The sequence below is a fragment of the Mesorhizobium sp. M7A.F.Ca.US.008.03.1.1 genome, from assembly GCF_003997495.1.
In the GTDB taxonomy this organism is placed as follows: Bacteria; Pseudomonadota; Alphaproteobacteria; order Rhizobiales; family Rhizobiaceae; genus Mesorhizobium.
This window is the reverse complement of sequence record NZ_RZRU01000004.1, coordinates 1-54661: the sequence shown is the minus strand read 5'-3', so window position 1 is coordinate 54661 and position 54661 is coordinate 1. Positions and strand designations below refer to the sequence as shown.

Genomic DNA, 54661 nt, shown 5'->3' with positions numbered 1-54661 from the left:
TCCCACATGTGCCCCGAATCTCCGCCTCAGAGATGGTGGAAGAGGATGAACTCAACCCGGCGATTGTCAATTGCCGGCCTCTGATGCCAAAGGGCGACGAATTCGGGGTAACGGTTTCTTTCGGAGCCTTTCGCCGGCGCGGTGGCTGACGAGCATCAAACGAAAAAACCGCCTGTGCGGCGGATCACTGGCGCAAATCAGCACCATGGATGAATATGTACCTTAGCTGAGGGCATGGTGTCAAGAAAAAATTCCTATCGGGAACGGCTACCGGCACGAAAGCTCCGGTGAGAACTTCAATTCGACTGCGGATCCGGCTTCTTGAGCAGGCCTTCGAGCAGTTGCTTGAACGCCGTCACCACCTTCTTCGACGTCGCTTCGGGGTCGTTCGAATTGGCGATCCGTTGCGCTGCCTGGCTGCTCGCTCCGTTGATCAGTCGCGAGGCCGTCTCGGGGTCGAGGCTGGAGACAACGACCCCCTCCTCCTGCAGCGCGGTCAGATGGTCGGTCATTGAAGCGATGCACGCACTGCAATTCGGCCATTGCGCTGGATCCCCCAGCACGGCCGGGCCATCCCGGAACATGATGCGCTGGATCTCCGGCTCCAGCGCCATCTCGATATAGGTCGAGCACTCGTCGACGAAATGTTGCCAGCGGGTCGGCGCTCTCGACGCGACCTCATTGATGCGCGCCGCCATCTCGCCGTCAATCTGGGCTATGACCGCCTGCAGCAGCCCCTTCTTGTCGCCGAAATGATGATAAAGCGCGCCGCGCGTCAGCCCGGCCGAAGCGGTGAAATCATCCATCGAGGCTTCCGCATAGCCTGTTGTGCCGAAGGCATGACGGGCCGCCGCGATCAGCTTTGCGCGCGTCTCGGCGATCATCTCCTTGCGGGGTCTGTGCATGGCTTCTGGCCCTATTCACATACGTAACGTATGCCAATTGACATACGCGACGTATGCTATACCTAATGATCATACGCTCCGTATGTAATTGTCCAATCGTCCTTTGTCGAGGAACCAACCGATGCAAAATCCCTACGCGGAAATCTTTCGTGCCCCCGGCGCCAAGGGCTTTGCGGCCGCCGGCTTCATGGCGCGCCTGCCGATCGCCATGGCGCCAATCGGCATCGTGGCGATGCTGTCGCAGACGCGTGGCGAATACTGGCTGGCCGGAGCCGTCTCGGCGACATACGCGCTGGCCAATGCCTTCGTCGCGCCGCAGATATCGAGACTGGTGGACCGCCTGGGCCAGACACGAATCGTGGTGCCCACCACCATAATCGCGGTGCTGGCTTTCGCGGTCCTCATAGCGGCGGCCAACCAGGATTGGCCGGTGTGGACGCTGTTCGTGTCGGCACTGCTGGCCGCCGCCATGCCAAGCATACCTGCGATGGTGCGGGCGCGCTGGACAGAGATTTTCCGAGGACGACCGCAGATGAACACCGCATTCGCCTTCGAGTCCGCGGCCGATGAACTGGTCTACATCGCCGGGGCATCGCTGTCGGTCGGCCTCAGTGCCGCCCTGTTCCCGGAAGCCGGTGTTCTGGTGAGCACATTATTTCTCGCATTCGGATCAGCGGCCTTCATTCTGCAACGCTCGACCGAGCCGCAAGTGCGGCCGGTGGACCATGCCTCAAGCGGCTCGGCGATCCGCCTGCGGCCGGTTCAGATCATCACCCTCGCCCTGATCTTCATCGGCGCAACCTTCGCGACGACGGAAGTCACCACCGTGGCGATCACGAAGGAGCTTGGCCAGCCCGGCGCCGCCAGCCTTGTCATCGGCGTTTATGCTCTGGGATCGTTCGTGCTCGGCATCATCGTCGGCGCGCTCAGCCTGAAGGCGCCGCTGCAACGCCAGCTCGCCATCGCCGTCGCTCTCGTCGCGCTCGGCACACTGTTGCCGCTCACCGCCGACACCGTGCCGCTGCTGGCGCTGACCGTGTTCATCAGCGGTGTGGCGATCTCGCCGACCTTCATCACCGCCTTCGGCCTGATCGAGCGGCATGTACCGGAGGCGATGCTGACCGAAGGCATTACCTGGGTCATGACCGGCATCGGCATCGGCATGGCGCTGGGCTCGTTCGCGGCCGGCGCGGTGGTCGACGCGTTCGGGCCCCAGAGCGGGTTCTGGGTCTCGGTGGCGTCAGGCACGATCGCGCTGGCCACGGTGCTGCTCGGCCAGCGCAACCTTGCCACGACTGAGTGCGAGATGGACGGATGCCAAGCAGCTGCGATTGCCGCGGAATAATCAGGTAGCGCCCGGTTTCGAGCCGGGCGCCATCGGCCTGCTCAAAGGATCTCGGTCTTGGCGATATGGATGCCAAAACCTTCGAGGCCGACATAGTGGCGTTCGCGCGAGGCGATCAGGTTGATCGACGAGATGCCGAGATCCTTGAGGATCTGGGCGCCGAGCCCAATCTCGCGCCACTCGTTTTCGCGGCGGCGCGCCTCTTCGTGATCCTCACGGTCGCCGCTGGCCGGCCGCTTGCGTTCCTGATGCGCAACGCCGACGGAACCTTCTCTGAGATAGACGATGACGCCACGCCTGCGCTCGCCCATTGCCTTCATGATGGCATCGAGCCGGTGGCTGGTGCCGAAGACATCGGTCACCACATCCTCGGAATGCAGACGCACCGGCACGTCCTCGCCGTCGCGGATGTCGCCGAAGACGATGGCGACGTGATGCATGGAGTCCCACGGCAGCGTGTAGGTGAAGACCTGTGCCTTGCCGCCGAGCGTGTCGATTTCCGAGCACGCGACGCGTTCGACCAGAGTTTCCTTGCGCTGCCGGTAGGCAATGAGGTCGGCGACCGAAACCTGCTTCAGCCCATGCTCCTCGGCGAAAGCCTGCACCTGCGGGCCGCGCTTGACGGTGCCGTCATCATTGACCAGCTCGGAAATGACGCCGACCGGCGGCAGGCCGGCGAGCTTGCACAGATCGACCGCTGCTTCGGTATGGCCGGAGCGCATCAGCACGCCGCCTTCGCGCGCGATCAGTGGGAAGATGTGGCCGGGCCGGACGAAATCCGAGCCACCGACATTGCCGTTGGCAAGATTGCGAACGGTCAAGGTGCGATCTTCGGCCGAGATGCCCGTCGTGGTGCCATGCTTGAAATCGACGCTGACGGTGAAAGCGGTGGTGTGGGCGGAATCGTTGTCGGCGACCATGGGCGCAAGGTTCAGCCGCTTGGCTTCTTCGCGCGGCATCGGCGTGCAGACGATGCCGGAGGTGTGGCGCACGATGAACGCCATCTTTTCGGGCGTGCAGTGGACGGCGGCGACGATCAGGTCGCCCTCGTTCTCGCGCCCGTCATCATCCATGACGACGACGATCTCGCCGCGTTCGAAAGCACGCAGGGCTTCGACGATTTTCTTCTGGTCGTAAGGCATGGAAAGCTCGCTTCGCTCGCAGGGCAGTAGGGGGAATAGGGCAGGAAGGCAGTAGGGAAAAGGAAAATCTGGCTGTGTTCGGCGGGCTGCGTAACATATTGCCCTACTGACTTACTGCCCTATTCCCCTTCCTGTTTGTCCCCGATGCCGCAGATAGTGGTCGGCGATCGCACAGGCAACCATTGCCTCGCCGATCGGCACGGCGCGGATGCCGACGCATGGATCATGGCGGCCCTTGGTCATGATCTCGACGTCCTTGCCGTCCTTGTCGATCGACTTTCGCGGCGTCAGGATCGACGAGGTCGGCTTGACGGCGAAACGTGCCACGATCGCCTGGCCGGTCGAGATGCCGCCCAGGATGCCGCCGGCATTGTTGGACAGGAACACCGGCTTGCCGTCATTGCCGATGCGCATCTCGTCGGCATTCTGCTCGCCGGTGATGCGGGCGGCCTCGAAGCCGTTGCCGATCTCGACACCCTTGACGGCGTTGATCGACATCAGGCCGGACGCGATGTCCTGGTCGAGCTTGGCATAGATCGGCGCGCCGAGGCCTGCCGGAACGCCGTCGGCGACGATCTCGATCACCGCACCGACCGAGGAGCCCGCCTTGCGGATGCCGTCGAGATACTGCGTGAAGACAGGAACGGAAGCCGGATCGGGGGTGAAGAACGGATTTTCGGCATCGCCGATGAAATTCCAGTTCCAGTTGGCGCGGTCGATGGATTTTTCGCCCATCGACACCAGCGCGCCGCGCACCACCACGCCGGGCACCACCTTGCGCGCCAAAGCACCGGCTGCGACCCGCGCCGCGGTCTCGCGGGCCGAGGAGCGGCCGCCCCCACGATAATCGCGCACGCCGTATTTGACGTCATAGGTGTAGTCGGCATGGCCGGGTCGGTATTGGCGGGCGATCTCGCCATAATCCTTTGAACGCTGGTCGACATTCTCGATCAGCATCGACACCGGCGTGCCGGTGGTGATCATCGTCTCGCCGTCCTCGTCGAGGATGAAGCCAGACAGCACTTTCACTTCATCTGGTTCGCGACGCTGCGTCACGAAACGTGATTGCCCCGGCCGACGCTTGTCGAGTTCGGCCTGGATGTCTCGCTGAGTGAAGCGGATGCCGGGCGGACAGCCATCGACCACGCAGCCGAGCGACGGGCCATGGCTTTCGCCCCAGGTGGTGACGCGGAAAAGGTGGCCGAACGTGTTGTGAGACATGAAATGACCCTGCCCGGCATCGGAGCCGGCTTAAGGTTGCCTTCTATTGGCGTTTTTCACAGGGGTCAAACTGTGATCTGGCGGATTTAGTTTTGACACATTCGGTTGGTTTCTGCTCTGCTCCATCCGCCGTTGAACGCCCGCCGCCATGCCGGCGCAATGATAAAGAGGAACGATTATGCGTACCCTGATTGGCGCCATTGCCGCCACGCTGCTGCTTTCCACCGCCGCTTTCGCCGGCCAGACCGAAGGCCTGATCAAGAAGATCGACAAGGACACGGCGACGCTGACGCTGGATGATGGCAAGTCCTACAAGCTGAACGCCGAGACCGATCTCGACGCGCTGAAGCCGGGCATGGACATCGTCATCGCCTACGATGTGACCAATGGCGAAAACATCGTCACCGACATGGAACTGCCGGACAGCTCTGCCAACTAGAGCTTCCAATCTCAATTGAATTCAGCTTTCGCCGAGCCGCCTGCCAAATGGCCTAAAGCCACTCCAGACTCTTGCCTTCGAGCTTGAGCAGGCGATCCTGCGGTATTTCCAGGTTCGCTGCCTGGTCCTCGGCCAGCCCCAGAACGAAGCGAAACAAGGTGCGCATGACGCCGCCATGGGTCACGCATATCGTCTGGCGTTCGATCGCGTCGAAGCATGGCCTCACCCGTTCGAGCAGCATCTGATAGCTCTCGGCGCCTTCGCCGGGCGGCTGAAAGTTCCACTTGTCCAGAGCGCGCGTCCTGCTTGCTCCGGGATACCGTGTCTCGAGCTCGGGAAAGGTAAATCCCTGCCAATCCCCGAAATTGACTTCGACGAGGCGCGGATCGGTTCGATAGGCACCCGGATCGAGCTTCATCGCGGCGCGAATACGCTGCATCGTTTCTCGCGTCCGTTTCATCGGACTGGCGACGAAATCGAAATCCCCGGAGTTTTGGACCAGTTCGGCGAGCCGGTGGCCGTTTCCGGTCGCCTGCTCGCGGCCAAGAGCGTTGAGATCGGTGTCGGCCTGCCCCTGAAGCCGGAATTCGGCGTTCCACGCGGTCTGGCCGTGGCGCGCGATATAAACCAGCGGGTACATCAGGTCTTCCGGTGCGGGATCGGGACGGACGACGGTTGGCGGGGTGTTAGTCCTTGACGGTCGAAATATCAGGCGCGTCGACCGCCTTCATGCCGACGACGTGGTAGCCCGAATCGACGTGGTGCACTTCACCGGTGACGCCGCGCGACAGGTCGGACAGGAAATAGACGCCGGAATCGCCGACTTCCTCCTGCGTCACCGTCTGCTTAAGCGGCGAATTGTACTCGTTCCACTTCAGGATGTAGCGGAAATCGCCGATGCCGGAAGCGGCAAGCGTCTTGATCGGGCCGGCCGAAATGGCGTTGACGCGGATCTTCTTGGCGCCGAGGTCGACCGCCAGGTAGCGCACGCTGGCCTCGAGCGCCGCCTTGGCGACACCCATGACATTGTAGTGCGGCATGACCTTTTCGGCGCCGTAGTAGGTCAGCGTCAGCAACGAGCCGCCATTGGTCATCAGCGCCTCGGCGCGCTTGGCAATGGTGGTGAAGGAATAGACCGAAATGTCCATGGTGCGCAGGAAATTGTCGCGCGTCGTCTCGACATAGCGGCCGGTCAGCTCGTCCTTGTCGGAGAAGGCGATGGCGTGGACGAGGAAATCAAGCTTGCCCCAATGTTTGGCGACATTGGCGAAAACCTCGTCCAGGCTCGCCGGATCGGTGACGTCGCAATGGCCGGCGACAAAGGCGCCCAGTTCCGCCGCCAGCGGCTCGACGCGCTTCTTGAACGCCTCGCCCTGATAGGTCAGCGCGATCTCGGCGCCATGGTCGACGCACGACTTGGCGATGCCATAAGCAATCGACCTGTTGTTGGCGACGCCAAGAATGAGGCCGCGCTTGCCGGCCATTAGGCCCTGTCCACCCGCCATGTCAGCGCTCTCCGCAAGATTTCAGCTTTGTGGGTTGCCCTATCGCACAGGCACAGAGCCCCTTCAAGCGCTCAAACCGGACAGTTCAGGGACAAAAGCCGCCGATCAGCCTTTTTGGCTGCGCAACAGCGCTTCGAGAGCGCTATCACCGCCTTCCGGCAGCATGATGCGCACATGAGCGTAGAGATCGCCGTGGCCGCCGGCCTTTTCCGGCAGGCCCCTGCCCTTGAGCCGCAGGACCTTGTCGGAGCTCGACCATGCCGGAATGTTGACCGCGAGCCTGCCGGTCGGCGTCTCGACCGGCACTTTGGCGCCGAGCACCGCATCCGCCAGTGCCACCGGCAGATCGGCGTGCAGGTCGCGGCCCTCGATGCGGTAGCGTGGATGCCGGCGCAGATGGATCTTGACCAGCGCGTCGCCTGGCTGGCCCGGCCCCTGCTCGCCTTGGCCCTTGAGGCGGATGGTCTGGCCATCCTCGACATAGGCCGGCAGCTTGACCGCCACCTTGCGCCCATCGGGGAACATCGCCGTCACCTTTTCGGCGGTCGCCGCTTCCTCGATGGTGATGTCGAGCGTCACGTTCAGATCGGCTGCTGTCGCCTGCTGGCGGCGATCGCCCGTTCCGGGACCGCGCGCGCCCGAAAAGGTGTCGCCAAAAATCTGGCTGAAGATGTCGCTGTTGCCGTCGAACGGATCGCCACCCGGTCGGCCGGAGCGGAATTCGAACCGCGAGCCGCCAGGACCTTGCTGCCGGCGGAATCCGCCGAAGGGATCGCCGCCACCGGCAGCGCCCTCAAAGCCCTGGAATCGCGGCTTGCCGTCGGCGTCGATCTCGCCGCGATCGAAAGCAGCGCGATTCTTTTCGTCGCCGACGATCTCGTAGGCCTGGTTGGCTGCGGCAAAACGGTCCTTCGCCTTGGGATCATTCGGATTCTGGTCCGGATGATGCTTCTTGGCGAGTTTCCGATACGCCGACTTTATGTCTTTGGCCGATGCGTTCCTGGCAACGCCCAGCACCTCATAGGGGTCGCGCATGCTTACCGCCCTGGAGAAGAGTTGAGTCTATGATTGCCTCCTATATGCGCTCGCATAGGAAGAAATTCCAGTGCTGGAGCAGCATATCGGACGCGGAAAATCAGAGTGCCTTGAAGTCCTGCATGCGCCAGCCGCCAGCGCTGGCCAGGCACAGTTCGCCTTCGAACATGGCAACGCCGTCAAAGCTTTCGCGCGAGGCCTTGAAGCGGCGGCAGGTCTGGCCGTTGTCCTTCAATTCCGCTAGATCGGTGATGGAACCGCGTGAGCCGGTACCGGAATTGGCCCATGGGACGGCCTGCCCGCCGAGCTGCTCGACGTCGGCCGAGGAGACTGCATTGCCGATCGTCGTCTGGTCGGAGTCGCGATCCAGATTGGCCGGCGCGGCCGAGGCCGACGTGCTGCTGGTCAGAATCGAGCGGTCGACTTCGGCTTTTTCCAGGCTGAAGCCGCCGGCGCCACAAGCGGCAAGCGGCAAGGCGACCGCCACGATCGCGGCTTTCGCGCTGGCCGAAGCGATAACGCTCCATTGCCTGCTGTCAAAAGCTTGCGCGATACGCGACAATCGGCAGCCTCCCCCTTGCTTCGTTAAGAATCTTGGCTTCGTTAAGAATCTTGGCTTTGTAAGAATCTTCGCTTCGTGACAATTTGAGAAAAACTATGAGTGACACTGAGTTAACAAGCGGTGACTTTACCGAGGCTGCCGAGCCGTTTCGCCTCTTTGCCGCATGGCTGGACGACGCAACGAAAAGCGAGCCGAACGACCCCAACGGCGTGGCTCTGGCGACCGTCGATGCCGACGGCATGCCGGATGTGCGTATGGTGTTGCTCAAGGGGTTCGATGAAAGCGGGTTTGTCTTCTACACGAATTTCGAGAGCGCCAAGGGTCAGGAGATTCTTGGCAGCATGAAGGCGGCGATGTGTTTCCATTGGAAATCGCTGCGCCGCCAGGTGCGCATTCGCGGACCGGTGGAGATCGTCAGCGACGCCGAAGCCGACGCCTACTATGCGACACGGCCACGCGGCAGCCGCATCGGCGCCTGGGCCTCGAAACAATCGCGGCCGCTGGAAAGCCGCTTTGCGCTGGAGAAGGCAGTGGCCGAATACACGGCACGCTATCCGATCGGCGAGATCCCGCGGCCAAAGCACTGGTCCGGCTTCCGAATCGTGCCCAGCGCCATCGAGTTCTGGCACGACAGGCCGTTCCGCCTGCACGACCGGCTCGTCTTCAGCCGCGACGCGAAAGGCGCCTGGGACAAGACGAGGCTTTATCCCTGAAGAAGAGGGTCAGGCCTTCTTTCTCGTCATGAACGCAGTGAGCGCGGCGCGGGCCTCATCCGATTTCAGGCGCTCGCGAAAATGCTCGCTTTCCTCGCCGATGCGGGCGACGAGATCGTCGCGCGAACCACGCATCAGGTCGCGCGCGATCTTCAGCGCCTGCGGCGGCTTGGCTGCGATCTGGCCGGCTGTCGCCAGCACCGAGGCCTCCAGCGCCGCTTCCTCGACCACCTCGTAGATCAGGCCGGCGGCCTTCGCCCGTTCAGCCGAAAAGCCTTCGCCGAGGCCGAGCAGCGCGAAGGCACCCTGCCGCCCGAGGATGCGCGGTGCCAGAAGGCTCGATCCCGCCTCGGGCACCAGGCCAAGGTCGACGAAAGGCGTTCTGAACACGGTGCGCGGCGTGGCGAAGGTCAGGTCGCAATGCAGGTTGAGCGTCGTGCCGATGCCGACCGCGATGCCGTCGACGCCGGAGACCATGGGTTTTTCGACCTTGGCCAGCGCCATCAGGAAATCCCAGACTTCCGTGCCGCCGTCGCCGCCGGTGGCGACGACCATGAAATCGGCAAGGTCGTTGCCTGAGGAGAAGGCACCGGGCACGCCGAGGAAGACATGGACGCGGATCGCGGGATCTGCGTCGCCTTCGGCCAGGGTTTTTGACATTTTCGCATACATGGCGCGCGTCAGCGCGTTCTTCTTGTCCGGCCGGTTCATGCGGATGATCTGGATGGCGCCCTGGCGCTCGACGAGGATATGGTCTGTCACGGTGTTTTCCTTGTGAACGTCAGGCAGAGACAAGCGTCTTGCCGGCAGCGGCGAGGCTTTCGGCGCCATCGATGACGCGCGCCCTCAAAGCGCTGACCTCGCCGAGCAGGTTTTCAGCGAAGAAGCGGCAAAGGGGAACACGGCCTTGATCGGCAAGAGCGCCGCGCGCCAGATAGGCGCCGCCGGCGGCAAGCGAGATCAGCCTGAGATAGGGCGTCGCACCCGCCAGCGCCTCGTCCGACCGGCCTTCGGCCGCCAGTTTCTGCAGGAAGCGGGTCGCTTCGCCGAGATCGCCAAGTGCCGCATCGAGAGCGTCGGCGGTGCGGCCGAAACCCTGCACGTTCGACGTCCGCACCGCTCCGGCCATAGCAGCCAGTTCGGCGATGTAACCATGCACATGGTCGCCGCCGCCGAGCGGAAGCTTGCGCATCACCAGATCGATCGCCTGAATACCGTTGGTGCCCTCGTAAATCGGGGCGATGCGCGCATCACGATAGAAGGCGGCCGCTCCCGTCTCCTCGATGAAGCCCACGCCGCCATGAACCTGGAGGCCGAGTGAGGCAACCTCGACGCCGATATCGGTCGAGAACGCCTTTGCCAGCGGCGTCAGCAGATTGGCGCGGTCGCGCCAGTGTGCCGCCTCGTCACCCGCGGAGACACGGGCCATGTCGATGGCGTGGGCACAGGAATAGCTGATGGCGCGTGCGGTTTGGGTCAGCGCCTTCATGGTCAACAGGTTACGCTGGACATCGGGGTGATGGACGATAGGCGCCATACCCGTGCCAGTGTAGCTCGCGGCCTTGCCCTGCCGGCGCTCATTGGCATAGGCGATCGCCTTCTGCGTGGCGGCTTCCGCGACCGCTACCCCCTGCATACCGACACAAAGCCGCGCATTGTTCATCATGGTGAACATGCAGGCGAGACCCTCGTTCTCCTCGCCGATCAGCCAGCCGACGGCGCCTGGCTTGGCGCCCTGGAAACCATCGCCATAGATCATGGTGCAGGTCGGCGAGGCATGGATGCCGAGCTTGTGCTCGAGGCCGGAACAGAAGACGTCGTTGCGCACGCCGAGCGCGCCATCGTCGCCAACAAGGAATTTCGGCACCAGGAACAGCGAAATGCCGCGCGTGCCGGCCGGCGCATCGGGCAGCCTTGCCAGCACCAGATGGATGATGTTGTCGGTAAAATCGTGCTCGCCATAGGTGATGAAGATTTTCTGGCCGAAGATGCGGTAGCTGCCGTCACCCGCCGGCTCGGCGCGGGCGCGCAAGGCGGCGAGGTCCGAGCCGGCTTGCGGCTCGGTCAGGTTCATCGTGCCCATCCATTCGCCGGAGACGAGCTTTTCGAGATATTTCGCCTTGAGGTCGTCGGAGGCATGTTTGTCGAGCGCTTCGACCGCGCCCATGGTCAGCGTCGGGCCGATGCCGAAGGCCATGGCGGCGGAGTTCCACATTTCGAGCGCAGCGACGCCGAGCATGGTCGGCAGCGCCTGGCCGCCATAGGCTTCAGGCCCGGAGAGCGCGTTCCAGCCGCCATCGATCCAGCGGCGATAGAGTTCCTTCCAGCCGGGCGGTGTGGTGACGGCAGCGTCCTTCAGCACGGCACCTCGCCGATCGCCGCTCGTGTAGAGCGGTGCGACCTCTTCGGTGGCGAAGCGGCCGGCCTCACCCAGAACGGCATCGACCAGATCCTCGCCGAGATCGCCGAACCTGCCGGCATCGAGCGCCGATTTCATGCCGGCCACGTGCTTGAGCGTGAAGGCGATATCCTCGACCGGTGCCCGATACATGCCGCTCACTCCTCCTGAGGCATCGGCCCTGCTACCCTAGAGTTAGTGCCGCTGCAAAACCATCCGCCCTTTGGGGGATTTCCCATCTTCTTTTTACGTAAACGTCAAATTTTGTCACGTGGATTTTGCAATCGCGGCGGCGCCTATTAAATTCAAACGGCGCCGAACCAAATCAAACCGGCGGCAGATCAGAACCAGCACACCGGAACCATCCCCATGCTCGCCAGACCCGACGCCTATCGCTGCATCGAATGTGGCCTGCCCTATCGAGCGGAGGGGTTCTGCTACCATGAGGGCAAACTCGAACACGGCGCCGCCTACTGGTCTGATCGCGGGATATTGTGCTCGCCGCAATGCTCTCTCGCCCACCACCGCAAACGCGCCGCCGAAGGCACGCTGCGGCAGGAGCCAGCGCCGGACCCGTTTGGATTCTAGCCGCTGGTGCGACGCCAGCTTTCCTGACGCCGGCCCCCGAAAGTAAATCCTTAACCATAGCGGTTCAGCATCTACCTTTGATCAACGGGGATTCCCTGTTTGAAAATGCCGGCGCGCCTCCTTCGCCGCACAGCGCTTCTAGCCTTGGCGGCGACAATGGCGCTGTCGACGGCGGCAAAAGCCTCGGATTTTTCCGAGCCGTGGAAGAATGCTGACCGCGCCCTTGTGGTCGACGCCTACGAATACAATTCCATCGACTGGGCGCAACTCGCCACCGACAAGCGGGTCGTCGGCTTCATCAACAAAGCGTCCGACGGCATGCCGCCGCCGTATTTCTGCCTGGGCAACGACACCGAAGTGAAGCTTTGCAAGGCGCTGTGGAAACGCCATGCGGTGACGCGCGAACTGTTCCAGACGCGCCGGGTGGTCGCCAAGGCGCTCGGCCTGAAATGGGGCGCCTATCACCTCGCCCGCCCCGGCAATCCGGTCGAACAGGCCAACAATTTCCTCGATTTCGCCGAGCCCGAGCCGGACGATCTCATGGCTCTCGACATCGAGGGCAACGATCCTTCGCAATGGATGTCGCTCGACGATGCCGAGGAGTTCGTGCGCCAGGTGCATCGGCGCATCGGCCGTTTCCCGGTGCTCTACACCAACGGCAAGACCGCCCAGTACATTGCCGACAACAGCTACAGATACCGGCTCCTGTCGCGGTTGCCGCTCTGGTATGCGCGCTACACCAACGACATCGACGTACATTTTCCGATGGGCAACTGGCAAGGCTACGCACTGTGGCAGTTTTCGGCGCAAGCCAATTGCGGCCGGTTCCGCTGCCCTTACAGGGTCGCCGGCACGCCCAACGACATCGACGTCAATGTCGCGCCGATGGACGCCGCCACACTGCGTGCGCAATGGCCGTTCGGTGGGCTCATCGATGTGCCGCCCGACTATCTCGCCTCGATACCGCTGCCGGTCTCTCGCGAGGCCGGCCTCGCCGGCAATGTCACCATCACCTACGCGTCCGTGGCCGCGCCACCGACTTTCGAGGAAATGGTTGCAGCGTTGGGCACGCGCTGGTCGCGGTTTCGCGACGGTTTCCGCATGCCGGTGGTGAAGACGGTGCCACGGCGGGTGAATTTCGGCATTGTCCAATATGTCGCCTGGAAGCGGACCGAACAGCGTTCGCCGGCACAACTCGACGCAGCCTTTGCCGCGGCCGATCCGCTCAGCACCGCTTCCACCGAACTCGATCGCGGTTTGCGGTAGACTGTCGTCTCCCAATACTGAATTTCAGCCAGCTTGCTCGCGCGCCACGGCCTGCCAGCCGATGTCGCGGCGGCAGAACCCATCCGGCCAGTCGATGCGGTCGAGCGCGGCATAGGCTCGTTTCTGCGCCTCGCCGACCGTGCTTCCCGTCGCCGTGACATTGAGGACACGGCCGCCATTGGCGACCAGCGCGCCGCCATTGATGGCGGTACCGGCGTGGAAGATCTGCACGCCGTCGCTCGCCGCATCTACGACGCCGCGGATGACCGATCCTTTTTCCGGCGTGCCGGGATAGCCTCTCGCCGCCATCACCACGGTCAAGGCCGCCTCGTCGCGCCAGCGCACCGACATATGCGCAAGCTGGCCGTCGGTCGCAGCGTTGAGCAGGACCAGGAGATCATCCTTCAGCCGCATCATCAGCACCTGGCATTCCGGGTCGCCGAAACGGGTGTTGTATTCGATCAGCTTCGGGCCCTTATCCGTGATCATCAGCCCGGCGAACAGCACGCCGGAGAATGGCGCGCCAAGTTCAGCCATGCCGCGCATGGTCGGCTCGATGATCTCGCGCATGGTGCGCTCAACCAGTTCCGGCGTCATCACCGGGGCCGGCGAATAGGCGCCCATGCCGCCGGTGTTGGGTCCGGTGTCGCCATCGCCGACGCGCTTGTGGTCCTGTGCGGTGCCGAAGGGAAGTGCTGTGGTGCCGTCGCAGAGGCAGAAGAAACTCGCCTCCTCGCCGGTCATGAACTCCTCGACCACAACCTCCGCACCGGCGGCGCCGAAGGAACCATCGAAACAGGCGTCGAGTGCGGCCTGTGCTTCACTGAGCGTCATGGCGACGGTGACGCCCTTGCCGGCAGCGAGCCCGTCGGCCTTGATGACGATCGGCGCCCCCGTCTTCTCGACATAGGCCCTGGCTGAGGCCAGATCGACGAATCGACCATAGGCGGCGGTCGGGATGTTGTAGCGGGCGCAGAGGTCCTTGGTGAACCCCTTCGAGCCTTCCAGCTGTGCCGCAGCCTTGGAGGGACCGAAGACGCGGATATTTTCGGCGCGCAGATCGTCGGCAATGCCGACGACGAGCGGCCCTTCCGGCCCAACCACGACGAGGTCGATTTTTTTGTCCTTGCAGAACGCGGCCACGGCCGCATGGTCGGCGATGTCGAGCTTCACCTGTTCGGCCTCGCTGCCGATGCCTGGATTGCCGGGGGCGGCATAAAGCTTCGTCAGCAGCGGCGATGCGGCGATCTTCCAGGCGAGCGCATGTTCGCGGCCGCCGGAGCCGAGAAGAAGAACGTTCATGGCCACCTCTTGATGCCGACTATCCCTTGGAGCACCCGCTATTGCTCTCTGGGCGATGGGTCAAGACATCAGGGCGTTTTGAGCCGAATTGCGCACGGGAACGTTACCCCCGGCCGGCATGGGCGCCGAATACCGGCGCCCATATTCTGGCCCGCTTCAGCCTTGGTAGACCACCGGGAACCAGTCCTCGCGCAGCCTCTCGCCCGGCTGCATGCCGTGGCCGTGATAGGGCGGTGAGGTGCGCCCCGGCCGCTCAACATAGCGGGCATCGTCACCGACCCAGCGCAGCGACAGCGCCCGGCGTCGCGCCGTGGTCAGGTTGCCACGCGCGCCATGCGCGGTCCTGAAGTCGAACAGAATGGCGTCGCCCGGCTCCATTTCCCACTCGAGCACTTTCAGCGACGGATCGTTATCGGGATCGGGCACCGGCAGATAGTCTCCCTCGCCGGCATAGAAATTGCTGTCGTCGAGCCAGCGCACCGGCAGGATCATCTTGTCCCATTTGTGCGAGCCGGCGATCAGGCGCAGCGTCGCTTCCTTCACCGGGTCGATGGGTATCCAGAAGCTCACGGTCTGCTGGCCGTCGACGAAGTAGTACGGAATATCCTGATGCCAGGGCGTCGGCTTCTGCGTGCCGGGTTCCTTGACCAGCACATGATCGTGGAAGAACTGCGCGGTGCGCGACTGCATCACCGCCGCCGCCAGTTCGGCGGCGGGTGAGTCCCGCACCAGGCTGACGAATTCGGGGATGCGCTCCCAGTTGCAATAGTCATCGAAGAAACTGCCGCGGCCGTTGGCGATGTCGGATGCGGTGGCGCTGCGGTTCTGCATGTTGCGTTCGATGCCGGCGGCGATCGTGTCGACCCAGCCCTTGAAGGCGCCGCGAATGCAGACAGCGCCGTCACGCTGATAGTCGGCAATCGTGGATGCGCCGATCATGGTGGCGTCGAGGGCGGCAGTCTGGGAAGCCATGGCGTTCTCCTTTTGGAATGAAGCCACTATCGCAACATCTATTCATTCGGTAAAATAATAACTTTCCATCTGACATATAGGGTATTCCTATGAGTGTGACCCTCACGCAGCTGCGCTATCTGGTTGCCGTGGCGCGTCACGGCAGCGTCACCGGCGCGGCCAAGGTGCTGAACGTTTCACAGCCGTCGATCTCGGTGGCCATCGACGCCGTCGAAAAGAATTTCGGCCAGAAACTGTTCGTCCGCCAGCGGGGAAGCGGCGTGTCGCCGACATCGTTCGGCCGCGCCGTCGTGGCCAAGGCAAGGCAGGTTCTCACCGAAACGGACGAACTCATCGGCCTGGGTTCAAGCAAATCGGCTGTCAGCGGTGAACTGGTGCTGGGATGCTTCGAGGATCTGGCGCCTTTCTTCGCGCCGGCTTTGATCCGCGCCTTCTCCGAACGCTATCCGGCCGTCAAAATCGTCGTTCGCGACGAGACGTTCGAGACGCTGGGTCGACGGCTGGGGGATGCGGCCATCGATCTCGGCCTGACTTATGATCTCAGCCTGCCGACGCATTTCGCCCGCATCCTGCTGCGCGAACTTCGCCCGCACGCGCTGTTGCCGGCGGGCCATGCCCTGGCGGACCGGCCAACGGTCAGCCTTGCCGATCTGGCCGCCTATCCGCTGATCACCACGGACCAGCCGCACAGCTGGCAGCATATGCTCGACCTTTTTCGCAGCCGTGGCCTTTCGCCGGTGGCCGATACAACGACAAGCTCGTTCGAACTGCAGCGCAGCATGGTCGCCAACGGCTTCGGCGTCGCGGTCAGCTACACCCGCCCGCATGGCGATCGCAGCTATGACGGCCTGCCGCTCATCTGCAAACCGCTGTCCGATCCGTTGCCCATGCAGCGGATCCTGCTCACCTATGACACGCATCAGCGTGTATCGAATGCAGCGCTGGCCTTCGTCGAGGTGGCCAAGGACTGGTTCGCCACCCGCGACATCTTTGCCTCGTGAAAGGCTGACGGGCGCCGCGTCTCCGCTTGCCGCTTGACGGTTTCCGCCGCTGCTGCCACTCCATGGACATGGAAAACATCCAGTCGAAAGCGGCCCAGGGCCGTGTCGCCGATGCGCCGAACGGCCATTGGGTCTACCGCGTGCTGCCGCGCTCGATATGGCCCTATGCGCAGCTTGCGCGGTGGGACAGGCCAATCGGCTGGCAGCTGCTGCTGTGGCCGTGCTGGTGGTCGGCGGCCTTGGCGGCAAGCGCCTATCCGCGTCCCGGCGACCCGCTGCTCTCACTGTTGCCGGCACCAGTGTATCTCGTGCTTTTCCTGGTCGGGGCCATCGCCATGCGCGGCGCCGGCTGCACCTACAACGACCTTGTCGATGAGGACATCGACAACCAGGTGGAGCGCACGCGCTCACGACCGCTGCCGTCGGGCAAGGCGACGCGCCGGCGGGCATGGCTGTTTCTCGTCCTGCAGGCTCTGGTCGGCCTCGTGGTGCTCATCCAGTTCAACAGCTTCGCCGTCCTGCTCGGCATCTGCTCACTGGCGGTCATCGCCATCTATCCATTCATGAAGCGGATAACCAACTGGCCGCAACTGGTGCTTGGTCTTGCCTTTTCCTGGGGCGCGCTGATGGGATGGGCGGTCGAGTTCGGCGATCTCGATGGGCCTGCCGTCATGCTCTATATCGGCTCGATCCTGTGGGTGATCGGCTACGACACGATCTATGCGCATCAGGACAAGGAAGATGACGCCATTGTCGGCGTGCGCTCGACGGCACGCCTGTTCGGCGACAACACCAAGTCGTGGCTGGCCGGGCTTTATGGCGGCGCGCTGATCTGTTTTGCGATCGCTTTCGCGTCGGCGCAGGCGCCGGTGGTGGCGCTGGCCGGACTGATCGCCGCCGGCGCCCATATGGCCCGGCAGATCGCGGTTCTGGATATCGACAATCCGGACCAATGCCTGCGGCTGTTCAGGTCGAACAACCAGGTCGGCTGGCTGATCTTCCTTGGCCTGATCGGCGGCGCTGTGTGGGTGGCCCTGAAGCCGCTGGTTTAATCTCCCTTCTCCCCGTCACTATACGGGGAGAAGGTGGCGACAGCCGGATGAGGGGCAGCGCCGACCTTGGAGGCAAGATGAAATGCACATGCATCCGATCAGACTTTGAGGTGGCTAAACATCTAGGCCAGCGCCGCCCCTCATCGCCCTGCCGGGCACTTCTCCCGGTATAGTGACGGGAGAAGGGTCTAGTCCCTTGAAATGATCTCCTGGCCGTCGATGACCAGCCTGAGACCGAGGTCGCCAGCTCTGCGGCGAGCGAGGAAACGCGGGCGGCGCGTGTTCGAGATCCGCCCCTTGCGCCGATCCTGCGGCGGCAGCGTCTTGATGGCGGCGCCGAGTGATTCTTCCAGGGTGCGGGCGACGCCGTCCGATTCGATCAGCAGCATCGGCAGACGGTAGGCGTCGGCCCAGGCGCGCCAGTCGGCTGCGACATCGTCGAGATCGTCGGCCACCAGCAGCGGCACCGACAGCATCGGGTCGTTGTGCAGGAGTTCCAGCGTCACCGTGACATTGCCGTCCGGGTCTTCCATGGCACGGGCGGCAACGCCGCGGAACGCATTGGAGGGCAGAACGATGATCGCGGGCAGGCCGCTCATCTCGAGCAAGCGGCGGATCACGGCGCCGCGCTGGTCGATGGTGAAGGTTACATCGCCGTAGTCGTCACGAGTCGCGTAGCTCACCACTTGCGGCAGGCGGAATGGGTCGAGACGCATGTTGCGTCCCGCCCAGACTGGCTTCAGTCCGGTGTTCATAGAGTGGCCTTCCTGTCTGTCTCCTGAGAGCCGGTGTCCGGTTCTCTCCGGGCCGGTTTTTCCAGCCTCGTTTGTATGCAGACAGTAGCGCGGGCTCCTTACCGCCCCGCTTAAGAAAGTCGGTTAAATTTTGCTGATCTCAGGGATGGTTATCGGAATCCCACCAGCCACAAGATGTCGAAAGGATCAGATAACCTTACCCGGATTCATGATGCCGGCCGGGTCGAAAGCGGCCTTCACCCTTCGCATCAGATCGATCGCCATCGGCGGCGCGGTGGCGATCAGTTCGTCGCGTTTCAACTGGCCGATGCCGTGCTCGGCCGAGATTGAACCGTGCAGGCTGCGCACCACATCGTGCACCGCCTTGTTCATGGGGTGATAGAGAGCGAGGAACGCCTCATCATCGCCATCGACGGGCCGCGAAATGTTGTAGTGGAGATTGCCGTCGCCCATATGGCCGAAGCAGACCACGCGGGCACCCGCACTTACCGACGCCACGGCGCCGGCACCCTCCGCGATGAAACGCGGGATCGATCCAATAGGCACCGAAATGTCGTGCTTGATCGAGGCGCCCTCCGGTTTCTGCGCCTCGGGCAGCAGTTCGCGGAAATTCCAGAAGGCATCGCCCTGCGCAAGACTCGCGGCAATGACGGCGTCGCCGACGAATTCCTGTTCGAGGCCGGCCGTAAGCACATCCTCGATCAACGCTCTCGAATCCTCCGACGAACGGCCTGATGAAATCTGCATCAGCACGTACCACGGCCAGTCCTCGATCAGCGGCCGCACCACACCCTGGGCATGCGCCAGCGTGAAATCATATGGCCGCCTGCCGATCAGTTCGAAAGCGGTGAGTGCCGCCCCGGCACGGTCCATGGCCAGGCTGAACAGCGAAAGTGCCGCCTCGGGCGACGACAGGCCGGCGAAGGCGACTTCGCGCCCCTTCGGCTTCGGGAACAGCTTGAGCACGGCGGCGGTGATGACGCCGAGCGTGCCTTCGGCACCGACGAACAGGTTTTTCAGATCGTAGCCGGTGTTGTCCTTCTTCAGCTTGCGCAGGTCGTCGAACACCTCGCCGGTCGGCAGCACCACCTCGACACCGAGGCAGAGTTCGCGCGCATTGCCATAGGCAAGCACGCCGGTGCCGCCGGCATTGGAGGAAAGATTGCCGCCGATCTGGCAGGAGCCTTGCGCGGCCAGCGACAGCGGGAACAGCCGGTCGGCGGCGTCGGCTGCCTCCTGCAGCGTCTGCAGGATGACACCGGCCTCGACCGTCACCGTGTTGGACAGCACATCGATCTCGCGGATGCGGTTCAGCCGCGACAGCGACAGGACAATTTCGCGCCCGGATCTGTCCGGCACCTGCGCGCCGACCAGCCCGGTGTTGCCGCTTTGCGGCACGATCGGCGTGCCTGTCTCGGTTGCCAGCCGCATGATCCGGCTGACTTCGTCGACGCTGCCCGGCCGCAGCACCAGCGATGTCGCGCCGTGCCAGAGCCCCCGCCGCTCAATGAGGTAGGGCGCGATATCGCTCTCGTCGCGCAGTGCATATTTGTCGCCGACGATCGCCGTGAAGCGATCGATGAGAGCGGGATCGAGTGTCTCTGTGATTTCGGTCATGGGGGAAAACTATGTTGCGGGTTGTGTGATGTCACGAGGGGCGGCGGCACGCGACAGCCGATCGTTGATCGCTTCGCCGAGCCCGTCGAAGGGAACAGGCTCGACGGCGATGGTCGGCGCGCCGCTGCGGTCGAGTTCCTGCATATAGGCGAACAGATTGCTCGCCGCTTCGCGCAGGTCCCCGGTTTCGGATAAATTGAGGAAGGCTTCGGCGCGGCGCCAGCCTTGCGCCCTCTGGCTGCCGAAGCCCAGCAAAGCCTCGCCCTCGCCGACCGTGCCGGCATTGAGCCGCATCGCGGCACCTGGCGCATAGTGCGAGGCAAGCATGCCCGGCGCCTCGATACCGGCGGTGCCGCCGCGCAGCAATTCCATGCCGATGGCCGCCTCGATCTCCTCGGCGGCGATGCCGCCGGGCCTCAGCAGCCGCAATCTGTCCCCTTCGGCCTTGACGATGGTCGATTCCAGCCCGACCGGCGTCGCGCCGCCATCGACCACCAGCTTTATCCGCGCGCCGAGATCGGCCGCCACCGCTTGCGCGGTCGTTGCACTGATCCTGCCGGATGAATTGGCGCTGGGCGCTGCAAGCGGGCGGCCGAGCCTGGCGATCAGCTCGCCGCCAAAGCCCCTCGGCATGCGCAAGGCAATCGTATCGAGCCCAGCGGTGACCAGCGGGTGGATGCCGTTGCCGGGCCGTTGCGGCAGCACCAGCGTCAGCGGGCCGGGCCAGAATGCCAGCGCCAGTTTCCTAGACAGCGGATCGAACAGCGCGAGGCGCTCGGCCATCGCCATGTCGGCGACATGGGCGATCAGCGGGTTGAAGCGCGGGCGCCCCTTGGCTTCGAAGATGCGCGCCACGCCGATGCCGTTGGTGGCGTCGCCGGCAAGACCGTAGACGGTTTCCGTCGGGATGGCGACGACATCGCCACCCCTGAGCAGCGACAGCGCCCGTTCCAGCGCCTCGCCGACGGCAAGTATTTCAGCCACTCTCGTCACCTCATAGATGCGAGGGTGCGTAGTACGATGGCGGCCGTTGGGCAAGTCGGCTGTTGGGCAAGGCAACTGTTGGCCAAACGGGACATTGGTGATTCATCAATTCCTAAAATGCTACGTTTCCGCGAAAGCCCGCATCAATTGCGGCCTGCTATTAAGCGGCTTCTGGGCAAAAAGGGGAGCTATGTCAGTGTCTGTGCGCATACTGATGGGGATCGTTCTGGCCGCGGTGACCGGTGGGGCTCAGGCTTCGTCGCTGGTTTTTCCTGGCGCGCCGTCCTCGACACCATCGATCGTCAGGGTCGGTGCCCCCAACCAGCCTAAAACCGCCGAAGTAGCCAAAACCAAGCGTGCACCGTCGGTGCTGGCACTTGGCGCAGTAGAGCCCGAGGTCACCTATGAAAAGGTGGCGGCGATCCCGGACAAGCCCGCGACCGGCTTCCAGCCAGGCCCGATGGTCATTCGTGGCGGCGTTACCGGTCCCGATTTCCCAGCACCGGCGCCAGCCGCTGCACCAGCGACAGGTGCCGCGCCGGCCGCTAGCAAGGCGCCGGAGGCAGGCACGGCGCCGGCAACGGCCACCGCCTCCGCAGCCCCCTCGGGGAACGCCGAGAGCCAACCCACCCCGCCAAGTCCCCCGGCGCAGACTGCAGGGCAGCGCATGCCTCCCAACGGTTATAGCAAGTAGCCCTGGCTCAAAGACAGCCCTGACGGTGAAGCCGGTGCGGCTCAGGCGAGCGATCTGGATTTCCGTGGCGGTGTTGTCTTTTGGGACAATTGGCGCCTTGCTTGCCGTGATGCTGTTCTACCTGCTCTGGCCCCCGTTGGCATTGTAATGGTCGCTAGTGGCTCAGAGACACTACCCGGCTGCCGCATGGCTTGACTGCGGTCTGGCGCCCGGAGCACCATTGCCAGGCAAAGCCCATCCCGGCTTATATCTGACGCTATCGCTTGGATTTTGTCAGGCGGCTCTGGCAAACGGGATGTCATCGCTAGGGGTAAAGGGGGTATCATGAGAAAATCTGGAATCGTAACCGCAGCAGGGCTTCTCCTGGGCTCATTGTTGGCCGGCGCGGCTCATGCCGACGATATGCTGGGATCCTATGTTGCGCGCATTTCCGATCGGGATCATCAGGCGAGTGACGGCTATGCGCTGGACAATGCCGTGCAAATGGTGCGACAGGACCGCGCCAACTGGCACAAATTTCACCGCCGCGACAGCGACGACGAGGGGGATGGCTGGTTCAGGACCAACGACCAGCGCGCCGATCTGCAGCGCATGCTGGAGCGCGGCGGCGCGATGAGTTCCTCGGCCAAGCGCGCCATCGTCAATGGCGAACCGCTGATCCAGGTCGATGTCTACGAAAACAGCGTGCGCGTCAGCATTCTCGAGAACTGACCGGACCGTGGCCCACGGCGGCTAACAATCGGCTTCGGGGGCGACTGATAGGAAAGGCGGCGCCTCAGCGCCGCCTTGAGATCGACGGAACCGGCGGCTGAAAAATCAGGCCGCCTCTTCCTTGTCCTCGTCTTCTTCATCTTCGTCGTCATCCGAGAGCGTGGCAGCTTCGGTGGACTCTTCGCCTTCTTCATCGTCGCCGTCTTCGTCGTCATCAGACAGGTCAGCGGCTTCGATCGCCGCGGCGGCGGCATGATCGAGGATGGTTTCGGAAGCGGATTCAAGCGCCTCGGCGGGAGCCGGGGTTTCTTCTGTCACTTCGATGTCGTGATCGGAATTCATGGAAGCCTCCGTGGGGTTGGGGAACATGTCCCTTTTGCCACGGAGAGATCATCGCCATATGACTGTAAGCCGGCTCGAACGGCCGGCAGCAGAGAATATTTTCTTCGCCCTAACCTGCGATCCTGGAGAAATCGGCGACCTGACCGGTGGCCGCGCGGATGCGGGCGAGCAGCGCCAGGCGGTTGGCACGCACCGCCTGATCCTCATCGTTTACAAGAACATGCTCAAAGAATGAATCAACCGGCTCGCGCAACACGCTAAGCGCCAGCAGGGCGCCGGAAAAGTCATCGTTTTGAATCGCTTCGCCGGCTTGCTTCTCAGCCTGATTCACCGCCGCAAACAGCGATTTCTCGGCATCCTCGCGCAACAGCGCCGGCTCAACGGTCTCGGCGACCGCCGTTTTCTTCTTCTCCTCGGCGGCCAGGATGTTGGCCGCACGCTTGGTGCCGGCGAGCAGATTCCTGCCGTCCTCGGTGTCGAGGAAGGAGCCGAGCGCCTCGACCCGGCGCACGATCTGCAGCAGGTCGTCGGACTGTGGTGTGATGACCGCGTCGATGAGATCGTGGCGGGCACCCTTGTCGCGCAGGTAGATTTTGAGGCGGTCGTGGAAGAAGGCGAGGAGATTCCCCTCAGATGAAATGACTGTAGGGAAGCTCGAGATCGGATCGCCGTCATCAATCAGAACTAGCCCTTCGACCGCACCAAAATTTCCCCTCTCCAGACTAGTGTAGTGAAAACGAACTGGCTGATAAGGGTCTAGGTGAACGGCTTTTGGCTGAACGATAACCGGCGTTCCACTGGGTGAGGTTTTTGGAATTTCAATATCAAAGCGAGGATCGTTGACTGGACACCAAACCCCAGATTCATTGAGCTGGAATGGCCAAGTGAGATAGTCCTCGCCCACCTCAATATGCGGAGAGAAGAGTTGCGCCCAACCACTACCTAACGCCATCGATAGCGGTAGAGAGATGCTGTTTTCAATCAATATTCTAGTCACTCCTAGTGCCGCTCTTCTGAGTGCATAAGGATCCTTGGATCCTGTCGGCTTTTCGTCGATCGCCCAGAAGCCGACCAGCGTATCCAGCTTGTCGGCAAGCGCCACAGTGACCGACACCGGATCGCCCGGTACATAATCGGACGGGCCTTGCGGCTTGTAGTGTTCCTCGATGGCTGCGGCCACGGATGGGTGTTCGCCCTGAAGCAGCGCATATTTGCGGCCCATGGCGCCTTGCAGTTCCGGAAATTCGCCGACCACTTCGGTCTGCAGATCAGCCTTGGCGAGAACGGCGGCGCGGCGCGCCAATGCGGGATCGGCGCCGACGATCGGCGCCAGTTCCTCGGCAAGCTTGGCAATCCGCTCCACCCGCTCGCCCTGCGTGCCGAGCTTGGCGTGGAAGGTCACGCCGAGATGGTCGAGGCGGGCCATGCGTTGGTCGAGGGGCTTCTTGAGATCGAGCCCGAATTTTTCCGCCGATGCCTCAAGCTGGTCGAGGTCGGGCAAATCGCCTTGGTCGGTCGTCCAGAAATAGAGCGCATCCGACAGGCGGGCGCGAACCACCTTGCCGTTGCCGTGGGCGATCTCCTTGCCACCATCCTTCGCCTCGATGTTGGCGGTGAGGATGAGGCGGTTCGAAAGAGGCGATTGGCCGATCTCCCCCCTTGAGGGGGAGATCGCCGGCAGGCCAGAGGGGGGTGCTTCGCGCGGAGAGGATGGCGGGACAGCGCCCCCCTCTGTCGGCTTCGCCGACATCTCCCCCTCAAGGGGGGAGATTGGGCGAGATGTCACAAAGCACTTCTGGTTGGCGCGGATGGTCAGCCGGATCACCTCGGCCGGAATGGCGAGGAATGCCTCCTCGAACTCGCCCATCAGCACGACAGGCCATTCCACCAGCCCGGACACTTCCTCCAGCAGCCCTTCGTCCTCGACCAGGTCGAGCCCGTTGGCGAAGGCGAGATTGCGGGCGTCGGCAAGGATGATCTCCTTGCGCCGGTCGGCATCGAGAACGACCTTGGCCGCTTCCAGCTTGGAGACGTAGTCGTCGAAGCGGCGCACCGTAATGGCATCAGGCGCATGGAAGCGGTGGCCGTAAGTGATGTTGCCCGAGCGGATGCCGTCAATCTCGAAATCGACCACGACAGGCTCCTCGGTCTCCGGGCCGAAGGTGCACAGGATCGATTGCAGCGGGCGCACCCAGCGCAGCGAACCGGGCTTGGCCGAGGCCGGCCCCCAGCGCATCGATTTCGGCCACGGGAAGTTGCGGATGATGCCCGGCACCAGTTCGGCGATGATCTCCTCCGCCGCCCTGCCCGGCTTCGAAATATGGGCGACGTAGAAGTCGCCCTTCTTCGGGTCGGAATGGACATGCGCCTCAGCGATCGAAGCAAGCCCGGCCTTGCGCAGGAAACCCTGGACCGCCTGTTCAGGCGCTGATGTCGAAGGTCCTTTAATCTCTTCGCTTACATCCTTCGAGCGGGCGGTCAGGCCCCTGATATCGAGCGTCAGCCGACGCGGCGTCCAGTACTCGCGCGCCGCCTCATAGGTCAGCCCCGCCTCGATCAGACCGTCGGTCAGCATTTTCCTGAGATCACCCGCCGCCTTGCGCTGCATGCGGGCGGGGATTTCCTCGGAACGAAGTTCTAGAAGCAGGTCAGGCATCGGGGTCAGCTCATGCGGGAGAGTGGTCCGGGCGGGGCATAGCAACTCGGCTGGCCGCTGTCACCCTTTCCAGAAATTTTGGCCATCCTGTCGGGACGAGACCACGCCACCCGTCCTTGGATCAAAGATTTCCATGAACCGAACGCAGCGCTGAAGCGACCCACGCTCAGGCAGGGAACACTTGGCTCAACGACCATGAAAACGGCATCCAGACTTCTGCAGATCCTCGCACTCGGCGCCTGCTTCACCGCGCAGGCCCACGGCGCCTTCTCGATGCCGGGCGTGAGGCAGGCATTGCGCACGATCGACAGTGCCAGCAGCCAGAATGTGCTGCCGACCAAAGCCTCCCTCGAGATGATGAAGCGGACCTGAACTCAGGCCGCCAAGCCACCCGCCTGTGTCTTCAAAAATGCCTCACCGCAGGCCTTGGCCAGATTGCGCACCCGCAAGATGTAGCTCTGCCGCTCGGTGACCGAAATCACGCCGCGTGCGTCGAGCAGGTTGAAGACGTGGCTGGCCTTGATGCACTGATCATAAGCTGGGAAAACCATGCGGTGCATCGGCAGATTGTCGTTCGATGCCGGCGCACCGGCGTCCAGCAGCGCCTTGCACTCGGCCTCGGCATCCTCGAAGTGGCGCAAAAGCATCGCCGTGTTGGCGTATTCGAAATTGTGACGCGAATATTCCTGCTCGGCCTGCAGGAAGACATCGCCATAGGTGACCTTGTCGGCGCCTTCGCGGCCGTTGAAGTTGAGGTCGTAGACATTGTCGACGCCCTGCACATACATGGCCAGCCGTTCAAGCCCGTAGGTCAGCTCGCCGGCCACCGGTGCGCATTCGATGCCGCAGACCTGCTGGAAATAGGTGAACTGCGAGACTTCCATGCCGTCGCACCAGCATTCCCAGCCGAGCCCCCAGGCGCCCAGCGTCGGGCTTTCCCAATCGTCCTCGACGAAGCGGATGTCGTGCAGCAGCGGATCGACGCCGATCGCCGCCAGCGAGCCGAGATAGAGCTCCTGCAAATTGGGCGGGTTCGGCTTCAGGATCACCTGGTACTGGTAATAATGCTGCAGCCGGTTCGGGTTCTCGCCATAACGCCCGTCCTTGGGGCGGCGCGAAGGCTGGACATAGGCGGCGTTCCAGCGCTTTGGGCCGAGCGCGCGCAGCGTCGTTGCCGGATGAAAGGTGCCGGCGCCGACCTCCATGTCGTAGGGCTGCAGGATGACGCAGCCGTAGGCCGCCCAATAGTTGTGCAAGGTCAGGATCAGCCCCTGGAACGAGCGGCTGGGATGCATATGGGCGGAGATTTCAATGGTCACGGTGGCCTCGACAGCACAGGCTAGCTTGTCGGCACGTCCTAGAGACACGGCGTCGAAGCGTCAAGCAAGGCGCGCCGATGCGGATCGCCCGGAGCGTGCGGGACGATGTTGAAAGCATTGGGAAGGCTTGGCCCATTGCCGGCCATGGAAGCCTGAGGTCTGTTCGATTTATCGTCCGTGTCAATGACAAACAGGTCCAGCCATGCCCAGCCCGATCGTCATCCGCCCGTTGCGCGCCAGGATTTCGAGCAATGGCTACCGCTTTGGGATGGCTACAATGCGTTTTATGGCCGCTCGGACGAAACGGCGCTACCGGGCGAGATCACCCAGATGACATGGTCTCGCTTCTTCGATGCCTATGAGCCGATCCACGCGCTGGTGGCCGAAAGTGAGGGACTGCTTCTCGGCCTCGTGCACTATCTCTTTCACCGCAGCACCACGGCGATCGCGCCCAATTGCTACCTGCAGGACCTTTTCACCACGCAGGCATCGCGTGGCAAAGGCATCGGACGGGCACTGATCGAGGGCGTCTATGAGCGCGCCCAGGCCGCCGGCTCGGGCCGGGTATACTGGCTGACGCATGAGACCAATCACACGGCGATGAAGCTTTATGACAAGGTCGCCGAACACTCCGGCTTCGTCGTCTATCGCAAGCTCTTCTGAGGCAGCCAGCCGAATACGCGGTTCAAACGAAAACGGAACTCCGAAAAGAGCCCCGTTTGCGTTGAATTCAAATGGCTAACTTCATCCCTTCGGGGCAGGCACCGGCTCTGGCTTGACCTTCGGGGTCTCCTGCGCCGTGTTGGATTCGATCGGCGGCAGGCCCTTCATCAGCTTCTGCTGCAAGTTGGCCAGCACATCGGGATCCGGCTTCAGGTCGCGAGCCTGGTTCCACTGGAAGGTGGCTTCCAGCTTGCGGCCGACGCGCCAGTAGGCATCGCCGAGGTGATCGTTGAGAACCGGATCTTCCGGCTTCAGCGACACGGCGCGTTCCATTTCGCGCACCGCGTCATCGAACCTGCCGAGGCGGAAATAGGCCCAACCCAGCGAATCGACGATGTAACCGTCGCTCGGCCTGAGGTCGACGGCCTTTTGAATCATCGCCAGGCCTTCCTTGAGGTTCATGTTCATGTCGACCCAGGAATAGCCGAGATAGTTCAACACTTGCGGCTGGTCGGGGAACAGTTCCAGCGCCTTGCGGAAGTTCGGCTCGGCCTTGGGCCATTCCTTCAGACGCTCATAGGCGATGCCGCGCTGGTAGAAGATGTTCCAGTTGGCCGCGGTCGGCGTCTTCAGCGCCTCGACAGCCTTGTCGTAGAGCGTAGCGGCCGAACGGAAATCCTCCTTCGAGGAATAGACGCCACCGAGCGCCAGATAAGCGCGCATGTCATTGGGATGGGCGTCGACGAAAGCCTTCAGATGAGTGATCGCTTCTTCGTGACGGTCGAGATCGGCAAGGTTGAGGCCGAGCTGCAAGTCCGAAAGTTCCTTCAGCGGCGAAGCGGCGGGTATCCGCCGATAGAGCGCGATTGCGCCTTCGCCGTCCTTCAATTGCTCGGACACGGCGGCGAGTTGCACAAGTGCAGCGTCGCTATCAGGCTTCAAAGCGAGCGCATATTGCAGATAGAGGCGCACGAACGGCTCGCCGCCGCCACGGTTGAGCGCGGTGGCGAGGTCGAGCAGGATTTCGGAGGCGCCATCGGATGGGCCGGCAATCAGGGACGCAATCTTGTCGCCTTTTGCAATTCGGTCGCGCAAAGCGACGATTTCCAGCTTGCCCGGCGAAAACGCCTCGGCCTGGTCGAGCACCGACAGCGCCTTGGTCTTGTCGCCCTTGCGGGCCAGGAACGAGGCGTAGGCCTGCGCGTTGCGCATCCAGGTTTCGGGAGCCGCACCACCGGCGGCGGTGTCTTGCATGGTCGCGGCATAGATCGCCTCGGCCTTTTCGGGCATGCCGGATGCATCGGCGATCAGGGCACGGTGGAACGACTTGAACAGGCCGAACCAATCCGGCCCCTGCAGCTTGTCGATGGACGCCATCGCATCGGCAGGCTCGCCGGCGCCCTGCTGCGCCCAGCCGGACATCACCCCGGAGATCAGCCGGTCGAGATCGGATTCCAGCGACAGCTTGAGCCAGTATTGCGCCTTGGTGAAATCCTTCTTGTGGAAGGAATCGACGGCGAGCGCCAGGCGCGAGAAACGCTCGACGTCAGGCACTTCCTTGAGCTTGTCGGCATAGACCAGGGATTCGTCGAAGCGCCCTTGCGCGATCAGCGACAGCATCAGGCTCTGCTGCAAGCCGGTGTCGCTCGGATCGAAGGCCAATGCTTGCTTGTAGTAGGCGATGGCGCTGTCTAGGTCGTTATCGCCTTCGGCGATCCGGGCCGCCAGATAAGCGCCCGAAAACGACGTGATCTTGACCGGTTCGGTGGTTTGCTTGGCATAGGCCGGCAAAGCCGAGATCGCCATGCCTGTCACAATTGCCAGCCCTGTCAGCCAGCGCGCACGTCCTTGCCGCATCGTATCCCTTTCAGCCAGGCGCCATCTCCGCATCAGCGGGATCGGCGTAGACTCGATCTTTCCAGGCAAAGCATGGCCTTTTTGGGGTCGCGCTTCAATCCGCCTCGAATTCACAATCCGGGCACCCGATTAACAAACCATGGCGACAGGCACCAGTTTTCCGATCTTGAATTTCGGCCATGGCCCTACGCGGCGCCGAATATCACAGATTCGACCCTTCAGCTCGGCGCCAATATCAGCCCTCGGCTGGCAAGGCGGACCGCTGCACCAGCGTCTCACTGTAGCCGCCGGCCGCTATCGTGCCGCACAGTTCGTTCCACTCGCAGCCGCCGCAGGCCTTGCGTATAAGGCCAGCCGAAAACGCCTGCCGCATCCGGCCCAGCATCGCCGCATCGAGATCAACACGGGCGCCAACGCGGATTGGACGCGCCAGCAACTCCCCCACATCCAGCGTTGCGAGCCGGTCCCGCTCGACGACGCTCTCGTTGCGGCAGTGAGGTTCCGGCCCATCAAGCAATGGGGCGCAGACATCGTCCGGGCCGGAAACGAGGAGGACGTCCTCGCCCCGGCTCAGGCGCTCCGCGACGCGATCATAATTGGCGGTGAAGGCGGGACTGTATCCTTTGCCCACATAGGTGAGCAGGCAAAGGAGGTGATGGGCGCGCAGCCTGATCGTCACGGCTTGATCGATTTCGCCTTGCCGCCGGGAAGGGCCATGAGGGTCGCGGCACCAAGCGCCGATTTCAGCAGTCCGCCAACGATGAACGGCAGGAAGCCGAAGGTGATGGCCTGTTCGGCGCCGATGAAAACAGCAAGCCAGAGCGTGCCGAGCACCAGACAGACAAGATTGCCAAGCAGCATGGCGGCGAAGGCGAGCATCACCCTTTTGCCGTTCCAGCCGCGTTCGGCCAGCCAGCCGACCAGGGCGCCGACAAGCGGGAAGGCGAAGAGATAGCCACCCGTCGGGCCGACGAAAAACGACGCACCGGCAGCGCCTCCGGCCAGAACCGGAAAGCCAACGGCGCCCTCGACCAGCCAGGCGGCAATGGTGACGGCACCAAGCCGCCAGCCATAGAGCGCGCCGACCAATGTCACGGCGAAGGTCTGCATGGTCACCGGGACCGGCACCATCGGCACTTCGATGTAGGAAGCCAGCGCCAGGAACAGGGTACCGAGCACGACGGCTCCAGCCTGCCAGGCAAGAGAACGATCCTGGAGCCGGAGCGGACTGAACGACGGCTTGCTGGGTGAGAATGCGACGTCTGACATTGGGATTCCTTCGATCGATTGCAAATTATAGATAATTTCTGTTTTCGATCTATTATCGAATCCACAATTCCCTGAAGATTGCAAGCCCTGGCTTTGGCGCAGGCCGTTTAACCTACGATGGCGAAGGCTTCGCGCGTCGTTCCGGAAGCCGTCCTGACCGGCTTGCGGCCAATCCATTGGACATGCCGTCCCAGCGTCACGGCGGCCGATTCGGTGTTTCCCTGCCGTAAGGCGGCAAGTATCAAGCGGTGGTCCTGATCGGTGCGAGTCTCCCATTCCGAGCGCCATGCCGCGAACAGGAAACGGGCACTTGCCGCGTGCAGGTCGTCGATGGTGGCGAGCAGACGCGGCATGCCGCATGGCGCCAGGATCAAGCGGTGGAAGGCGCGGTTGGCCTCTTCCCACGACCTGACATCGCGGGACTTGTCACCGGCCTTGGTCGCCTCCTCGGCGAGATCGAGAATGGCCGATGTCAGATGCGGCGCGGCGTGGCGCAGCGCCAGCACTTCGAGTGCCGCCCGCATTTCGGCGACTTCCTTGACCTCGCCCAGATCGAAAGCCGCGACGCGCACGCCACGGCGTGGTTCACTGACGGCCAGCCCCTGCGCCTCCAGACGCCGGAAGGCCTCGCGCACCGGAACATGGCTGGTTTGAAATTCCTCGGCGATATGATCCTGCCGAAGCCTGGCCCCCGGCTCGATCGCGCCCGAGATGATGCGGTCCGCCAGAACCTTGCTGATGCGCACCGCGATGGTGTCGTCTGTGCCCTTTGCCATGTTTTATAGATAATTTGCGGCAGGGCAGCTTGTCGAGACGGCAGGACCTGCTTTCACAACTGCTTGCCGAAAAGACCGTGAAAATCAGCTGCGCTCTGCACGCCTGGCGTCCAGCGCCTGCATCGCCACGGTGACCAGGTCGTGCAGGCGCTCTTTCGGCACCCCGTCGCGCGCCTGCACGGAAAGACCGTGCAAGAGCGCGGCATAGTAGTCGCCGAGCGCCCTGGCATCGGTATCCGGCTTCAGTTCACCATCGCGAACAGCCTCGTTCAGCCGCTCGACAATCGACACAGTGCGTGCCCGGCGGTGCTCCGCCAGCCACTCCAGCAAGCGGTCATTCTCGACGGCGCAATTGGTGGCGGCCGATACCACCATGCAGCCCTGCGGCCGCCCTGGCCTCGTATAGGTCTCGACGGCCTCGCGCAGCATGCGCTCGATGACCCGCCTTGCTGTCGGCTCCTGCGCCAACGCACGAGTGGCGAAGCCGCCTTCATTGGCCTCGTAGAGCCCTACCGCTTCCCGAAACAGGTCTTCCTTCGAACCGAAGGCCGCGTAGATCCGCGCCGACGCGATGCCAAGCGTTGAAACCAGATCGGCCATCGAAGTGCCTTCGTAGCCGCGCGTCCAGAAGGCGTCCTGCGCCTTCTCCAGCGCCTGATCGCGATCGAACTCCCTTGGCCTGCCCGCCATTGCAGACTCCATTTTTTATCGATCGACAAATAATCTGCTTGACTCCGAATTGCAAATTCTAATTCTTTGTCAATCGATAAAGAATCTAAAACCGGAGACTGACATGAGTTCACTAGATCAAGGCGCGCCGCTCGATGTCGCGGCCGCAGGAGGGATCGGCGCGAAGCGCGGCGCCACGCTGGCATTACTCGCCTTTGCACAGCTTATCATCTCCCTCGACCTCAACATCGTCTTCGTGGCGTTGCCAGAGATCGGCGCGGGGCTGGGCTTTTCCGGCCAGACCCTGCAATGGGTGGTGAGCGCCTACACCGTCTTCACCGGCGGCTTTCTGCTGTTCGGCGGCCGCGCCGCCGACCTCGTCGGTCAGCGCCGCGTCTTCATCTTCGCGCTCTGGCTCTATGCGTTGTCATCGCTGCTTGGCGGCCTCGCCTGGTCGCCCGGGGTCATCATCGCCGCGCGTGCCGTTCAAGGCATCGGTGCCGCCTTCCTGTTTCCGGCGACATTGTCGCTGATCAATCGGCTGTTCGCCGAGGGGCCGGAGCGCAATCGGGCGCTCGCGGTGTGGGGCGGCGCCGGGGCAAGCGGCCTGACGCTCGGCTCATTGGCGGGAGGATTCCTGACCAGCGCCTTCGGCTGGCCGGCCGTATTCTACGTAAATGTGGCGCTCGCCGGGACCGCCATCGCCGCCGCCTTTGCCGTCATCCCGCGCGATCCGAAGCGGCACGAGCACCGCAATTTCGATCTGCCGGGCGCGCTGACCGTCACGGCCGGCGCCACGCTGCTGGTCTTCACGCTGGTTCAGGGACCGGACTATGGCTGGACTTCACCGGTGATCGTCGCCAGCGCCCTGCTAGCGGCCCTCTTGCTGATCGTCTTCACCGTTATCGAGGCAAGGAGCGACGACCCGCTGGTGCCGCTGCGCCTGTTCCACAACCGCAGCCTCGTCGCCAGCCTGACGATTACCTTCCTCTACATGGCGACGTTCGGAGCCCTGCCCTATTTCCTCACTGTCCTGTTGCAGACCGTGCATGGCTTTACCGCTTTGGAGACCGGCCTGGCCTTTCTGGTGCCATCGATCGCCATCGCCACCGGTACGCAGCTCGGCGAACGCCTGGCGACGCGTTTTTCGACACGCTCGACCTTGGTCGGCGGCATGATCACGGGCGTTGCCGGCACAGCGCTGATGGTTCTTGGCGCGTCAGCCGAAAGCAGCTACGCGGCGCTCGTTCCCGGCCTGATCATCTCCGGTGCCGGGCAGGGCATCGTCTGGACGGCCATGTGGATAGCGGCCGCTTCGGGTGTCGCGCATGACGAGCAAGGTGTTGCCTCGGGGATGGCCTGCACGACGCTCAACATCGGCAACGCGATCGGCATGGCGACGTTGATCGCGATCGCCAACAGCCATGTCGGCGGGCTGACAGGCGAAGCGCTGAAGACCGCGATTGCCGACGGCATACAGGTCGCCTTCTGGCTGGCGGCGGCGGGCATCGTTGTCAGCCTGCTTGCCGCGTTCGCTTTGCCGGGAAAGGGGAAGCAGCCGGCAACCGGGTGACGCCGCTCAGTTCACCCGGCTGATGCAGAAATCGATGACGTCGATCAGCGCCGATTTCTGCGGCGTCGCTTCCAGCGGCGCCAGCGCGTCGCGGGCGATCTCGCCGAAATGGCGGGCGCGCCCGATCGTGTCGGCGATGGCGCCGTGGCGGGTCATCAGGCCGGTCGCTTTTTCCAGGCCAGCGTCATCGGTGACGTTGTCCTCGATGGCACGCTTCCAGAAAGTGCGCTCGGCCTTGGTGCCGCGCCGGTAGGCGAGAATGACCGGCAAGGTCACCTTGCCTTCGCGGAAATCGTCGCCGACATTCTTGCCGAGGTCCTTGCTGGTCCCGCCATAATCCAGCGCGTCATCGATCAGCTGGAAGGCCAGGCCGAGATTCATGCCATAGGAGCGCAGCGCGGCACGATCGTTGCGCGTCGCCTGGGCAATGACGGGCCCGACCTCGGCAGCAGCCGAAAAAAGTGCGGCGGTCTTGGCCTTGATAACGGCGAAATGCTCGTCCTCGGTGGTTTCGAGGTTCTTGGCGGCGGCGAGCTGCATGACCTCGCCCTCGGCTATGATCGAGGCAGCACTCGACAGGATGTCGAGCGCTTCGAGCGAGCCGACATCGACCATCATGCGGAAGGCCTGGCCGAGCAGGAAGTCGCCGACCAGCACGCTCGCCTGGTTGCCCCAGATCATGCGGGCGGTCTTCTTGCCGCGGCGCATGCCGCTCTCGTCGACGACATCGTCGTGCAGCAGCGTCGCCGTGTGCATGAATTCGACAGAGGTGGCGAGCTTGACGTGGCCCTCGCCCGTATAGCCGAACATCTGGGCTGCGGCGAGCGTCAGCATCGGCCGCAGCCGTTTGCCGCCGGACGAGATCAGATGGTTGGCGACCTCCGGGATCATTTCGACGTCGGAGCCGGCCTTGGACAGGATCAATTCATTGACGCGCCCCATATCGGCCGCTGTCAGATCGATCAGATCCTTGATGGAGGCGGGTTCCCGCTTCCCGTTTTCGATGTTGAGAACGACACCCACAACAATCACTCCCGTCTTGGTATAACGCGTGCGACGGCACCCTTAGTCCCTGTATGGACTCTAGGGCGGCGGACATGGCCACGGCAAGTGGCGAATTGGCGCGGCGGCGGCGACAGAATGTCAACGAGCCCAGGGGAGCGGCTCTGCCTCGGAATCCCCTGCCCGTTTACATCAATAGCGCAAACTGCGAGTTTCATACGATGATAGAACTTGTCCGCACCAACGATGCCGTGATCATCTCCTTTGTCGAATCGCTGATGCGCGACGCCGGCATCGCCTGCTTTGTCGCCGATCAGAATATGAGCATTCTCGAAGGGTCGATCGGTCTTTTGCAGAAGCGCGTCATGGTCGACGCCGACCAGGCCGACGCGGCACGGCGCATCCTGACGGATGCCGGCATCGCCAACGAAATCCGCGGAAAATAATGTCCGCCGTGCCCGCCGCCCTTGTCCCGGACACGCCGGCCCATACGGTCGACGCTTTCCATCGCGGCCGGTTCTGGCTCGTGCAACCCAAACATGGCGGTCATCGCGCCGGCATGGATGCGATGATGCTGGCGGCATCCGTGCCGTCTTCCTTTGGCGGGCGGCTCGCCGATTTCGGTGCCGGAGCGGGGGCCGCCGGCCTGGCGGTGCTGTCGCGCTGCCCGGCCGCCGAGGCGGTGCTTGTCGAACGCGCGCCGGAAATGGCGGCCTTCGCGGCGGCCACCCTTGCCCATCCCGGCAATGCCCATCTCAGCGATCGAGCATCCGTGCTCATCGCCGATGTCACCGTGTCGGGCCGGACGCGGGTAGCCGCCGGCCTCGCCGACAATGATTTCGACTTCGTCATCATGAACCCGCCTTTCAACGCCGCACGGGACCGCGCCACGCCGGATCGGCTGCGAAAGGAAGCCCATGTCATGGACGACGGGCTGTTCGAGAGCTGGATCCGCAGTGCGGCGGCGGTGGTCAGGCCGCGCGGCGGGCTTGCCGTGATCGCTCGCGCCGAACAGCTCGGCCCCATTCTCGATGCGATCGCAGGGCGCTTCGGCGATGCCGAGATGCTTGCCGTCCACCCTCGCCCAGACGCGGCGGCGATCCGCATTGTCGTGCGGGCAGCGCTCGGGGCGCGAGGCAAGCTTGCCATCCGCCCTCCTTTGATGCTGCACGCGCAGTCCGGCAACGGCCCCGACGAGCGCAGCGAAATGATCACCAACGGCCTCGCCTCGCTGTTCGGAGATTGAGCTATTCTGGCCGGCCACATTGCCGTTGGCCGGGAAATCCCTACATGCCTGCAACCCATCGACCGGAGACCGCGCCCTCGTGAAACGACTTATCAACCGCCTGCTGCCGAAATCCTGGCGCTCCACCGTCGTCACCATTCCGGTCATCCGGCTGCACGGCACCATCATGGCAGGCGGTGGCCAGTTCCGGCCGAGCCTGTCGCTGGCCTCCACCGCCGGCCTCATCGAGAAGGCGTTCTCCTACGACGCGCCGGCGGTCGCCATCTCGATCAATTCGCCCGGCGGCTCGCCGGTGCAGTCGCGGCTGATCTTCAAGCGCATCCGTGACCTGGCAACGGAAAAGAACAAAAAGGTGCTGGTCTTCGTCGAGGACGTCGCGGCATCGGGCGGCTACATGATCGCGGTCGCCGGCGACGAAATCTTCGCCGATCCGTCCTCCATCGTCGGTTCGATCGGCGTGGTCTCGGCCTCGTTCGGCTTCCCGGAACTGATGAAGAAGATCGGCATCGAGCGCCGTGTCCACACCGCCGGCCAGAACAAGGCGGTGCTGGATCCGTTCAAGCCCGAGAAGAAGGAAGACGTCGAACGCCTGAAGGCGCTGCAGCTCGAGGTGCACGCAACCTTCATCGATCTCGTCAAGGAACGGCGCGGCACGAAACTGAAAGATGATCCGGACCTGTTCACCGGCCTGTTCTGGACCGGCATCAAGGGCCTTGAACTCGGCCTGGTCGATGCGCTCGGCGACATGCGCACGGTACTCAAGACCCGTTTCGGGGCAAAAACCCAGCTCAGGCTGATCACGGCGCCGCGCGGTTTCCTCAGCCGCTTCGGCCTGTTCGGCTCAAGCAAGGGTTTTTCAGCGCCCGATATCGCCGCGGCTGCCGCCAGCGGCGTGATCGATGCGGCGGAAGAGCGCGCATTGTGGGCACGCTTCGGGCTTTGAAAACCCGGCAAAACCGTCTAGCATGAGAGACTTGAAGTCTCGTGCATGTCGCCCAAAACCGGATCCACTTTTGGGCGACATGCATCAACCGACCCGACCGGCCGCCTTCGCCGGCCCAGCGTGGGAGGAGTTTTGGTATGCCGCAGATCATTTTCTTCACCGTCGTTGGCGTCGCCGCCTATTTCGGCTACCGCACCTTCATCCGCGAAGCCGAACGCGTGACCGCCAAGGTGCGGCGCACCGAAAAGCAGGCGGCCAACGGCGCGATCGGAACGCTGGTCAAGGATCCTAAGACCGGCGAATACCGGCTGGCCAAGGACTGAGCATCATTTCGCAGACCATTGTGGACACCGACATCGGGTCGCGAAGCTGGCACGCACACGCCAAAATCAATCTTGCGCTGCATGTCACCGGCAGGCGTCCTGACGGATATCATCTGATCGAAAGCCTGGCGGTGTTCACGCGATTTGGCGACAGGGTCGAAATCGCGCTCGCCGACAGCGATGAGTTTACCGTGTCCGGCCGTTACGCCCCGGCCGTTCCTCTCGATGCCAGCAATCTGGTGCTCAAAGCGCGCGATGCCCTGAGACAGGCAGTCGGGCACGAGAGAACACCGCCGGTCGCTATCCGGCTGGAAAAGAACCTGCCTGTTGCCTCCGGCGTCGGTGGCGGTTCGAGCGACGCGGCGACCGTGCTGCGCGGGCTGGTGGAGACATGGGCCCTGGACATCGACGGCAGCGAGCTGGCGCGGATCGGCATCTCGCTCGGCGCCGATGTTCCGATGTGCCTGGCGGCAAAGCCGCTGGTTGCGCGCGGCATTGGTGATGAGCTGTCGATGGTGCCGGATTTTTCGGCGCTGGGGCTGGTGCTGGTCAATCCAGGCACGCCGGTCTCGACGGCCGAGGTCTTCGCAGCGCTTGCCCGTCGCGACAATGAGGCACTGCCGCCGCTGCCGCGCAGCATCGATTTCCACAGCCTGCGCAACTGGCTGGAGATCACCCGCAACGATCTCGAGCCCGCCGCGCTGGCGATGCAACCCGCGATCGGCAGGGCGCTTTCCTGGCTGAACAAGGCTGGATCGGGGTTCTCGCGGATGTCGGGATCCGGGGCGACATGCTTCGGCCTGTTCGAAACCGGCAATGTCGCCAAGCGCGCCGCCGCCGAAATCCGCGGCCGCCAGCCCGACTGGTTCGTCGCGGCGACGCGCAGCATCGCATCGGAGGGCGCTGATGGCCAGAATTGACGAGAGCCGTTCCTTCATCCCAATACGCATTGCGGTGCTGACCGTTTCCGACACACGCAGCCTCGCCGACGACAAATCCGGCCAGACGCTGGCCGATCGCATCTCTGAAGCCGGCCACATCCTGGCCGCCCGCGATATCGTCACCGACGACCGCGAGAAAATCCGCGACAAGGTTCTGGCGTGGTCGCGCGACAAAGATATCGATGTTGTCATCACCACCGGCGGCACTGGCTTCACCGGCCGCGACGTGACGCCGGAGGCGCTGGGCCCGATCTTCGAAAAGCGCATGGACGGCTTTTCGGAAGTGTTCCACCGCATCTCCTACGACAAGATCGGCACCTCGACGATCCAGAGCCGGGCAACCGGCGGCGTCGTCAACGCCACCTTCGTCTTCGTGCTGCCGGGTTCGCCAGGCGCCTGCAAGGACGCCTGGGACGGCATCCTGAAAGCGCAGCTCGACTACCGGCACATGCCGTGCAACTTCGTCGAGATCATGCCGCGCCTGGACGAGCATTTGCGGCGCGGCAAACCGGCTCCGTAAAAGCCAAGGCAAGCGTCGCTCTCAGCGAATGACCGGCTCGCCATGAAACCGCCGGCGCGACGGCGGCGACACGCCGAAGCCGACTTCCATCATCAGCCGCGGCGTGCGTGCCGGCACGGTGCCCATATGGAAGCCAAAGGGGTCCTCGACGAAGCCGAGACCGGCCTCGCCGGTCAGCGTCATCGGGCTCTGCTCGCCATAGACATCCAGCACCTGTTGCGCGGGGTGGCCAACCAGAAGCGTGAGCTGATGCTTGAGGCTGCGGCGCTTGTGGCTGCCCCTGACATAGACATGCGGACCGGTGTCGGCGTCGACTGGCTTGAGGTAGAAGAAGAATTTCAGCATGCGCCAATCATCGAGGTCGAAATGATACTTGCCAAGCGAGGCGAGATTCTTGTCGGCATCCGAAGCGGCACCCGTGGGAAAACTCCACCAGACGCGTGTCGTGATCAGTTTCGCCTGGCCGCCGAGATAGTGCGCGGCAATATCCAGAAGCAACGGATCGCGCTGGATGGCAAGCGCCGCCGGGCAGTCGAGGATGCGCTCGAAAAAATGCCCGCTGAGCAGCGAGCGGCCAAGGCGCTTCTCAGCCTCGGCATGTTCCCCCGGCATGAATTCGAGACGGCGGTCGAAATTGCCGAAGCAAGGCGTGCGCCCGGCGAAGTCGGCGATCCCTTCATGGATATCAGGCGGCAGGACCAGGCCTGAAAACAGCCCGTCGGAGCGCAGCGCATCGACGACCGCTCCCCGTTCTACACCGGCAAACATCGTATCCCCGGCATTGTCGACCGGAGGGGCGCGCTTTGCGCCGAGCCAATGCATGCGGCGTCCGGGCATGGTGCGCGCCAGCACGAACATCGGCAGCCAGGCAGGGTTCTCACGCAGATCCGTCAGATAGGTTGGAATACGCACGGCGATGCGCCGCAGCAGGCTGCCGTTGCGCGCAATAGCCTCGAGACTGGCCGCGCCGGACGTGTCGGGGATTGAAAGCTTCATTGGGTCCTCGGCTATGAGAGCGCCACCGATGCCGCATCGGTGCTCACCTCTCGGCATGACCCAAACCCAATTCACCCGCGTAAACCGGAAGCTAATCCCGCGTCAGATTTTGTGCAATGCACAATGGGGAGAGCAGCTGCAAAAACATCATTTCGGGGAGCGATGCTTCTGCTTTACCGGCGCCACCCAGATTTCGGCGTCGAGCCGCTTTGTCGCGAGGCCGCGGGCGATGGCCTCGGCGCTGCCGGCACTCTTGGCCACGGCCGCGGCCTGACGCTTGCTGATCAGCAATCCGTCGGCCAGAGCGCGGTTTGCGGAGAAGACACGAGCCAGGAACGGGGTGCGGCTGCCGCGCGCCCGCGAAAACCGTGCCGCCATGGTTTGCCTGGCTGTGTGGTCGACAACCGCCTCGATCCAGCCCTCCACCAGCCGCGCGCCCGGCTCCAGCAGCAGCAGCCAATCCCCCTTGGCCTGGCGGATGCCGGCAGCGACACCGCCCGTCACATACTGACAGCCGGCATGCTCGGCCACACGATGCGTCTGGTCGGTGGAGCCCGTGTCGCAGATGATGACTTCACGCACCACGCCCTCGACCGCTCCGCCAATCAGCGAGGCGAGCGTGCGGGCGAGGCCCTCCTCGTCATTGCGGGTTTCGATGAGAACACTGAGCATCCTTAGCCGAATAGCGGAAAGCGCCGGACAGCGCCAGTTTTGCATCGCACCATAAAAAGTTCTTGCTTTGTTCTCATCAACGAAATAGGAATAATTTCATGAGCAGAGCGATTCGACACAACATGGACAGTCCCTGGGAGCGGGCGAAAATGGAACAGATCGTGCGCGCCGACATTGCGGCTTTCGGAGCAGGAAGAGCCGAGATGGCCAATGCGATGGTCGAGCAGAGTGGCATGCGTGTCCGCCCGGACCGCAACCGCGGCAGGTCGGCTGGCATCAATCCGTCCGGCCGGTTCGAGCCGGTCAGCCGGCACGTGTTCGACGATGGCTGGAATTCGCTGGAAGAACTGCCGCCTTTCAAGACCGAAGTGCAGGTCGAGAAGCCGCGCACCATCATCACACGCAACGAATCGCCCGACATTTCCTTCGACCGTTCCATCAACCCCTATCGCGGCTGCGAGCACGGCTGCGTCTATTGCTTTGCCCGCCCGACGCACGCGTTCATGGGCCTGTCGCCGGGTCTGGATTTCGAATCGAAGCTGTTCGCCAAGCCTGATGCGGCGCGCCTGCTCGACAAGGAGCTTTCGAAGGACAGCTACCAGCCGCGCACGATCGCCATCGGCACCAACACCGACCCCTACCAGCCGATCGAGAAGCAATACCGGATTATGCGCGAAATCCTCGAAGTGCTGGAAGCGCGCGGCCATCCGGTCGGCATCGTAACAAAGTCCGCTCTGGTGACGCGCGATATCGATATCCTGTCGCGCATGGCCGAGCGCGGGCTCGCCAAGGTGGCGCTGTCGGTGACGACGCTCGACCGTATGCTGGCGCGCACCATGGAGCCGCGCGCGTCGACGCCGACCAAGCGGCTGGAGGCGATCCGGCAGCTTTCGGATGCCGGCATTCCGGCGTCGGTCATGGTGGCGCCGATCATTCCGGGCCTGACCGATCCGGAGATGGAACGCATCCTCGATTCCGCACGCGCCGCCGGTGCGCGCGAGGCGGGCTACGTGATCCTGCGCCTTCCGCTGGAGGTCAGCCCGATCTTCAAGGACTGGCTGCTGCGCCACTATCCGGACCGCTACCGCCATGTGATGTCGCTGATCCGCTCGATGCGCGACGGCAAGGACTACGATTCGGAATGGGGCAAGCGCATGAAGGGCGCAGGTCCCTATGCCTGGCAGATCGGCCGGCGCTTCGAGATCACAGCCAAGCGGCTCGGCCTCAATGCCGAACGGCGCACGCTGCGGACCGACCAGTTCGTTGCCGCCGGGAAAGACCAGGTGCAGCTGACGCTGCTTTGAAGAGACAATTCGTCGCGGTGGTTTGATCCGTCGCAGCTTGAAGTTTTTGTTTTATGCATGTCGTCCTCCCAAAACCGCCAAACACTTTAGGGGCGACATGCATTGGAATCCCGTCCGGCCTGCCCCGGCCTGCAGACGGTGCCCTCCCGGTCCGGCGCCCCACCCGACCGGAGGGACTTGCGGAGAATCGGAGCCGATGCGAACCTCGCCGCAACATGGCTCGCGCGCGTTCTGATTCTCCGCCTCTCTTTGAGATCATCGAGAAGCCCGACTTCTCCTTCGAGACGAAGGCGATGGCGGAGGGCCTGTGGCCGGTCGCCGGGATGGACGAGGCCGGTCGTGGCCCCCTGGCCGGGCCGGTGGTCGCCGCGGCGGTTGTGCTCGATCCCGCCAACATTCCCGACGGCCTCGACGATTCCAAACGCCTCAGCCACTTGCAGCGTGAAGCCTTGTTCCTGCGAATTCTCGGCTCCGCCCAGGCGGTCTCGATGGCCTCCATCAGCGCCGAGGGCATCGACGGCAGCAACATCCTCAAGGCAAGCCTGGAAGCCATGCGCCGCGCCCTGGTAGGGCTCTCGGTCCGACCGAAGCTCGCGCTGGCCGACGGACGCGACGTGCCACCGGGGCTGCCTTGTGAAGGGCGCGCACTGATCAAGGGCGACCAGCGTTCGCAATCGATCGCCGCCGCCTCGATCGTCGCCAAGGTGATGCGCGACCGCATGATGTGCGGGTGCGGCAACCATCACGACCGCTATGGGTTCGAAGTCCATATGGGCTACGCCACGGTCCGCCATCGCACGGCGATCGAGGCGCATGGTCCGGTGGCGCGGCTGCACCGCGTGTCGTTTGCGCCGTTTCGGCTGGGTGGCGTTGAGGCTGTCGAGGAAGAGAGCTTCGCTGGGCTGGAGTGAGCTGACGGCGGGGTAGCGGTCAGGCGAAAGCATGCGAGAGGAAGAACGGCGTTCTATCATCCACTCACTGGTTGAGTTGGATCGGCCGGTTGCTGAGCTTGAAATGCTTCTAGCGACGCTTCCCTGGGACTATCCAAAACCGCTCGTCAGGCTGACCTACGATCACATTCGTAGCGTTCTCTTGCGTTTTCTGGCCGAGAACCTTGACGCGAAGGACGTACAGGAATGGGCCGATCTTGTTGAGATCCGCGATGACATCGAGTTCGCGGACGAGCGAACGCAAGAGGTAATCCACATGCTGTCGACGCCGCAGATTCACTTTCCTATCGACGACCAACTCGCGCAGCTTCTGCTCTCGCCATTTTCAAACTGACCCACCACCGACGGCGGAGTTGCCAATCTCCCCCACGAGGGGGAAGATCGGCAGCTTCGACGTCGCGCCCAGCACCCAACAAAAAAGCCGCCAGGTTGCCCAGGCGGCTTGATGTCTGCGATTAAATCAACCGCTTAGTTCAGCTTCGACTTCACGTCCACAAGCGAAGCCTTGAACAGATCTGCACCGGCCTTGGCGTCGATCTTGCCGGCGAGCAGCGCGCGCGCTGCCTCGACGGCGATGTCGACGGCGCTGGCGCGGACTTCGCTGATGGCGTCACGCTCGGCTTGGCCGATCTTCTGTTCGGCAAGCGCGGTGCGCCTGACGACGTAGTCCTCGGTCTTCTTGTGCGCGTCGGCGGCAAGCATGTCGGCTTCACGCTTGGCGGCGGCGACGATGTCGGCGGCCTCCTGCTCGGCTTCCTTGCGCTTGCGCTGATACTGGCCGAGCAGTTGCTGCGCCTCCTCGCGCAGCCGGCGTGCCTCGTCCAGCTCATTGCTGATCCTGGCGGCGCGGGCGTCGAGCGCCTTGGCGATCATGCCAGGCACCTTGATGTAGACGGCAACGCCGAGGAAGATGATCAGGGCTATCGTGGCCCAGAGCGTCGCGAGAGATGTGTAATCCATGATGCGCTCCTCACCGGGCCACGGATTTGACCGCGGCCGCGATCTCGGCCTTGCTGGCCTTGCCGCCAACCAGAGCCTCGACGATCGCCGAAGCGGTGTCCTCGGCGATGCTGCCGACTTCCTTCATGGCATTGGCCTTGATGGAAGAAATGCGGGCTTCGGCTTCGCCAAGCTTCGCGTCGAGCGCGGCCTCGACCTTCTTGCGAGCGGTGTCGGCCTCGGCCTTGGCCGCGTCGTTGGCCTGCTGGCCAATCGCGTTGGCATTGGTCTTGGCTTCCGCCAGTTCCTGCTCGTAGGCAGCAACGGCGGCGTCGGCCTCGCCCTTCAACTTGGCCGCCTGGTCGAGATCCTGCGTGATGCGATCGTTGCGGACATCGATGATGCCGCCGACGCGCGGCATCACCACCCGCTTCAGGAAGAGATAGAACAGGCCGAAGGTGATCGCCAGCCATAGAAGCTGCGACGGGAACGTCGCCGGATCGAATGGCGGAAACGTGCCATGCGCTTCAGCAGGCACGCTGGTGCCGGAATGCGTTTCGCCTTCCGTCGCAGCGTGGCTGGTATCGGCTGATGGCGCGGACTCTTGCGCAAAGGCAGATGTCACGAACATGGACTATCCCCGAAATTCAGGCCCGCCGCTTGCGCGGCCGGCCTGTCCAATCTTCCCGAGTGCTCAGCCGAACAGGGCCAGAAGCGCGATGAGAAGCGAGAAGATGCCCAGAGCTTCGGTCACGGCGAAGCCGAAGATCAGACGGCCGAACTGGCCATCGGCAGCCGACGGGTTGCGCAGTGCGCCCGCCAGGTAGCTGCCGAAGATGTTGCCGAGGCCAATGCCCGCGCCACCCATGCCCAGGCAAGCGATGCCGGCGCCGATGTACTTTGCTGCTTCTGCGTCCATTTGTTCAACTCCTTTGGATCTAAAATTCCGTTGCGATTCCATCCGGCGCCAATGCTGGAAATTCTTGGGCCGGAAACTTTTGGACCTAGTGCCCGGGGTGCAGGGCGTCGTTGAGATACATGCAGGTCAACACGGCAAAGACGTAGGCCTGCAGGAAGGCGACAAGCAGTTCCAGTGCCGTCAGCGCCACCGCCATCGCCAGAGGCAGGATCGAGCCGGCGACGCCAACCGCGCCGAGCGCGCTCAGGCTGACGACGAAGCCGGAGAACACCTTCAGCGTGATGTGGCCGGCGAGCATGTTGGCGAACAGACGAACCGAGAGGCTGACCGGGCGCGACACGAAGGAGATCACTTCGATCAGCACCACCAGCGGCAGCAGGAAGACCGGCACGCCATGCGGCACGAACAGTTTCAGGAAGCCAAGACCATGCTTCATGAAGCCGTAGACGACCACGGTTGCGATCACCAGCACGGCAAGGCCGAAGGTGACGATGATGTGGCTGGTGACGGTGAAGAAATAGGGGAACAGGCCGAGCAGGTTGGCGACGAGCACGAACATGAACAGCGAGAACACGAGAGGGAAGAACTTCATGCCTTGGGTGCCCGCGGCGTCGCGCAACATGTTGCCGACGAACTCATAGGCCATCTCGGAGACCGACTGAAGCCGCCCGGGAACCAGGCTGCGGCTCGACGTCGTGAGAAACAGAAATCCAGCCGCGACGATCACGGTTGCGACCATGAACAGCGCCGAATTGGTGAAAGACAGGTCATAGCCGCCGATGTCGATCGGAATCAGCTTGTTGATATGGAACTGGTGGATCGGATCGACCTTGTCAGCTGCCACGTTCAAACCCCGTCAATGCCACGTACGGCCTCGTTACCATTACCGCACATGAAGCGCGGTCATTTCTTGTCGTCTTGGTCACGGCGCGATTTATCGCCCTGTCCAAATTCTGCCACAACGCCGGCGGAACGCATCACATTGAGCACTCCGGCGCCAAAACCAAGCAGCAGAAACACGATCAGACCCCATGGCGATGTCCCCGCCAGACGGTCGATGATCCAGCCGATGCCGGCACCCACCACCACCCCGGCGATAAATTCGCTGGAGAGTTTGAGCGCCTGACCATAACCGGCCACACTGCCCGCTTTCGCGTCGTCTTTCCCCTCGAGCCGGCCCGGCCGCCTTGTCGCAAGCGAAGCTTCAAGGTCACGGCGGCGGCGCTCAAGATCGTCGTCGCGGATGTCTGGTTCATGCTGATTGCCGCGGCCGGTTTCTCCGGTTCCGTCTGGCCCATTCTTGTCGGCCATCGCAACCCCCTGCCCGGTCAGACCGTCACCGTCCGTCCGCTTCTAAAGTCGCCGGCAACATAGTTAGAGGGTTTGCGCCCGTCAAGCCACGGGCGGAAGTTCATTGCCATGTATTTTAGGCAATGAAATCAATGGATTACAGAGGTGCGACATCGTGCCCGCCATGATGACGAGGATGCATGGCGCGAATCCCCCGCGCAATGGCTCTTTGATCGGCTGCGCGCCACATCAAAGATCAGCGGCTGCTCCGCACTCAGCTCCAGCCGCCGCCATAGGTCCGATAGAAGATATGCAGGCCGATCTTGGTCATCTTCTGCATCGTGCGCGCCCAGCCGGGATGGACATATTGCGCATAGTAATGGGTCGACGATCCGACCTCCGGGATGAAGATCTTACCGGCAGTGACAGCCATGGCGATCTCCTGGGCGGTCTTGTAGGCAGCTGGACTATCGATGCGCTTCTTCCTGCCGTCGCAGGCGAAGGAGAACTGGCAACGGTTGAACCAGCTGTCGTTTTGGTAGACGACGCCGCAGATCGAATTCGGATAGGTCGGATTGCGGACGCGGTTGAGGATGACCTGGGCGACGGCGGCCTGGCCGCGCACGGATTCGCTCCTCGCCTCGAAATAGATGCCGTTGGCAAGGCATGCCTGCTCCTTCTTGGAGAAGACACTCGCCGGCAGCGGATTCTGGATCCACGAATGATCGCCCTTGGCCATCGGCGGAATGAAGCGGCCCTCATTGGGCTGCTCGTCCTGAAGCAGGGCCTCGAAGGGCGATGCCTTGGCATAATCAGGCTCGGACTGCGCATAGGCGGTCGCCAGCACGTCCGGATGGTCATTGTTGACCAGCGCTGCCAGCATGGCCGGCATGCCGGGATCCGGCTTCTTGTCCTCGCGCGCATGGAATGCCGCGGCGATCTGAATTTCCTTGCCTTTGATCTGCGGCTTGGCGAAAGCCATTTTCAGGCCGCTGTCCATGCTGGGCCGCAGCAAGGAGGAGGTGCGCTCGAAGATCGAGCCAGCGTTGAAGTTCTTCGGCGGCGCCACGGGAGACATCTGGACGATGCGCCCTTTCTTCTCGGCGCGCACGACGCGGTCCTCATCTGATGTGGCGCTGACCTTGCCGCCCTTGCCGCGAAACGACACGCTGCCGACACCGGCCAGGTGGACGCCCGATCCGGAAATGGAGCCGGTGACATCGGAATCGACAAACGGCATCTCGGCCGCATGGGTCGAGCCGGCGACGGATTTCTCGACATAGGAATTCCAGCGCGTGCTCGATGCTTCGAGGCCGGAAACCAGGCTCGTCATGTCCTGATAGGCGGCGACGGTCGGAAAGCCGATCCAGATGCCGAGACCGATGACGAGCGGACCCAGAAAGTCACGTTTTCTCTCACCGGCGGCGGCAACCAGCCGCTTCAACACACGTCGATGCACGGAACTCTCTCCAGGAACGCTACAGACCCCACTGGAGAGCAAAATGATGCATTAACCTTGATGGGACGTTAACGGGTTCGATCGGGTTTTCCCGGTCGGCCCGAGGTCGTGGTTGCGAAGTCGGGCGATTTTGCGGCCGACCATTCAGGCCGGGCGCAGGAAGATCGGCCGGGCGATCAGCGCGCAGATGGCGGCCGCCAGCCAGACGCCGGACCAAGACCAGAGATGCAAGAGCCCCGGAATGGCCACCGGCACCAGGAAGAAGCCAACGAAAACAAAGGTGTTGGCAAGGCTGAGCGCGGTTCCGACGTGGCCGGCGCCGGCAAGGGTAGCAAGCTCGGTGTAGGCGACGCCGTGCCAGGCGGAGACCGAGATGCCTGCGGCAATTAGCACGACTGGAAGGACCGCCAACCAGATGAGCTGACCGCCCGGAGCGGTTGGGCCGAACAGGACCAGCAGCCAAAGCACGGCGAAGGCAAGGGCGCTGAACGCGCTGCACAAGCGAAGAACTTGGCGGCGATTGCCGTGACGGTCGGTGAAGCGGCCGCTCCAGATGCGCATGACCATGGCGCCGATCTGAACGGCGGCGAGGCTCGCGCTGATTGCCGCCGTTCCCAAGCCAACGAAGTCGTGCAGGAACACGGAGGCGAAGGTGAGCACGGCCACCTGCGGAAAGCAGAGCAGGCCGATGGCGGTCGCGATACGCCAGACATCGCGATTGCGCAGCGGCGTCGGCCCGGCCACAGCCGAAGCGAGATGGCCCTCGCCCGCAGTCGGCGGCTCGTGCAGCCAGCGCCAGGCGAACAGGGCAGACAGAGCGGATGCGCCCGCCAGAACCCCGAACACCGCGGCAAAGCCGAAAGCCAGGGCAAGCGAGGGCAGCACGAGCGCGCCAAGGCCGCCGCCGAGCGGCACCGCCGTCTGCCTGATGCTCATGGCGAAGCCGCGCTCGTTTTCCCGAAACCAGCCCATGATGGCGCGGCCGCTCGAACCGTTGACGCTGCCGCCGAGCAATCCGGTGATGAGCAGGCTCGCTGACAGCAGCGTGATGCCGGGGATACCGGTCCTTGTCGGCACGACCAGCATCGCCATGACCAGGAGCCACGCCGCCGTCGCGCCGAGCCCGATCAGAAGCACGCGGCGATCGCCCCAGCGATCGGTGAGCAAGCCCCAGGGCAGTTCGCTGAGCGCGACCCCCAGCCCGAGAAGGCCGAGCGCCAGGCCGAGCTCGGCATTGCCCAGGTGATAGCCCTGGCGAAGAACGACCGCCGTCGCCGGGATGCCGGAGAACGCAGCCGAGAAGGCGGCATTGGCGGCAACGCCGATGCCCAGGACTTTCCAGCGATGGCCCGGCTTGAACACTCTCCCGGCGGGACCGGTATCTTCCAAGAGTTCCGACTGCTGCCGGTCGGTGCAATTGACAATGGCGGACATGATTTCATTTCCCGTGCTGGCCAGTGGTCCGGCCTTGACGAGTTGTCCCTACCGCCATAATTTCATCCCGAAAATAAGGAAGTTTTGAACTTACAATCCTGAAAATCGGGACTTACACATGCGGCGCGTAACTTTCGACCTCGACGTCCTGCGCAGTTTCGTCACCGGCATGGAACTGGGCAGCTTTGCCAAGGCGGCTGACCGGCTTGGCCGGTCGACTTCGGCGGTCAGTGCGCAATTGAAGAAACTGGAAGAACAGGCGGCGACGCCGATCTTCCGCAAATCAGGACGCGGCCTCGCTTTGACCGAGGCCGGCGAGACCATGCTCGGCTATGCGCGCCGGCTGATCGAATTGAATGACGAGGCGGCATCCGCCATCCACGACGTCGAGTTGGAAGGCTGGGTACGGCTCGGCTTGCAGGAAGATTTCGGCGAGGCGGTGCTGCCGGACGTGCTCGGCCGCTTCGCTCGGGCACACCCCAAGGTGAAGATCGAAGCCAGGATCGCACGCAGCCACGACCTTGCCGAAAGGGTCATGTCAGGCAGCCTCGACATCGCGCTCGCCTGGCACTGCGGCGAAACGCTGCCCTACAGCGAGCATGTCGCCGATGTGCCGATGCGTTGGATCGGGCCGGCAAAGCGCATCGAGACCAGCCTGCGCGACGGTGAGCCGCTGCCGCTGGTGGCGCTCGAAGCGCCATGCCTTCTGCGCACGGTGACAACCGAAACGCTCGACCGCGCCGGGCTGTCGTGGCGGATGGCCTTTTCCAGCCCGAGCCTTGGCGGCATCTGGGCAGCCGTGGCGGCGGGGCTGGGGCTGACGATCCGCACCGACATCGGCCTGCCGGCCAGCGTCAGCGCGATGACGCCGGAGATCGCCGGGCTGCCGGCACTGCCCAAAATGGCGTTGTTCCTGCATCGCAAGGACGCCGACGCCGAGCCGGTGGCGGCCCGCCTCGCCGAGATCCTGCTGGATGCAGCGCGGCAAGCGTTGCCTGAAAATGCGCGGGCCAGCGACGGCGACCTGCGCAATGTGGCGTGATCATGCAGCGCCAGCAGGCGCCGACAATCAGCTGCGTTTCTTGCTCGCCCGGCCGGCGAACGGATTGTCCGACGTGCGCAGCGCGATGCGGATCGGCACGCCGGGCATGTCGAAGGCTTCGCGCAGGCTGTTGGAGAGATAGCGGACATAGGATTGCGGCATCGCATCGGGCCGCGAGCACTGGACAACGAAACCCGGCGGCCGGGTCTTGGCTTGGGTGACGTATTTGACCTTCAGCCGGCGCCCGGCCACGGCAGGCGGCGGATGGTGTGCCAGGATGCCTTCCAGCCAGCGGTTGAGCTTGCCGGTCGAGACGCGGCTGTTCCACACCTTGTGCGTCCTGATGACGGCATCCATCAGCTTGTCGAGGCCGCGCCCGGTCTCGCCGGAGACAGGCACGGCCTGGAGGCCGCGCGCCTGCGGAAGCAGCCGTTCCGTCTTCTCGCGCAGTTCGGCAAGAAGCTCCTGTGGATGGTCGATCAGATCCCATTTGTTGAAGGCGATCACCGGCGCCCGGCCTTCCCTGATGATCAGGTCGGCGATCTGCAGATCCTGCTTCTCGAAGGGAATGGTGGCGTCGAGGACGATGATGACGATCTCGGCGAAGCGGATGGCGCGCAGGCCGTCCTGCACCGACATCACTTCCAGCTTTTCGTGAATCCTGGCTTTGCGGCGCATGCCGGCCGTGTCGAACAGTTTCAGGCGGCGGCCATGCCAATCCCAATCGACCGAGATCGAATCACGGGTGATGCCGGCTTCCGGTCCGGTGAGCAGCCGCTCTTCGCCGATCAGCGCGTTGATCAGCGTCGACTTGCCGGCATTGGGACGGCCGACGACGGCGATGCGCATCGGCTTGGTGTCGTCATAGGTGTGCTCGGCATCCGGATCGGCGATATCCTCGCCGATCAGCACCTCGCCGGCAGCGACGTCTTCGTCTTCGCCATCTTCTTCTTCGCCGAAGGCGCGCGCTTCGCCGAGCGCGCCGATCACGGCGTCGCGCAGGTCGGGCATGCCCTGGCCATGTTCGGCCGAAACCGGGATCGGTTCGCCAAGGCCGAGCTCCCAGGCTTCCAGCATGCCGCCCTGGGCGCCCTTCGCCTCGGCCTTGTTGGCGACCAGCACCACCGGTTTGCCGGACTTGCGCACGATCTCGGCGAAGGTCCTGTCGTCAGGCAACAGGCCGGACTTGGCGTCGATGGTGAAGAAGATCAGGTCGGCCTCGCGGATGGCGATCTCGGTCTGCGCACGCATGCGGCCGGGCAAGGTCGAGGCACCAGCATCCTCGAAGCCGGCGGTGTCGATGACATCGAAATGCAGGTCGTAAAGCTTGGCCGCATGGACGCGACGGTCGCGGGTAACGCCCGGCGTGTCGTCGACAAGCGCCAGCTTCCTTCCCACCAGCCGATTGAAAAGAGTCGATTTGCCGACGTTAGGTCTGCCGATGATGGCGACTTTGAAGGTCACGACGCACTGCCCGACCCGCGGATCAGCTCGGACATCAACGTTGCGCGCTCGCGGGTGTTGCGCGGGGCGCCGTCGTCGGCGGCGATCTGGTCGAACAGTTTCAGCGCATCCTGGGTCTTGCCTTCCTTCCACGCGGAAAGGCCGAGTGCCTCGCGCGCGGTGTGGCGCAGCGTGTTGGTGTCGGATGTCAGCGCTTCGACACGGCTGGAGACATCGGCGAAGGAGCCATGGTCGACCAGCAGGAGTGCTGCCCGCAGACGCGCCATGTCGCGAATGCCCTGGGGAATGGCCGTGTCGGCGGCGACTTCGTCGAAATCCTTGACGGCGGCGGGGACGTCACCCTTGTTCGCCTTGACCGTCGCGCCGCGCATGCGGGCGAGCAGCGGATAAGCGCCGTAGCCATCCTTCTCCAACTGATCGAGCGCGGTCAGCGCCTCATCGTTCTTGCCGTCATTGGCAAGTTTCAGCGCCTGCGAGAACGCGTCGCCGGAGCGGTTGGCGCGCGTCTCGTCCCAATAGCGGTAGCCGACGAAGGCAGCGGTGCCGAGCACCACGAGGATCGCAACGACAATCAGGGCTGGGCCAAAACGGTCCCACAGCGCCTGCGCCTGTTCGCGACGGATCTCGTCATTGACTTCACGGATAAAACTGTCGTCGGACATCAAATCAAACCATTCCTGCCCGGTCGGGCTTTGTCAGCCCGCGTTTTAGCGAAATTTTGTCGGCATGGAAGGGGTTCAACCGGAAAATCGGCTATTCCCGAGGTGAGCAGCCCAAAAGGCCCACCGCACCCGCGCCACATTTAGGCGATAGCCGGCCTGCAGACGTTCCCCGAGTGAAGATCAGATTGCCTATGCTTCGTCCGCTCCGCGTTGTTGCGTTTTCGCTTGCGGCATTCGCCACTGCCGGTGGGGCTTTGGCCGATCCGCCAGCGCCGGCAAAGCCGAAACAGGTCGTCATCATTTCATTCGACAGCGCGCGCGACATTTCGCAGTGGAAACGCAGCCGGGCACTGGCTCAGCGTACCGGCGCGCATTTCACCTATTTTCTGTCCTGTGTCTTCCTGCTATCGCCGGAAACACGCAAGGAATACACCGCACCCGGCAAAAGCGCCGGCAAATCCAATATCGGCTTTGCCGCCTCGAAACAGGAAGTCACCGAGCGGCTCGAACAGATCGGGCTTGCCGCGCATGAAGGCCACGACATCGCCAGCCATGGCTGCGGCCATTTCGATGGCAAGGACTGGAGCAAGGCCGACTGGCTGAAAGAGTTCGGTTCGTTCGAGCACATTCTCGAGAACGCATATGCGATCAACGGCATCGCGCCCGAACCCCGGGGCTGGCGCGATCTCGCGCGGCATGCGATTGTCGGTTTTCGCGCGCCGTATCTGTCGACTGGCAAGGCGCTTTACGAGGCGCTGCCGGCCGCCGGCTATCAATTCGACGCCAGCGGCGTCTCGCAGGGTCCTGCCCGACCGGCGGCCAGCAACGGCATCATGCACTTTTCGCTGCCGCAGATTCCGGAAGGACCGAAGTCACGGCCGGTGATCGCCATGGACTACAATCTTTATGTCAGACATTCCGGCGGCTTCGAGCGGCCAAGCCAGGCGGACGAGTTCGCCAACCGGACTTATGACGCCTTTCGCGCCGCCTTCGACAGGCAGTATGCGGGAAAACGCATTCCGCTGGAACTCGGCTTCCACTTCGCGCTGATGAATGACGGCGCCTATTGGAACGCACTGGAGCGCTTTGCCGGCGACGTTTGCGTCAGGCAGGATGTCGAATGCATCAGTTTTCGCGACTATGTTTCGCGCCAGGATGTTTCCCAGAAGCAGGTTTCGGTCGGCGGCTGAGCCGCCAACCCGATTCGATCTCTAGACTTCGGTTTTAGGCAGGATCCTCGGCGCCCTGTCTTGCCAGGTAGCGCTGGTCTATATCCGGCAACGGCTCGCCTTGCAGCGTCGCCTCGAAGGCGCGCAGGCGCTTGTGGACCGATTGCAGCTCGACGATGGTCGACCAGGAGGTGAGCAGAAACTGCAGCGAACCGGTCACCTTGCCGAATGCGTTCGAAATCTGGTTCAGCGCGCCGAACGTTATCTTGTGCGCTACCAGCGAGGGGCCGAGGATCAGCAGCGAGAAAATGTTGTCGGCCTGCAGGTAGGTGTAACGGACGACGTTGAAATAGATGTAGTGGAAATAGAGCCTGAAATAATTGTGACGAACATTCTCGAATAGCTCGGCGGTGGTGGCCGGCTGCGCCCGGTCCGCGTGATCTTCGCCGTAGACGAGTTCCTTGCGGTAGGCGGCTTCGACACGCTGGTTGCGGAACTGCAGCCCTGGAAGTTTCAGACCGGCAACCATGACCGAGATCGTCCCGAACAGACACCAGGCAAGGGCTGCGACCACCAATGGCTGCGGGATCGCGCCGATAATCGGCAACTCGGTGATATGGGCCTGCAACTGGATCATGACCGGCAGGAATGCGATCAAGGTCATGATCGACTGGACGAAGCTGGAGCCGAGATCTTCCATGATCTGCGAGAACCGCATCGTGTCTTCCTGGATACGCTGCGAGGCACCCTCGATATGGCGTAGCCTGCCCCAGTTCTCGACGAAGTAGTTGTTCATCGCCGTGCGCCAGCGGAAGATCCAGTGGCTGACGATGAAGGCATTGACCACCTGCACATTCATGCCGACCAGCGCCAACCATGAAAAATCAGCCAATCCGATGTAAAATTCGCCGTTGGTCGACTTTCCCGTCCCGGACATCAGTCCTTGGACATAATCGAAGAACGGCCCGTACCAAGCGTTGACGGCGACGCTGACCTGCACATTGAAATAGATGAAGAACAGGATGACCGCGGTCATCAGGATCGACCAGCGCTGCCACGGATGCGGCGAATACCAGCTCCAGAATGCGTAGAAGACGAGCACGCAGAACGCGAAATAGAGATAGAACCAGAGGAACGGCTTCGATACGAGGATGGCGATGCCGATGATGGGCGGCGCGCCGGCCGCGGCGGGCGGCAACCCGAAAACCGCACCTAATTGTTCACCACCGAAGAACCAGAACAGGATCGCCGCAAGGCTCCAGACGGCGGCCGAAGTGAAGAACAGCTTCGGCTGCGGGAAAAAGGATACGAACACTGTGGCGAATTCCTCGATCTAGGCGCAAATCAGCTGACGACAGCGGGCATAAAGTCACACATTAGTGGGAAAGAAAATGCCCGTGCCCGATGCCCGGCACAGCAAGCCCACAATCATGGCGATTTTGGCGCAGCCGACCATGTGATGGCGCCGGAGACGACCAGCACGATTGCGGCGGTGATCGAGGCGAGGAAGAAATCGCCCGACATTTGCGCCAGAAACCCGGCGGCGACCGGACCGATGATCTGGCCAAGGCCGAACGCAGCCGTCATCAGGGCGAAGATCCGACGCGGCGCGCTTGGCGCCTGCTGCCGGGCGGCCTGCAGGCCAAATGCGGTGATGGCAATGAAGGTGCCGCCGAGCAGCACGCCGGCAAGCAGCGGCCCGGTGGCCCCGCCGATGGCGACGCTGGCGGTGACGCCGGCAACTTCGATGAAGCACGCCAGCGCATAGGCGGCATAGAGGCCGGTCCGCGCCGCGATCTTCTGCCAGAGCCAGACCGAGGGAAGGCCCGCAAGACCGGCGACCATCCACACCATGGCTTCGAAGACGCGGCTGCCGCCGCCTTGCCGGACGATCGCGACCAGGAATGTCGCCGTCACCACATAGCCAAAGCCGAACAGGCCGTAGGCGGTGATAACCTTGACCAACGACCGGTCCATCCGCAGTGCCGGCTCGCGGGCGACTTCGCCGTTGCCGAGCGGACCCTCGTTGACCAACAGAGCCACGAGGACGAAACC

At 63.2% G+C, this 54661-nt stretch carries 60 protein-coding genes (1 of these 60 cut by a window edge); 23 read left to right on the top strand and 37 right to left on the bottom strand.

The window, feature by feature from the left end:
* A protein-coding gene (locus EOA16_RS08285) for a hypothetical protein (protein WP_245455883.1) crosses the window boundary here: on the bottom strand, positions 1-8 show its 5' end (the start). The gene continues 976 nt to the left of window position 1, outside the view; 8 of the gene's 984 nt are visible here — the first part of the coding sequence; it begins with the start codon at positions 6-8; the stop codon falls past the left edge of the window.
* A gap of 288 nt (positions 9-296) precedes the next feature.
* The gene (locus EOA16_RS08280; protein ID WP_127257063.1) at positions 297-905 is read right to left on the bottom strand and encodes a TetR/AcrR family transcriptional regulator; all 609 of its coding nucleotides are present in this window, start codon (positions 903-905) and stop codon (positions 297-299) included.
* 121 nt (positions 906-1026) lie between these two features.
* Between EOA16_RS08280 and EOA16_RS08275 the strand changes: the two genes are divergently transcribed.
* Entirely contained in the window at positions 1027-2250 is a 1224-nt protein-coding gene (locus EOA16_RS08275; RefSeq protein ID WP_127257061.1) for an MFS transporter, read from the top strand.
* Positions 2251-2291: 41 nt separating this feature from the next.
* Here EOA16_RS08275 and ribB read toward each other — a convergent pair whose 3' ends face one another.
* Together ribB and aroC are read right to left on the bottom strand one after the other, a co-directional pair.
* Complete coding sequence (gene ribB, locus EOA16_RS08270; RefSeq protein ID WP_127257059.1) at positions 2292-3392, bottom strand: 3,4-dihydroxy-2-butanone-4-phosphate synthase; 1101 nt, start codon at positions 3390-3392, stop codon at positions 2292-2294.
* 111 nt (positions 3393-3503) lie between these two features.
* The gene (aroC, locus tag EOA16_RS08265) at positions 3504-4613 is read right to left on the bottom strand and encodes a chorismate synthase (protein WP_127257057.1); all 1110 of its coding nucleotides are present in this window, start codon (positions 4611-4613) and stop codon (positions 3504-3506) included.
* 178 nt (positions 4614-4791) lie between these two features.
* On the opposite strand from aroC, the gene EOA16_RS08260 reads away from it, so the two are divergent.
* Positions 4792-5052 (top strand): DUF1344 domain-containing protein, encoded by a 261-nt coding sequence (locus EOA16_RS08260; protein WP_027035965.1) that lies wholly within the window; start codon positions 4792-4794, stop codon positions 5050-5052.
* A 52-nt stretch (positions 5053-5104) separates the two neighbouring features.
* Here EOA16_RS08260 and EOA16_RS08255 read toward each other — a convergent pair whose 3' ends face one another.
* The 4 genes from EOA16_RS08255 to EOA16_RS08240 form a co-directional block, all read right to left on the bottom strand.
* The gene (locus EOA16_RS08255) at positions 5105-5692 is read right to left on the bottom strand and encodes a histidine phosphatase family protein (protein WP_127257055.1); all 588 of its coding nucleotides are present in this window, start codon (positions 5690-5692) and stop codon (positions 5105-5107) included.
* Positions 5693-5738: 46 nt separating this feature from the next.
* Positions 5739-6557, bottom strand: coding sequence for an enoyl-ACP reductase FabI (gene fabI / locus EOA16_RS08250; RefSeq protein WP_023808634.1), 819 nt, complete (start codon positions 6555-6557; stop codon positions 5739-5741).
* Positions 6558-6662: 105 nt separating this feature from the next.
* Positions 6663-7592, bottom strand: coding sequence for a J domain-containing protein (locus EOA16_RS08245; protein WP_127257053.1), 930 nt, complete (start codon positions 7590-7592; stop codon positions 6663-6665).
* A 100-nt stretch (positions 7593-7692) separates the two neighbouring features.
* Entirely contained in the window at positions 7693-8154 is a 462-nt protein-coding gene (locus EOA16_RS08240; RefSeq protein WP_127257052.1) for an RT0821/Lpp0805 family surface protein, read from the bottom strand.
* Positions 8155-8249: 95 nt separating this feature from the next.
* Here EOA16_RS08240 and pdxH point away from each other — a divergent pair, with 95 nt between their 5' ends.
* The gene (gene pdxH / locus EOA16_RS08235; protein WP_127257050.1) at positions 8250-8867 is read left to right on the top strand and encodes a pyridoxamine 5'-phosphate oxidase; all 618 of its coding nucleotides are present in this window, start codon (positions 8250-8252) and stop codon (positions 8865-8867) included.
* A gap of 9 nt (positions 8868-8876) precedes the next feature.
* On the opposite strand, the gene EOA16_RS08230 is transcribed toward pdxH, so the two are convergent.
* Positions 8877-9629: a crotonase/enoyl-CoA hydratase family protein gene (locus tag EOA16_RS08230; protein WP_127257049.1), complete on the bottom strand. Its 753-nt coding sequence runs from the start codon at positions 9627-9629 to the stop codon at positions 8877-8879.
* 19 nt (positions 9630-9648) lie between these two features.
* On the bottom strand, positions 9649-11418 hold the full coding sequence (locus EOA16_RS08225) for an acyl-CoA dehydrogenase (RefSeq protein ID WP_127257047.1): 1770 nt from the start codon (positions 11416-11418) through the stop codon (positions 9649-9651).
* A 216-nt stretch (positions 11419-11634) separates the two neighbouring features.
* Between EOA16_RS08225 and EOA16_RS08220 the strand changes: the two genes are divergently transcribed.
* Both EOA16_RS08220 and EOA16_RS08215 read left to right on the top strand, forming a co-directional pair.
* Positions 11635-11853, top strand: coding sequence for a hypothetical protein (locus tag EOA16_RS08220; RefSeq protein WP_127257046.1), 219 nt, complete (start codon positions 11635-11637; stop codon positions 11851-11853).
* Between the two features lie 156 nt (positions 11854-12009).
* A complete protein-coding gene (locus EOA16_RS08215) occupies positions 12010-13119 on the top strand; it encodes a glycoside hydrolase family 25 protein (RefSeq protein ID WP_127257044.1) in 1110 nt (369 codons plus the stop codon).
* A gap of 24 nt (positions 13120-13143) precedes the next feature.
* Here the strand turns inward: EOA16_RS08215 and purD are convergent, their stop codons facing one another.
* Both purD and EOA16_RS08205 read right to left on the bottom strand, forming a co-directional pair.
* Positions 13144-14421, bottom strand: a complete 1278-nt coding sequence (gene purD / locus EOA16_RS08210) for a phosphoribosylamine--glycine ligase (protein WP_127257042.1) — start codon at positions 14419-14421, stop codon at positions 13144-13146.
* Positions 14422-14577: 156 nt separating this feature from the next.
* A complete protein-coding gene (locus tag EOA16_RS08205) occupies positions 14578-15393 on the bottom strand; it encodes a phytanoyl-CoA dioxygenase family protein (protein ID WP_127257041.1) in 816 nt (271 codons plus the stop codon).
* An 89-nt stretch (positions 15394-15482) separates the two neighbouring features.
* Between EOA16_RS08205 and EOA16_RS08200 the strand changes: the two genes are divergently transcribed.
* A complete protein-coding gene (locus EOA16_RS08200; protein WP_127257039.1) occupies positions 15483-16394 on the top strand; it encodes a LysR family transcriptional regulator in 912 nt (303 codons plus the stop codon).
* Positions 16395-16462: 68 nt separating this feature from the next.
* Positions 16463-17446, top strand: coding sequence for a 4-hydroxybenzoate octaprenyltransferase (gene ubiA / locus EOA16_RS08195; protein ID WP_164754192.1), 984 nt, complete (start codon positions 16463-16465; stop codon positions 17444-17446).
* Positions 17447-17634: 188 nt separating this feature from the next.
* On the opposite strand, the gene EOA16_RS08190 is transcribed toward ubiA, so the two are convergent.
* From EOA16_RS08190 to EOA16_RS08180, 3 genes are all read right to left on the bottom strand, one after another.
* Positions 17635-18201, bottom strand: coding sequence for a DUF6101 family protein (locus EOA16_RS08190; protein WP_024502652.1), 567 nt, complete (start codon positions 18199-18201; stop codon positions 17635-17637).
* Between the two features lie 186 nt (positions 18202-18387).
* A complete protein-coding gene (locus EOA16_RS08185; protein WP_127257036.1) occupies positions 18388-19818 on the bottom strand; it encodes an FAD-binding oxidoreductase in 1431 nt (476 codons plus the stop codon).
* Positions 19819-19827: 9 nt separating this feature from the next.
* Positions 19828-20802, bottom strand: a complete 975-nt coding sequence (locus EOA16_RS08180) for an L-threonylcarbamoyladenylate synthase (RefSeq protein WP_127257035.1) — start codon at positions 20800-20802, stop codon at positions 19828-19830.
* 196 nt (positions 20803-20998) lie between these two features.
* Here EOA16_RS08180 and EOA16_RS08175 point away from each other — a divergent pair, with 196 nt between their 5' ends.
* Positions 20999-21496, top strand: coding sequence for a hypothetical protein (locus tag EOA16_RS08175; protein WP_127257033.1), 498 nt, complete (start codon positions 20999-21001; stop codon positions 21494-21496).
* 324 nt (positions 21497-21820) lie between these two features.
* A complete protein-coding gene (locus EOA16_RS08170) occupies positions 21821-22207 on the top strand; it encodes a hypothetical protein (protein ID WP_127257032.1) in 387 nt (128 codons plus the stop codon).
* Positions 22208-22312: 105 nt separating this feature from the next.
* Here EOA16_RS08170 and EOA16_RS08165 read toward each other — a convergent pair whose 3' ends face one another.
* Complete coding sequence (locus EOA16_RS08165; protein ID WP_127257030.1) at positions 22313-22549, bottom strand: ATPase; 237 nt, start codon at positions 22547-22549, stop codon at positions 22313-22315.
* A 109-nt stretch (positions 22550-22658) separates the two neighbouring features.
* Entirely contained in the window at positions 22659-25205 is a 2547-nt protein-coding gene (locus tag EOA16_RS08160; protein WP_127257028.1) for a glycine--tRNA ligase subunit beta, read from the bottom strand.
* A gap of 195 nt (positions 25206-25400) precedes the next feature.
* On the opposite strand from EOA16_RS08160, the gene EOA16_RS32555 reads away from it, so the two are divergent.
* Entirely contained in the window at positions 25401-25577 is a 177-nt protein-coding gene (locus tag EOA16_RS32555; protein WP_164754163.1) for a hypothetical protein, read from the top strand.
* A 2-nt stretch (positions 25578-25579) separates the two neighbouring features.
* Here EOA16_RS32555 and EOA16_RS08155 read toward each other — a convergent pair whose 3' ends face one another.
* Positions 25580-26500, bottom strand: a complete 921-nt coding sequence (locus EOA16_RS08155; protein ID WP_056581147.1) for a glycine--tRNA ligase subunit alpha — start codon at positions 26498-26500, stop codon at positions 25580-25582.
* Between the two features lie 207 nt (positions 26501-26707).
* Between EOA16_RS08155 and EOA16_RS08150 the strand changes: the two genes are divergently transcribed.
* Positions 26708-27187, top strand: coding sequence for a GNAT family N-acetyltransferase (locus tag EOA16_RS08150; RefSeq protein ID WP_127257024.1), 480 nt, complete (start codon positions 26708-26710; stop codon positions 27185-27187).
* Between the two features lie 81 nt (positions 27188-27268).
* Here EOA16_RS08150 and EOA16_RS08145 read toward each other — a convergent pair whose 3' ends face one another.
* The 5 genes from EOA16_RS08145 to EOA16_RS08125 form a co-directional block, all read right to left on the bottom strand.
* Positions 27269-29044: a tetratricopeptide repeat protein gene (locus EOA16_RS08145; RefSeq protein WP_127257022.1), complete on the bottom strand. Its 1776-nt coding sequence runs from the start codon at positions 29042-29044 to the stop codon at positions 27269-27271.
* 235 nt (positions 29045-29279) lie between these two features.
* Entirely contained in the window at positions 29280-29723 is a 444-nt protein-coding gene (locus tag EOA16_RS08140; protein WP_127257020.1) for a DUF1284 domain-containing protein, read from the bottom strand.
* Positions 29720-30313 carry a biotin transporter BioY gene (locus EOA16_RS08135; RefSeq protein WP_127257019.1) on the bottom strand — a complete coding sequence of 198 codons (594 nt, stop codon included), beginning with the start codon at positions 30311-30313 and terminating at the stop codon, positions 29720-29722. Before EOA16_RS08135 ends, EOA16_RS08140 begins: the two co-directional genes overlap by 4 nt.
* Before the next feature lie 107 nt (positions 30314-30420).
* Positions 30421-31089, bottom strand: a complete 669-nt coding sequence (locus EOA16_RS08130; protein WP_127257017.1) for a GntR family transcriptional regulator — start codon at positions 31087-31089, stop codon at positions 30421-30423.
* 84 nt (positions 31090-31173) lie between these two features.
* On the bottom strand, positions 31174-31779 hold the full coding sequence (locus tag EOA16_RS08125) for a TetR/AcrR family transcriptional regulator (protein WP_127257016.1): 606 nt from the start codon (positions 31777-31779) through the stop codon (positions 31174-31176).
* A gap of 103 nt (positions 31780-31882) precedes the next feature.
* On the opposite strand from EOA16_RS08125, the gene EOA16_RS08120 reads away from it, so the two are divergent.
* Positions 31883-33331 (top strand): MFS transporter, encoded by a 1449-nt coding sequence (locus EOA16_RS08120; RefSeq protein WP_127257014.1) that lies wholly within the window; start codon positions 31883-31885, stop codon positions 33329-33331.
* A gap of 6 nt (positions 33332-33337) precedes the next feature.
* Here the strand turns inward: EOA16_RS08120 and EOA16_RS08115 are convergent, their stop codons facing one another.
* Positions 33338-34354, bottom strand: a complete 1017-nt coding sequence (locus tag EOA16_RS08115; RefSeq protein WP_127257013.1) for a polyprenyl synthetase family protein — start codon at positions 34352-34354, stop codon at positions 33338-33340.
* A gap of 200 nt (positions 34355-34554) precedes the next feature.
* Between EOA16_RS08115 and EOA16_RS08110 the strand changes: the two genes are divergently transcribed.
* From EOA16_RS08110 to moaB, 6 genes are all read left to right on the top strand, one after another.
* Positions 34555-34779 carry a DUF2007 domain-containing protein gene (locus EOA16_RS08110; RefSeq protein WP_127257011.1) on the top strand — a complete coding sequence of 75 codons (225 nt, stop codon included), beginning with the start codon at positions 34555-34557 and terminating at the stop codon, positions 34777-34779.
* The gene (locus EOA16_RS08105) at positions 34779-35579 is read left to right on the top strand and encodes a methyltransferase (protein WP_127257009.1); all 801 of its coding nucleotides are present in this window, start codon (positions 34779-34781) and stop codon (positions 35577-35579) included. The genes EOA16_RS08110 and EOA16_RS08105 overlap by 1 nt, the downstream gene beginning before the upstream one ends.
* 79 nt (positions 35580-35658) lie before the next feature.
* Positions 35659-36522, top strand: coding sequence for a S49 family peptidase (locus EOA16_RS08100; RefSeq protein ID WP_127257008.1), 864 nt, complete (start codon positions 35659-35661; stop codon positions 36520-36522).
* Between the two features lie 137 nt (positions 36523-36659).
* The gene (locus EOA16_RS08095; RefSeq protein ID WP_056581167.1) at positions 36660-36845 is read left to right on the top strand and encodes a hypothetical protein; all 186 of its coding nucleotides are present in this window, start codon (positions 36660-36662) and stop codon (positions 36843-36845) included.
* Between the two features lie 20 nt (positions 36846-36865).
* Positions 36866-37765, top strand: coding sequence for a 4-(cytidine 5'-diphospho)-2-C-methyl-D-erythritol kinase (locus tag EOA16_RS08090; protein ID WP_127257006.1), 900 nt, complete (start codon positions 36866-36868; stop codon positions 37763-37765).
* The gene (gene moaB / locus EOA16_RS08085; protein ID WP_127257005.1) at positions 37752-38306 is read left to right on the top strand and encodes a molybdenum cofactor biosynthesis protein B; all 555 of its coding nucleotides are present in this window, start codon (positions 37752-37754) and stop codon (positions 38304-38306) included. The genes EOA16_RS08090 and moaB overlap by 14 nt, the downstream gene beginning before the upstream one ends.
* Positions 38307-38327: 21 nt before the next feature.
* Here moaB and EOA16_RS08080 read toward each other — a convergent pair whose 3' ends face one another.
* Positions 38328-39302 carry a hypothetical protein gene (locus EOA16_RS08080; protein ID WP_127257003.1) on the bottom strand — a complete coding sequence of 325 codons (975 nt, stop codon included), beginning with the start codon at positions 39300-39302 and terminating at the stop codon, positions 38328-38330.
* A 147-nt stretch (positions 39303-39449) separates the two neighbouring features.
* Positions 39450-39974 (bottom strand): glycosyltransferase, encoded by a 525-nt coding sequence (locus EOA16_RS08075; RefSeq protein WP_127257002.1) that lies wholly within the window; start codon positions 39972-39974, stop codon positions 39450-39452.
* Between the two features lie 149 nt (positions 39975-40123).
* Between EOA16_RS08075 and EOA16_RS08070 the strand changes: the two genes are divergently transcribed.
* The 3 genes from EOA16_RS08070 to EOA16_RS08060 all read left to right on the top strand — a co-directional run bounded on the left by EOA16_RS08070 (position 40124) and on the right by EOA16_RS08060 (position 42562).
* Positions 40124-41278, top strand: a complete 1155-nt coding sequence (locus EOA16_RS08070; protein ID WP_127257410.1) for a PA0069 family radical SAM protein — start codon at positions 40124-40126, stop codon at positions 41276-41278.
* A gap of 215 nt (positions 41279-41493) precedes the next feature.
* Complete coding sequence (locus EOA16_RS08065) at positions 41494-42189, top strand: ribonuclease HII (RefSeq protein ID WP_127257000.1); 696 nt, start codon at positions 41494-41496, stop codon at positions 42187-42189.
* Between the two features lie 31 nt (positions 42190-42220).
* Positions 42221-42562, top strand: coding sequence for a hypothetical protein (locus EOA16_RS08060; protein ID WP_127256998.1), 342 nt, complete (start codon positions 42221-42223; stop codon positions 42560-42562).
* A 134-nt stretch (positions 42563-42696) separates the two neighbouring features.
* On the opposite strand, the gene EOA16_RS08055 is transcribed toward EOA16_RS08060, so the two are convergent.
* From EOA16_RS08055 to EOA16_RS08025, 7 genes are all read right to left on the bottom strand, one after another.
* Complete coding sequence (locus EOA16_RS08055; protein ID WP_127256997.1) at positions 42697-43188, bottom strand: F0F1 ATP synthase subunit B; 492 nt, start codon at positions 43186-43188, stop codon at positions 42697-42699.
* A gap of 10 nt (positions 43189-43198) precedes the next feature.
* Complete coding sequence (locus tag EOA16_RS08050; RefSeq protein WP_127256995.1) at positions 43199-43798, bottom strand: F0F1 ATP synthase subunit B; 600 nt, start codon at positions 43796-43798, stop codon at positions 43199-43201.
* A gap of 63 nt (positions 43799-43861) precedes the next feature.
* On the bottom strand, positions 43862-44086 hold the full coding sequence (locus tag EOA16_RS08045; protein WP_006206606.1) for a F0F1 ATP synthase subunit C: 225 nt from the start codon (positions 44084-44086) through the stop codon (positions 43862-43864).
* 85 nt (positions 44087-44171) lie between these two features.
* A complete protein-coding gene (locus tag EOA16_RS08040; RefSeq protein WP_013532843.1) occupies positions 44172-44930 on the bottom strand; it encodes a F0F1 ATP synthase subunit A in 759 nt (252 codons plus the stop codon).
* A gap of 59 nt (positions 44931-44989) precedes the next feature.
* Entirely contained in the window at positions 44990-45397 is a 408-nt protein-coding gene (locus EOA16_RS08035; RefSeq protein ID WP_127256993.1) for an AtpZ/AtpI family protein, read from the bottom strand.
* 253 nt (positions 45398-45650) lie between these two features.
* Positions 45651-46835 (bottom strand): cell wall hydrolase, encoded by a 1185-nt coding sequence (locus EOA16_RS08030; protein WP_127256991.1) that lies wholly within the window; start codon positions 46833-46835, stop codon positions 45651-45653.
* Between the two features lie 144 nt (positions 46836-46979).
* Complete coding sequence (locus EOA16_RS08025; RefSeq protein ID WP_127256989.1) at positions 46980-48269, bottom strand: MFS transporter; 1290 nt, start codon at positions 48267-48269, stop codon at positions 46980-46982.
* A 118-nt stretch (positions 48270-48387) separates the two neighbouring features.
* Here EOA16_RS08025 and EOA16_RS08020 point away from each other — a divergent pair, with 118 nt between their 5' ends.
* Positions 48388-49311, top strand: coding sequence for a LysR substrate-binding domain-containing protein (locus tag EOA16_RS08020; protein ID WP_127256987.1), 924 nt, complete (start codon positions 48388-48390; stop codon positions 49309-49311).
* A gap of 27 nt (positions 49312-49338) precedes the next feature.
* Here EOA16_RS08020 and der read toward each other — a convergent pair whose 3' ends face one another.
* Both der and EOA16_RS08010 read right to left on the bottom strand, forming a co-directional pair.
* On the bottom strand, positions 49339-50775 hold the full coding sequence (gene der, locus EOA16_RS08015) for a ribosome biogenesis GTPase Der (protein WP_127256985.1): 1437 nt from the start codon (positions 50773-50775) through the stop codon (positions 49339-49341).
* Positions 50772-51437 carry a tetratricopeptide repeat protein gene (locus EOA16_RS08010; RefSeq protein WP_023808683.1) on the bottom strand — a complete coding sequence of 222 codons (666 nt, stop codon included), beginning with the start codon at positions 51435-51437 and terminating at the stop codon, positions 50772-50774. The genes der and EOA16_RS08010 overlap by 4 nt, the downstream gene beginning before the upstream one ends.
* Before the next feature lie 191 nt (positions 51438-51628).
* On the opposite strand from EOA16_RS08010, the gene EOA16_RS08005 reads away from it, so the two are divergent.
* On the top strand, positions 51629-52627 hold the full coding sequence (locus tag EOA16_RS08005) for a polysaccharide deacetylase (protein WP_127256983.1): 999 nt from the start codon (positions 51629-51631) through the stop codon (positions 52625-52627).
* 34 nt (positions 52628-52661) lie between these two features.
* On the opposite strand, the gene sbmA is transcribed toward EOA16_RS08005, so the two are convergent.
* Both sbmA and EOA16_RS07995 read right to left on the bottom strand, forming a co-directional pair.
* A complete protein-coding gene (gene sbmA / locus EOA16_RS08000; RefSeq protein WP_127256981.1) occupies positions 52662-53921 on the bottom strand; it encodes a peptide antibiotic transporter SbmA in 1260 nt (419 codons plus the stop codon).
* 113 nt (positions 53922-54034) lie between these two features.
* The coding region (locus tag EOA16_RS07995; protein ID WP_127256980.1) for a YbfB/YjiJ family MFS transporter at positions 54035-54661 on the bottom strand (627 nt) is incomplete at its 5' end.

Excerpts from the sequence above, each read along its gene's own strand:
- EOA16_RS08280 (WP_127257063.1), bottom strand. The coding sequence starts at position 905 with ATGCACAGACCCCGCAAGGAGATGATCGCCGAGACGCGCGCAAAGCTG.
- EOA16_RS08275 (WP_127257061.1), top strand. The coding sequence starts at position 1,027 with ATGCAAAATCCCTACGCGGAAATCTTTCGTGCCCCCGGCGCCAAGGGC.
- ribB (WP_127257059.1), bottom strand. The coding sequence starts at position 3,392 with ATGCCTTACGACCAGAAGAAAATCGTCGAAGCCCTGCGTGCTTTCGAA.
- aroC (WP_127257057.1), bottom strand. The coding sequence starts at position 4,613 with ATGTCTCACAACACGTTCGGCCACCTTTTCCGCGTCACCACCTGGGGC.
- EOA16_RS08260 (WP_027035965.1), top strand. The coding sequence starts at position 4,792 with ATGCGTACCCTGATTGGCGCCATTGCCGCCACGCTGCTGCTTTCCACC.
- EOA16_RS08255 (WP_127257055.1), bottom strand. The coding sequence starts at position 5,692 with ATGTACCCGCTGGTTTATATCGCGCGCCACGGCCAGACCGCGTGGAAC.
- fabI (WP_023808634.1), bottom strand. The coding sequence starts at position 6,557 with ATGGCGGGTGGACAGGGCCTAATGGCCGGCAAGCGCGGCCTCATTCTT.
- EOA16_RS08245 (WP_127257053.1), bottom strand. The coding sequence starts at position 7,592 with ATGCGCGACCCCTATGAGGTGCTGGGCGTTGCCAGGAACGCATCGGCC.
- pdxH (WP_127257050.1), top strand. The coding sequence starts at position 8,250 with ATGAGTGACACTGAGTTAACAAGCGGTGACTTTACCGAGGCTGCCGAG.
- EOA16_RS08225 (WP_127257047.1), bottom strand. The coding sequence starts at position 11,418 with ATGTATCGGGCACCGGTCGAGGATATCGCCTTCACGCTCAAGCACGTG.
- EOA16_RS08220 (WP_127257046.1), top strand. The coding sequence starts at position 11,635 with ATGCTCGCCAGACCCGACGCCTATCGCTGCATCGAATGTGGCCTGCCC.
- EOA16_RS08215 (WP_127257044.1), top strand. The coding sequence starts at position 12,010 with ATGGCGCTGTCGACGGCGGCAAAAGCCTCGGATTTTTCCGAGCCGTGG.
- purD (WP_127257042.1), bottom strand. The coding sequence starts at position 14,421 with ATGAACGTTCTTCTTCTCGGCTCCGGCGGCCGCGAACATGCGCTCGCC.
- EOA16_RS08205 (WP_127257041.1), bottom strand. The coding sequence starts at position 15,393 with ATGGCTTCCCAGACTGCCGCCCTCGACGCCACCATGATCGGCGCATCC.
- EOA16_RS08200 (WP_127257039.1), top strand. The coding sequence starts at position 15,483 with ATGAGTGTGACCCTCACGCAGCTGCGCTATCTGGTTGCCGTGGCGCGT.
- ubiA (WP_164754192.1), top strand. The coding sequence starts at position 16,463 with ATGGAAAACATCCAGTCGAAAGCGGCCCAGGGCCGTGTCGCCGATGCG.
- EOA16_RS08190 (WP_024502652.1), bottom strand. The coding sequence starts at position 18,201 with ATGAACACCGGACTGAAGCCAGTCTGGGCGGGACGCAACATGCGTCTC.
- EOA16_RS08185 (WP_127257036.1), bottom strand. The coding sequence starts at position 19,818 with ATGACCGAAATCACAGAGACACTCGATCCCGCTCTCATCGATCGCTTC.
- EOA16_RS08170 (WP_127257032.1), top strand. The coding sequence starts at position 21,821 with ATGAGAAAATCTGGAATCGTAACCGCAGCAGGGCTTCTCCTGGGCTCA.
- EOA16_RS08165 (WP_127257030.1), bottom strand. The coding sequence starts at position 22,549 with ATGAATTCCGATCACGACATCGAAGTGACAGAAGAAACCCCGGCTCCC.
- EOA16_RS08160 (WP_127257028.1), bottom strand. The coding sequence starts at position 25,205 with ATGCCTGACCTGCTTCTAGAACTTCGTTCCGAGGAAATCCCCGCCCGC.
- EOA16_RS32555 (WP_164754163.1), top strand. The coding sequence starts at position 25,401 with ATGAAAACGGCATCCAGACTTCTGCAGATCCTCGCACTCGGCGCCTGC.
- EOA16_RS08155 (WP_056581147.1), bottom strand. The coding sequence starts at position 26,500 with ATGCATCCCAGCCGCTCGTTCCAGGGGCTGATCCTGACCTTGCACAAC.
- EOA16_RS08150 (WP_127257024.1), top strand. The coding sequence starts at position 26,708 with ATGACAAACAGGTCCAGCCATGCCCAGCCCGATCGTCATCCGCCCGTT.
- EOA16_RS08145 (WP_127257022.1), bottom strand. The coding sequence starts at position 29,044 with ATGCGGCAAGGACGTGCGCGCTGGCTGACAGGGCTGGCAATTGTGACA.
- EOA16_RS08135 (WP_127257019.1), bottom strand. The coding sequence starts at position 30,313 with ATGTCAGACGTCGCATTCTCACCCAGCAAGCCGTCGTTCAGTCCGCTC.
- EOA16_RS08130 (WP_127257017.1), bottom strand. The coding sequence starts at position 31,089 with ATGGCAAAGGGCACAGACGACACCATCGCGGTGCGCATCAGCAAGGTT.
- EOA16_RS08125 (WP_127257016.1), bottom strand. The coding sequence starts at position 31,779 with ATGGCGGGCAGGCCAAGGGAGTTCGATCGCGATCAGGCGCTGGAGAAG.
- EOA16_RS08120 (WP_127257014.1), top strand. The coding sequence starts at position 31,883 with ATGAGTTCACTAGATCAAGGCGCGCCGCTCGATGTCGCGGCCGCAGGA.
- EOA16_RS08110 (WP_127257011.1), top strand. The coding sequence starts at position 34,555 with ATGATAGAACTTGTCCGCACCAACGATGCCGTGATCATCTCCTTTGTC.
- EOA16_RS08105 (WP_127257009.1), top strand. The coding sequence starts at position 34,779 with ATGTCCGCCGTGCCCGCCGCCCTTGTCCCGGACACGCCGGCCCATACG.
- EOA16_RS08095 (WP_056581167.1), top strand. The coding sequence starts at position 36,660 with ATGCCGCAGATCATTTTCTTCACCGTCGTTGGCGTCGCCGCCTATTTC.
- moaB (WP_127257005.1), top strand. The coding sequence starts at position 37,752 with ATGGCCAGAATTGACGAGAGCCGTTCCTTCATCCCAATACGCATTGCG.
- EOA16_RS08080 (WP_127257003.1), bottom strand. The coding sequence starts at position 39,302 with ATGAAGCTTTCAATCCCCGACACGTCCGGCGCGGCCAGTCTCGAGGCT.
- EOA16_RS08075 (WP_127257002.1), bottom strand. The coding sequence starts at position 39,974 with ATGCTCAGTGTTCTCATCGAAACCCGCAATGACGAGGAGGGCCTCGCC.
- EOA16_RS08070 (WP_127257410.1), top strand. The coding sequence starts at position 40,124 with ATGGAACAGATCGTGCGCGCCGACATTGCGGCTTTCGGAGCAGGAAGA.
- EOA16_RS08065 (WP_127257000.1), top strand. The coding sequence starts at position 41,494 with ATGGCTCGCGCGCGTTCTGATTCTCCGCCTCTCTTTGAGATCATCGAG.
- EOA16_RS08060 (WP_127256998.1), top strand. The coding sequence starts at position 42,221 with ATGCGAGAGGAAGAACGGCGTTCTATCATCCACTCACTGGTTGAGTTG.
- EOA16_RS08055 (WP_127256997.1), bottom strand. The coding sequence starts at position 43,188 with ATGGATTACACATCTCTCGCGACGCTCTGGGCCACGATAGCCCTGATC.
- EOA16_RS08050 (WP_127256995.1), bottom strand. The coding sequence starts at position 43,798 with ATGTTCGTGACATCTGCCTTTGCGCAAGAGTCCGCGCCATCAGCCGAT.
- EOA16_RS08045 (WP_006206606.1), bottom strand. The coding sequence starts at position 44,086 with ATGGACGCAGAAGCAGCAAAGTACATCGGCGCCGGCATCGCTTGCCTG.
- EOA16_RS08035 (WP_127256993.1), bottom strand. The coding sequence starts at position 45,397 with ATGGCCGACAAGAATGGGCCAGACGGAACCGGAGAAACCGGCCGCGGC.
- EOA16_RS08025 (WP_127256989.1), bottom strand. The coding sequence starts at position 48,269 with ATGTCCGCCATTGTCAATTGCACCGACCGGCAGCAGTCGGAACTCTTG.
- EOA16_RS08020 (WP_127256987.1), top strand. The coding sequence starts at position 48,388 with ATGCGGCGCGTAACTTTCGACCTCGACGTCCTGCGCAGTTTCGTCACC.
- EOA16_RS08010 (WP_023808683.1), bottom strand. The coding sequence starts at position 51,437 with ATGTCCGACGACAGTTTTATCCGTGAAGTCAATGACGAGATCCGTCGC.
- EOA16_RS08005 (WP_127256983.1), top strand. The coding sequence starts at position 51,629 with ATGCTTCGTCCGCTCCGCGTTGTTGCGTTTTCGCTTGCGGCATTCGCC.